The organism is Micromonospora sp. NPDC049051, from assembly GCF_043197575.1.
Lineage (GTDB): Bacteria > Actinomycetota > Actinomycetes > Mycobacteriales > Micromonosporaceae > Micromonospora.
In genome coordinates this window covers 1-57,671 of record NZ_JBICTL010000005.1, presented here as the reverse complement: position 1 = coordinate 57,671, position 57,671 = coordinate 1, and the positions used below count along the sequence as shown (strand labels likewise).

Genomic DNA, 57,671 nt, shown 5'->3' with positions numbered 1-57,671 from the left:
TGGGCGGCCGTGTCGAGAGCCTCCGTCGAGACGATCCATGAGATCGTCACGCGGGCGTGGCAGCGGCAGCCGGAGCGCATGGCGGCTGCCACAACAGCCCTTCGAGACGCGCCAGCGACGCTTTACGGGCGGGATCGACTCCTCAAGATCGTCAGCATCCTTTCCGCGGTCCGGGCGCCCGCCGATCAGGTGTTCGAGTATTTGCTCGACCGGTTTGCCAGATTCCGGCACAGCAGCCCAGACGAGTACCTCGTCCCGTCCGAGCTGGCGCACCTGATGGTGCGGATGGTCGATCCCACGCTCAGTGACCGCGTGCACGACCCGTGCTGCGGCCCGGGGAGCCTGCTGGTGGCTGCGGGAAAACACATGGCCGGCACCGGCTCGCCGGTCACTTTCACCGGCCGGGCGGCGACGGCCAGGACCTGGAGCCTCGCCACGATGAACGCCGCAATCCACGGCGTGCGAGTCGACCTCGGAGATGGGCCGCCGTCGGACCCCGGGGAGATCGACGCCGAACCGGGCCGGTTCGATGTCGTGCTGCTCAACCCGCCGTTCGGCATGAGGAACTGGAGCCTTCCCACGGCCCGATCGGCACGCCCGTGGCCGTACGGCGAGCCTTCCCCGCACAACGTCACCATGGCCTGGCTGCAGGCGGCGGTCGAGGCGCTCGCGCCCGGCGGCCGGGCTGCCGTGATCATGCCCTACAACGCCACGTTCGCGCTCACCGCCAGGGAGCGGGAGATCAGAGGGGCGATGGTCGAGCACGGAACCGTTCGCTGTGTCGTCGCGCTGCCCAGTCACCTGTTCCGCGAGACCACAGTCCCGGTAACGGTGTGGATACTGGTCCGCCCCGGCGACAAGGCGACCGGCGAAGTTCTCTTCGTCGATGCCTGCGGAGCGACTCGCAGGAGCAGTCCCACCAACCGTGTGCTGACGGAGCATGGCCGCCAAGCAATCCTCAACGCGTATCAGGGATGGACGAACGGGACAGCCGTCCTCCCGATCGCAACGGAAGACTTCGCCGCCACCACAGCGACCGTGCTGGAGATCCGGGAGCACGGCCACGACCTTCAGCCCAGCACCTATCTGAAACAGCATCGGCAAGTCATGCCCGACCCGCGGACCTCGCCCACGCTTCCCGAACTGCGGAACGACCTGACCCGACTAGACGCCGAGGCCAAGAAAGCCGACCTGGCCCTCGACCGCTGCCTCGAAGGGTTAGTGTCGTGGACACGCTGATCGGCCCCGTCCCGGATGACTGGCAGATGCGGCGTCTCGACGAGTGCTGCGACGTGCAACCAGGCCCGTCCGGCACCACGTTGAGATCCTCCGCGTACATGATCGGAGGCGTCCCCGTCGTGAAGGCCGGCGACATCAGCCTCGAGGGAATCCACCCCAGCGTCAGCGTCGACGAGGAAACCGCCAGACGCCTACGGCCACGGTACGAGCTCCGCCCCGGCGACATCGTGCTCGTGCGCATCGGCATAACAACCCGGCATGCGATGGTGACCGACCGACAGAATTCCTGGCTGCTCGGCGGCTCCTGCATCCGCATCCGCGCAAAGCAAAACATCTCCGCGGAGTACATCGGGTGCTACCTCACCCACCCGGCGGTGCAGGAGTGGCTGGCCGAACATACCCAGCGTGGAGTGCTGCCGACGCTTAACGGCCGCAAGATCCGGACAATGCCCCTCGTGCTGCCGCCCGCAGCCGTGCAGCTGAGCATTACCGAGGTCGCCAGGGCCATCGACACAAAGATCCGCGCGCATAAGGACGTCATCCAGGCCACCCAAGCGCTACGTGGACTACTTATTCCGCAGATGCTCGCCGGCAATCCCGTGCTGACGGAGGCAAGCGTCAGTCGTGACGCGTAGGGCTTCGGTCTGAGAAAGTCGCGGCGGAGCCGGGCCGGCGCGGGCATCAGCGCACGTGATCAACACGCCGACGACTACGTGAGGTTGGCGTGCGTCTCCCCACCCGGCGGCACCTTGAAGTAGGCGTCCACCTCAGCTACACCGGTGCACCCCGTTTCGGCCCTGGACGGGCACGGACGCAGTTCCTTCATTCTGTCGGCGCTCAGAACGGCGTTGGCGGCCGGACTGGCCTCGTACCGACCGCACACCGGGCAGGAAACGTACTCGGTCCGTCTGATCCACGCCCCTATCGGGCCGTCCTGCTCATCGAGGGCCATGATGCCGAACGTATCTCATCCCGACTGGTAGGGACAGACCACCGCTTGTCCACGCTCGACCGCCCGGCGTCTCACATTATGAGAGACCGGGAGATTTCGTCAAGATTTTTTGGCCTGGGTGGGGCGGGACTGGAGCGGACTGTTGCACACCGCAGGCGAACAGAGGCGAACGTTCATCGCTCCGCCCAGCGCTTCGGACCGGCCGATCGCACTTGACCGGCGTGTTCCGCTGATGCGCAATAGAGGCACGTCCTCGTGCGGCGACCTGGCCACCGGGCCGATCAGCGAACGGGCGGGCGCTCCCGGATGGAGCGCCCGCTGTCGTCGCGGTCCTCGACTGGTCGTAGGCGTGCGAGCTACCTGACGGGAGGTCCCTCATGAAGGATCTGGTTCCGGCGAGCTGAGCCGGCCCATCGTGCTGGACGCGTTGACGCGCGCCGCCCGGTAGCCCCGGTCCCGCCCTTCGCCTGGACTGAGGCCCGGGTGGTCCGCTGGATCGTTCTCTCGCCGTTTGTCAAGCAACTGTCACCCATGGTCGTGGTTCCACGGCCGTGGCGATGGGTGCTGTCCGCTTCTGCCTTGGCCGCCCGGCTCCGCTCGGGGATGGCTGCGTTCCTTGACAACTACACAGCCACCAACCCCCGCTGCCGCTCGTGCCGTCTCGCTCGCCGGGCGAGACAGGACCGTGCCCAGATCCTGCCCGGCCCGAGGAGCGACGGCGACACACCAAAATGATCTCCACTCTGCGGGCCGTCGACCCGGCGGTCCACTCTCACTACCCCTTCCATAAGGAGTCTCGTTGCTTCTCGCCCACCTCCCCGATCGCCTGCACCGCCGGCCGGCTCGACGTCGCGGGCCGGTGCTGACAGAACCCGTCTTGACCTCCGTCCGGGGGTCAGGGTTGGCGTCCGTGTTGACGTCAGTGTTGAACCTGACCCCCGAACGGACCCCCGTCCCGTCCTCACAGTGCAGGTCGCTCCGGCTGTCACCGGCTGCGGCCTGTCCTCCGACAGACCCTCCACGTCTCGGGTCTCTCCCCCGGGGGTCCGTCATCCGCATCCGCTTGAAAGGGGGTGACCGCCGCTGATGGTTGATCCTGTGCTGCGAGTCCAGTCCCAGCTCACCGGACGGGACCGGGTCCTGCTGGGCTGGCTGTACGACCACGGTGTACTGACCTCGTTCCAGGTCGCCCACGCCCTGTTCCCGTCGCTGGACTTCTGCCAACGGCGGCTACGCAAGCTGCACCAGTTGCGGCTGGTGGACCGGTTCCGGCCGCAGCGGCCCGACGGCGGCTCCTACCCCTACCACTACCTGCTCGACCAGCTCGGCGCCGACGTCGTCGCCGCGGACCGCGACGAGCGCCCACCCCGCCGCGACCACGCCCGCATTCAGCGGCGGCGGTGGACCTCCACCCGGGCACTGACCCACCGGCTCGGGGTGAACCAGTTCTTCACCGACCTGGCCGGCTACGCCCGCACCCACCCCGACACGGACCTGGTTCGCTGGCTACCCGAGGCCGTGTGCGCCCGCTCGGGCGTGTTCACCCGGCCCGACGACCCCGCCCTGGTCCGCGCCTATCAGCCCCGGGTCAGACCCGACGGCTACGCCCTGTGGGCCGAACACGGCCGCCTGGTGCCGGTCTTCGTCGAGTACGACACCGGCGGCGAGCAGCTCGACGTGCTGACCGGCAAACTCGCCGGCTACCGGGACCTGTTCGGCACCCTCGGTCAGGTCTGGCCCGTGCTGTTCTGGCTGCACTCCACCACCCGGGAACGCAACCTGCGGCTGCGGCTGGCCGACGAACCCACCGGGCTGCCCGTCGCGACCGCCGCCCGCGACTACGCCACCACCGCCGGCCTGAGTCCCGCCGACGCCGTCTGGGCCACCGGCGGGCCGCATCGGCTGCGCCTGGCCGACCTGGCCGACCACACCCTCCACACCAACCACCACCGCGACGCTGCCGACTGACAGCCCCGCCGGTCTGTCACGGATCTGTCGACAGCCCGCCGACAGCGGCTGACAGATCACCGAGAGATTGGAGTCCCATCCGCTGACAGATCACCGGGCTACCCTCCCACCCGACTCGACGGGCTGCAATTCGAACGAAAGGAGCAACGGATGAACGAAATCCTCCGACCCCAGCCGGCTTTCCCGCTTTTCGGAGGAACGTGGCCCACAAGCCGCACCACGAAAACGACGTCCGGAGCTATCCTGACGCACCACATCCCGGTACCGCCACCAACAACGGCGGTGCGAAGACACCCCGCACCCGCAACCAAGAAACCAACATTCCGATGCGGATCGCGCGGATCGAAACCGTACCCATGTCCCCTACCGAACTCGACAACGCCGCCGAAGCACTCGCCGTCTTGCTCAACCATTTCATCGACGACCACCCCGACCTCTTCCAGTAACCCGCCCTGCCGGTGGCGGCCCGCCCGGCCGCCACCGGCACCACCCCTCCACCGCGAAGGACACCACCGCATGACAGCCCCACCTCTCGCCCCACCCAAGCGGCGCGGCCGACGCGCCCACCAACCCACCACAGCCGAGCGGCCTACCGGCCCGTGCCGGGTCTGCGTCTACATCCGCCGCTCCACCGACGACGAACACCAACCGTTCTCACTCGACGCCCAACGCGCCGCCCTGGAGAAATACGTCGCCTCCCAACCCGGGTGGACCATCGTCGCCGAATACGAAGACGACGCCTCCGGCGCCACCACCCACCGCCCCGGCCTCCGCAAAGCACTCCACGCCGCGAAAGCCGGCCTCTACGACGTCCTTCTCGTCTACCGACTCGACCGATTCAGCCGCAGCGTCGCCGACCTACTCGACCTCATCAACATCCTCGAAGCATCCGGCGTCCGATTCTCCTCCGCCACCGAACCCGTCGACACCGGCGGACCCTTCGGCCGCATGATGCTCCAACTCCTCGCCGTGTTCGCCGAATTCGAACGCAACATCATCATCGACCGAGTGAAAAGTGGCATGACCGCGAAAGCCAGCAAAGGCAAATGGGCCGGCGGCACCCGCCCCTACGGCTACCTCGTCAACCCCGACCACCGCCTCGTCCCCCACCCCGACGAGGCACCCATCCTCCGCGACATCTTCCGCCTTTACACCCGCGACCGCGTCGGCACCCGCGCCATCGCCACCATCCTCAACGAACGCGGCGTCCCGAACCGGACCGGGAAGAAGTGGTCCGGACACACCATCAACCGGATCCTGGACAACCCCGCCTACGTCGGGGACATCGCCTACCGCGACGTCTACGTCCCCGACGCCCACGACGCGCTCATCGACCGGGACACCTTCCAACGCGCCCAGGACATCGCCAACGCGCGCGGTGACGTCCAAACCCAGCGGGCCATGTCCGACTCGGACTACTACCTCACCGGCCTACTGACATGTCCACGCTGCGGACAGCGCTACATCGGCACGTCCGCCAACGGACGGACCCGCCGCTACCGCTACTACACCTGCTTCACCCGCACCCGATACGGCAAACACGCCACCTGCGACGCACCCCGCCTACCCGCCGACGACCTCGACAACGCCATCCTCACCGCGCTGCACGACTTCTACACCACCGCCGAACCTGTCCTGACCGCCATGATCGAACGCGCCCACGCCCAACGCAACAGCACCACCGACGACCGAGGCGCTGAACTCACCGCCCTCGCCCACCAGATCACCACCACCGAGGCGGCCATCGACCGGTATCACACCGCGTTCGAGAACGGCACCATGGACGACGCCACTGCCGGCCCCCGTATCCGGGAACTCCGCCAACGGCTGGCCCAACTCCATGCCCGGCACGCCGAACTCGCAGCCGGTCTCGCCGCCCAGCCCGCCCCACCGGCACCCGGCACCATCGCCCTGATCCGCGACTACCTCACCACGATCATGGCCAGCGGCAGCGACACCGAACGCAAGGCCGCCATCGAGACCCTCATCGCCGAAGTCCAACTCACTGACCAGGGAGTCGTCCCCGTGTTCAAGATCCCCACCGACACGACAATGTCCCCGCCCGAGAAGGACGGGGACACTTCAGGAGTACCACCGGTTCGCACAATGGTGCGGTCGGTGGGGCGGGCGGGACTCGAACCCGCGACCGAGGGATTATGAGTCCCCTGCTCTAACCGGCTGAGCTACCGCCCCAACACCGCGCCGGAGTTTATCCCGCCCGGTGGATCACCGGCCAGCACGAAACGGCGCCGTCGCTCATCGGCGTCTTCGGCGCAGCAGCACGATGGGCAACGCGAGGATAACAGTGAGCAGCCAGCCCACCGCGATGGTGCCCCACAGCCAGCCCTTGTCGCTCTCGGCGGTCTCGGTGACGAACATGCCGAGGGTGAGCAGGAAGGTTCCGCCGCCGATCGCCAGCGCGGCGAGGCCGCTGACGACCATCAGCGGGATCTCCCACCAGGAACGCCGCGCCGGCTCCCGTCGACCGAGGGCGGTCGTCGCGGCCCGTGGCTGCGGGATGCGGTCCGGGTCGCGGGCCGGCATGACCACCTGCCGGTCGGCCGGCACCTGGGAGTCGATGACCCGGATCGCGCCGGGGTGCAGGTCGAACATGGTCGGTTCGATGCGCATCGAGATGGCGTCGTCGCCGATGAGCTGCCGGGCGCCGTCGGGCCAGGCGAGCATCAGGGCGCAGTCGGCGTACCGCACGGTGAGTGGGCCGCCGTGGCCGTGCCAGCTCACCCCGTCGACGCCGACGTGCAGCTCGCCGTCGCCCTCCTTCTCCCGGTAGGCGGTGCCGCTCACCGTGTCGGCCGAGCGCGTCGGTGCCTCGGCGAAGCCGGCCCAGTCGGCCCGGTGGCCCTCGGGCACCATGAGCAGCGCGGTGGTCAGCGCCTCGCGGGCCACCTCGTGCACGTCGTCGATGTCGACGGCCTTCAGCTCGGCCCGGTGCTCGTCGACCGTGAGGTTGCGCTCCCCGGTGAGCACGTTGAAGGCGTACGACGGCAGCCGCGCCGCGTCCACCTCGGCGGTGCCGAGGAAATCCTCCCGCTTCGCCACGACGGCGTCGAGGTCGGCCTGGTCGATCCGGCCGACCCGCAGCTTGGCGAGCGTGTCGACGAAGCCGCCCAGCACGGCGTCCTGCTTCTCCGGCAGCGCGTCGGCGAGCGCCCGCAGCGTCGCGTGGCCGTCGCCGCGCGGCTCGTAGCCCGCCGTGGTCTGGTAGGAGAGCCCGCCGTCCTGGCGCAGCGCCCGGTACAGCTCGCGCTCCAGCACCCCGGCGAAGACGCTCGCGGCGGTCCGGCGCCGCACGAGGGCGTCCAGCACCACCGCCCGCGAGCCGCTGACGAAGTACGCGGGGGTCCGCGGCAGCGCCGACGACGCCGCCGGCACCGGCCGCCGTACGCCCGATGGCAGCGCCAGCCGCAGCCCGGCGGGCACGGCCTTCCCGGCGATCCACAGCACCGCGTTCTCCCGGGTGAACCAGCGGGCCGCCCACTGCCGCAGGTCGTCGGCGGTGAGCGCGCCCAGCCCCCACTCCGGGTAGCTGATGAGGCCGAAGTCGCGGGCGCCGTGCCGCCACAGCGGGATGTCGTCGGCGGCGGCCGTGCCCCGGCTGCTGTGCTCGGTACGCAGGATCTCCTTCTCCACGTCCAGGCGGCCGGTCGGCAGCTCGGTCAGGTTGGCGCAGACCGAGGTGAGGAAGGTGGCGATGTCCTGCGCGGAGCCCTGCATGTGGAACGTGGTGAACACCGGCCCGGTGGCGCCGTTGACGTGGTAGTCGGCCAGCCCGAGGGGGGCCAGCGCGAGGTGTTCCAGCAGGTGGGTGATGCCGCTGCGGGCGAGCGTCTCGTCGGCGGTGCCGACCCGGAAGGTCAGCCCGGCGCGCATCGGCCCGCCGGTGGGGGCGAGCAGCGTGGGCACCCCGTCCACGTCCAGCTCCTGGATCATCGCGGGCGACCCTTCTCGTACGCCTCGGCGCGGTACCTGACGTATCCCTTGGCCCCGCCGAGGTAGGACCAGGGGTACTCGCTGCCGAGGTTGCCGAGCGCCTCGAACTGGGCGCGGGCGGCGTCCCACATCTCCAACCGGCTGAGCATCAGCGCGAAGACGGAGCGGACGGACACCCAGCCGGGCCGGTGTTGGAAGGCCGGGTGCAGCACCGAGCGTTCGGCGGCCTCCCGGACGTCCCTGGCGACCTGCGGGTCGCGCAGGTACTGGGCGCGCTGCGCCGAGGTGTCGCAGTCGACCCAGCGTTCCAGGTGCGCCTCGGCGACCAGCACCCCGTTGGGGGCGCCCTCGGGCGCGGCCAGCATGCACTCGCGGGCGAAGGCGAACGCCTTCTCCCAGTTGCCGCTCCACTTCGGGCAGTACTGCTGGAGCAGCGAGGTCTGCGCGGAGAGGTGGTGCGGCGCGTACGCGACCAGTCGGTCGTAGCGGCGGCGGGCCTCGGCCTGGCCGAGTTGCAGGCCCATCGCGGTGGGCAGCCGCAGTTGCCAGGCCGCCACGTTGCCCGGGTCGCGTGCGCAGACGTCGATGAGCAACTGCTCCGCCTGCCGCAGGTGGGTGTGGAACCGGTCGAACTGCTCCCGGCTGACGTGCGCGGCCCGGGCGTCGGAGCGGATCTTCCAGCCGACCTCGATCAGGTGCGAGGCGAGCAGGGTCGCGGCCAGGGTGTCGTCGGGTTGCCGCGCGAGCACCGAGCGGAGGAACGGCTCGATGCCGTCGACCTCGCCGCCGACGCGTACGAGCATGGTGCGCCCGTCCCAGTCGAGCGGCTCCAGGAGCCGGCGGACGCCGGGCCAGTCGCCCCCGGCGAGCGCCGCGCGCAGGTGCGTGACCTCGGCAAACGCGGCGGCCGGGTCGAAGTTGGGCACCGGGAGGGGGGCGGGCATGGCGAGGATCATAGGTGATCTTCATCGGCGGCCCAGCCCTCCGTTCAGGCGGTACGCAGCTCCGTCAGGACGGCTCCGGCGGCACGCCAGCCGCTGGCCAGGGCGCCCTGGACCGACGGGCTGTCCCGATGGTCCCCGGCCACGAACAGCCCCTCCCCGAGCGCCACCGGCTTGCGCAGCCGCCCCTGCGGCGGGGGCGCGGCGGGCAGCGCGTCGGGGATGACGACCGTGGTCAGGTGGGTCCAGTCCGCCGTGGAGCGGCCGTAGAGGCGGGCGAGTTCCGCCCGTACGGTCGGCTCGGGCGGGGCCGACGGGCCGACGACCGAGGTGGCGACCAGGTGCCGCCCGTCCGGCGCGTACGTGGGCGCGGCCCGGCTGACCACCGCCGTGTTGGCGACGATCTCCCGCCGGTCGCCGTCGACGAGCAGGATCGGCTCGTCCAGCGGCGGCTCCCCGGTGCTGTGGTAGTACGTGGTGTAGCTGTGCATGCGTACCGCCGGCAGACCTGGCAGCAGCGTGGCCGCCGCCGGCGGGTCCACGGCGACCACGACGGCGCGGCAGGCGATGTCGCCGGCCTGGGTGCGGACCCTCCCGGGCGCCACCTCGGCGACCGGGGTGTCCAGGTCGATCAGCTCCGCCGGCAGCGGGTCGGCGACGGCGCGGGGCAGCGCGGCCATCCCCTCGGCGGGCAGGCCGATCCGGCCCCGGGCGAAGGAGCGCAGCACCATCGCCAGCACGTGGCTGGAGGTCTCCAGCTCGCGGTCGATGAGGACGCCGGAGAGGAACGGCCGCAGCAGCTCCTCGATGATCGCGTCGGAGAGGCCGGCGCGGCGCAGCGCGGTCTGGCTGGTGGTCTCCGGGGCGGCGAGCAGCCGGTCCTTCGGCAGGGTGGCGCAGCCGGTGGCGAGCGCGGCGAGGCGCAGCCGGTCGAGCAGCGAGCCCACGCCGGCCAGCGCGGTGCCGGGCACGCCGGTGGGTTCGCGCAGCGGGTGCACCAGGCGGGTCAGCCGATCGCCCCTGCGCACCAGCACGCCGGAGGTGAAGTGGCCGAGGCGCAGCCGGTCGACGTCGAGCAGGGCACCGAGCCGGGGGTACGCGGTGTTGAGCACCTGGAAGCCCCGGTCCAGCAGGTAGCCGTCGACGGCGTCGGTGGCGACCCGACCGCCGAGCCGGCCGCCGGCCTCGAGCAGCCGCCACGGCACTCCCGCGCGGTGCAGCCGCCGGGCTGCGGCAAGCCCGGCCAGGCCGCCGCCGACCACGACCACGTCGGTGTCAGCGCGCACCTTGCCCCCTTCCGCTCTCCGTCCCGCCCCTGGCGCGCGGCGCCCCGGGCCTCGCCGTCCTGCGGGTGCCCGGCGGTCGGCTGGCGTCGGCGACCGCCGCTGGCGACGGAGGACCTGCTGACCGCGCACGGGGTCGCCCTGCCCGCGGCGGGTTTCCGCCACGGCGACCGTTTCCGGGCATCGCACACCTACCCGCACGGACCGGCGCACCGATGACGCGGCGGGAGTCCGGGTCGGCATCGACCATCCTGCCGGGCGAACGGGCCCGGGGTGGGGGAAACGGATCGCGCCCGCCCGACCAAAGCGGGGCGGGGCGGCAACGGCGAACGCCCGCCGGCAGGGCCGACGGGCGTCTGGTGTGGAAGCTCCCCCGTTTGGACTCGAACCAAAAACCTGCCGGTTAACAGCCGGCTGCTCTGCCAATTGAGCTACGGGGGACCGCTACGTCATCCGGCACCGATCTCGCTGTGCCGTGCGACGGGGACAAGAGTACAGGATTCCGGGGGGTGTTGGTCCAGGGGGTTACCTGCCGCCCCGTCCCCGGGCGACACGACAATAAACCCAGACAAATCGTCATCACGGCACAAGGAGGTATGAGCGGAGAGCAGGATGGGTAGTTAGCTGCGGACAGAGAAGGCAGGCGCGATTTGGTCGCCACCGACGGGGTAACCGTCGGACGACGGCGCGTCAGGTACGGAAGGAGCCGCCATGCGCGGAAAGATGATGTTCCTTGGCGGGCTGGCTGCGGGATTCGTCCTGGGCGCCCGTGCCGGTCGGGAGAAGTACGAGGAGCTGGTGATCCGGGGCCGCAAGGTGCTCGACCACCCGACCGTCCAGGAGGCGGCCGGTGTCGCGCAGGCCCAGGCGACCCGCCTCTACAGCGAGGGCAAGGACAAGCTCGGCCAGTCGAAGCTGGGCGAGAAGCTGGGCAGCAACGGCCACAAGCAGGATCTGACTGCCGCCGACGACGCGTTCGCCGGCACGCCGGCCACGGTCGGCGCGAAGAGCGCCACCGGGTCGGGCACGGCCTCGACCCCCGGGTCGGCCAGCACCACGCCCCGTAGCAAGCCGTCCAGCTCGGGTACCAACGGCAGCGCCCTCTGATCACACCTTCGAACGGGCCGGTCGCCTCAGGGCGACCGGCCCGTTCGTGTGCGGACCCACGAGCGAGGGCGCCCGGCGGTGCCGCCGGTGTGGGGGCCGCCGCCCATGACGGGGACCCACGCTCGGGCAGCCCTCGCCCGGGTGCTCGGGTCGGTCAGTCCCTGCTGGTGAACGCGGCGTCGAAGGCCGCGGCCGGGGCGTCGAAGGCGAGCCGGCGGACGAACCGCAACGCCTCCGGGGCGCCGACGAGGCGGTCCATCCCGGCGTCCTCCCACTCGACCGAGATCGGGCCGGCGTAGCCGATCGCGTTCAACGCCCGGAAGCAGTCCTCCCAGGGCACGTCGCCGTGGCCGGTGGAGACGAAGTCCCAGCCGCGCCGCATGTCCGCCCACGGCAGGTGCGAGGCGAGCCGGCCCCTACGCCCGTCGCCGGTGCGTACCTTCGCGTCCTTGCAGTCGACGTGGTAGATCCGGTCGGCGAAGTCGAAGATGAAGTTCACCGGGTCCAGCTCCTGCCAGACGAAGTGCGAGGGATCCCAGTTCAGCCCGAACGCGGGCCGGTGCCCGATCGCCTCCAGCGTCCGCTTCGTCGTCCAGTAGTCGTACGCGATCTCGCTCGGGTGCACCTCGTGGGCGAACCGCACCCCGACCTCGTCGAAGACGTCCAGGATCGGGTTCCACCGGTCGGCGAAGTCCTGGTAGCCGCGCTCGATCATCGACGGCGGCACCGGCGGGAACATCGCCAGCGTGTGCCAGATCGACGATCCGGTGAAGCCGACGACGGTGTCCACCCCGAGCTTCGCCGCCGCCCGCGCCGTGTTCTTGATCTCCTCGGCGGCGCGGCGGCGTACCCCCTCCGGCTCGCCGTCGCCCCAGATCCGCGCCGGCAGGATGCCCTGGTGCCGCTCGTCGATCGGGTGGTCGCAGACGGCCTGGCCGACGAGGTGGTTGGAGATCGCGAAGACCTCCAGGTTGTGCTTCGCCAGGGTCTCCCGCTTCCGCTCGACGTACGAGTCGTCCGCGAGTGCCCTGTCGACCTCGAAGTGGTCGCCCCAGCAGGCGATCTCCAGCCCGTCGTAGCCCCACTCGGCGGCGAGCCGGCAGACCTCGTCGAACGGAAGGTCGGCCCACTGGCCGGTGAAGAGCGTGATGGGTCGCGCCATGGTGCTTCTCCCCTGTGATCATGGGGATTCCGTGGGTGCGTGACCGGGGCGAGGGTGACCGGGCGGGGCCGGGTACGCGGCGGGCCAAGGCGGAACACCGGCGGGTGCGCGTCGGCACCTGGAACCGGCCGGGTTGCGCCTCCCGCCGGTCACCGGCAACCGCCACGGTCGCCGCCCCCACTCTAGAACCGCCGGGCCCTCCCACGAAAGCCCTGCCCCTCCCCGCGATCCTGCGGCTGTCCGTCCCCGGTGCGCACACCGTGCCGGCGCGGACCGCGGGACCGCGGGGAGGAACGGGAGGGCCAGCGGATCAGGGCAGGGTCCACTTCTGGTTGGCGCCGGTGTGGCAGGTCCACAGGTGCACGGCCTGACCGTCGGCCGGGTTGTTGCCCGAGACGTCCAGGCACTTGCCGGTCTGCGGGTTCTTCAGGGTGCCGTCCGCCTGGGCCGACCAGTTCTGCGCCCCCGTGCCGTTGCACGTCCACAACTGGATCTTCGTGCCGTCGGCGGAGGCGCCGCCGGAGACGTCCAGGCACTTGCCCAGCGCCTTCACCGTCGAGTTCGGCGTCACCGTCCACGTCTGCGCCGTGGACCCGTTGCAGCCGTAGATCTGGATCTGGGTGCCGTCGGCCGTGGCGCCGTTGCGTACGTCCAGGCACTTGCCGCCCAGGCCCCGGATCGGCCCGACGCCGCCGCTGCCGCCGGACCTGACGAGCGTGAAGTCGTCCACGTCGAAGAGCCCCGTGCCCGAGCCCGTGAAGGTCAGGTAGAGCGTGCCGGTGCCGGACGGCACACCGGAGAGGGCGGCCGTGACGTCGGCGAAGGTGTCCCAACCGCCGGTGTTGGGCACCGCCACCGAGCCGAGGACGGTGCCGGTCGCGGAGCCCGTACGCACCTGGATGGTGCCGCCCGGCCCGCCGGAGACCACCCGCGCCCGCAGCGACGTCGTGCCGGTCAGGTCGAGCCCGGCGTACGCGGCCCAGTCCCCCGGGTCGATGTGGCCGAGGGTCTGCCCGCCGTTCGCGCCGGCCTTGGTGAACGGCGAGACCCCGGAGGCCGAGCTGAACGCCTCGGCCTGGACGGTGTTCCCGACCGGCGGGTTGACGCCGAGTTCCTTGATCCGGATGTTGCGGAACGAGGCGTCGTCGTCGGTGCCGTGGTTCTGGAGCCCGATGTGGCCGGCGAGCGAGCGGACCGGGTCGGTGTTGGTGAAGTCGTTGATCTTCACGCCGTTCAGGAAGACCTGGAGGCGCTCGCCCTCGACGAGCAGTTCGTAGGTGTTCCACTCCCCCGGCGGGTTCAGCGCCGCGTCCCGGGCGGCGATGTCGGCGGACTTGAAGGTGTAGACGGCGCCGGTCGTGCGGTCGGCGGCGTCCGTGGCGTCGATCTGCACCTCGTAGCCGTTGTTGACCGCCGACCAGGGGTCGCTCGACGGTGGGAAGCCGATGAAGACGCCGGAGTTGTCGTCGCCGGCCAGCCGCCAGTCCAGCTTCAGCGAGTAGTTGGTGAACTGCTTCGCGCTGTACCAGTACAGGCCCATCCCGCCGACCGAGGTGAGGGTGGCGTCGGCGTTGCTGAAGCTGCCCGGCCCGGCCTGGGACCAGCCGGTGGTGGAGCCGTTGTAGAGCGGCGTGTAGCCGGTCTCGGGCCGGCAGTCGGCCTTGGCCCGGCCGGCCGCGTACCTGATGCCGCCGAGCAGGTGGGCGCGGAAGGTCGGCTCGGCGTACGACGCCTGGGTGTGCCCGCCGCCCGTGTAGAAGGACCGGCCGCCGCTGTAGGTCTTGCACCAGGAGTGCGGGTGGTCGGCGCCCATCGAGCCGCCCGTGTAGGAGGACTCGTCGAGGGTGGCCAGCACCCGGGCCGTGGAGCGGGCGTTGGTCTGGTAGTTGTACCACTCGTCGGTGCGGTTCCAGGTCTGCGGCAGGTGCGCGGTGGCCGGGTGCGCCCGGTTCTCCGCCTTCACGTTGGCCGGCTGGATGGCCGGATGCGAGGCGAAGTACGCCCCGACCAGGTTGCCGTAGAAGGACCAGCCGTACTCGGTGTCGGCGGCGGCGTGCACGCCGACGTACCCGCCTCCGGCGCCGATGTACGACTCGAAGGCGCTCTGCTGCGTGCCGTCGAGCACGTCGCCGGTGGTGTTGAGGAAGACCACCGCCTCGAAGCGGGACAGGTTGGCGGTGGTGAACTGGGCGGCGTCCTCGGTGGCGGTGACGGTGAAGTTGTTGGCCGCGCCGAGGTCGCGGATCGCCTGGGTGCCGACCGCGATGGAGTCGTGCCGGAAGCCGGCGGTCTTGGAGAAGACCAGCACGTCGTACGGGGCGTCGGCGGCGCTGGCCGGCGTGGCCGGGGTGGTGCAGGCGAGGACGGCGAGGACGGCGGTGGCCGCGCCGAGGGCGGGTCGGAGGAGTCTGTGCATGTCGCTCTCCCAACAGGTGTCAGGAAGGGCCCCTTCCAGCGCACCAGGCGTCAGGGGCCCTTCCTCTCAGGTCAGGGCAGGGTCCACTTCTGGTTGGCGCCGGTGTGGCAGGTCCACAGGTGCACGGCCTGACCGTCGGCCGGGGTGTTGCCCGAGACGTCCAGGCACTTGCCGGTCTGCGGGTTCTTCAGGGTGCCGTCCGCCTGGGCCGACCAGTTCTGCGCGCCGGTGCCGTTGCAGCCGTACAGCTGGATCTTCGTGCCGTCGGCGGACCCGCCGCCGGAGACGTCCAGGCACTTGCCCAGCGCCTTGACCGTCGAGTTCGGCGTCACCGTCCACGTCTGCGCGGCGGTGCCGTTGCAGCCGTAGATCTGGATCTGGGTGCCGTCGGCGGTGGCCGCGTTGCGTACGTCCAGGCACTTGCCGCCGAGCCCGACGACCGGGCCGGTGCGGACCCCCGCCGAGCCGGTGGTGAAGGCGAACGTGTCCACGTCGTAGAGCGCGCCGGTGCCCGTGCCGGCGAACGTGAGGTAGAGCGTGCCGGTGCTGGCCGGCGCCCCGGAGATGCTGCCGGTGACCGTGGTGAACGCGTCCCAGGCGCCGGTGACCGGCACGGTCGCGGAGCCGAGCACGGTGCCCGTGGGCGAGCCGACCCGCACCTGGAGGGTGCCGCCGGCGCCGGCCGAGGAGACCCGGGCGCTGAACGAGGTCGCGTCGTCGATCCGGTACGGCTCGAACGCGATCCAGTCGCCGTTGTTGATGTCGCCGACGGTCCGGCCGCCCTCGGCGGTGCCCTTGTCGAAGGTGCCGACGCCGGAGGAGGTCTTGAAGTGCTCCGCCTGGCGCTTGCGCGGCTGGAGGGTGTGCTGCTTGTGCGTGGTCAGCCCGCCCGCGTCGGTGTACTCGGCGTCGAAGACGGCGAAGATGTTCGCCGCGTCGTCGTGTTCACCGTCGACGGGGATGGTGATCGAGCCGGAGCAGCCGTTCTTCGAGGTGATCTGGTGGCCGTGGTTGTCGTGGCCCAGCACGTACGTCATCTTGACCTTGGTGCAGTCGATGGCGGGGTCCTCCGGGTCGGTCACCGTGATGCTGAACGGCACCGTGTCGCCGTAGCTGAACAGCTTGCCGTTGGCCGGGCTGTTGATGGTGACCGTGGGCGCGGTGTTGCCGACGCCGATCTGCACGTTCGCCGTGCCGGTGGCGCCCTGGGGGTCGCGGACGGTCAGGGTGACCTGGTAGGTGCCGTTGGCGGTGTACGTCTTGCTGGGGTTGGCCGCCGTCGAGCTGGTGCCGTCGCCGAACGCCCAGGAGTACGTGAGCGCCCCGCCCTCGGGGTCGCTGGACCCCGCCGAGGAGAAGTTCACGGTCAGCGGGGCGGCGCCGGAGGTCTTGTCGGCCGCGGCGACGGCGGTCGGCGCCCGGTTGCCGCCGGCGATGTAGTCGTAGCGGTAGAGCGCCGAGTTGGCGTCGCCGTTGAAGTAGCCGGTGCCGTAGTCGAGGATGTAGAGCGCGCCCTCGGGCCCGAACGCCATGTCCATGATCTGCTTGCCGTTCCACGGGAACGTGTCGATGCCGCCCGGGCTGCCGTCGGCGTTGAGGTGGATCGGCTTGACCCAGCCCCGGCCGAGTTCGCCGGCGAAGAACTGCCCGTCGAAGGACTGCGGGAACTTGGTGGTGGAGTTCAGCGCGGCGTCGTAGCGGTAGACGGGGCCGCCCATCGGCGACTCGGAGCCGCTGCCGAACTCGGGCGGGGTGCCGGCGTCGCCGGCGTACCGGATCCAGGCCGGCTTCGCGCCGGGCAGGGTGGGCAGGCCGGTGTTGCGGAAGGAGTTGTTGGTCGGCCCGCCGGAGCAGTTGTACTTCGCCCCGGCGGTCCCGGCGGCGAAGTCCCACTCGGCGTACGTCTCGGTGGCGGTGTTGGTGCCGGTGCAGTACGGCCAGCCGTAGTTGCCGGGCCCGGTGACCCGGTTGAACTCCACCTGGCCGCTCGGCCCCCGGGCGCTGGTGGTGCCGGCGTCCGGGCCGTAGTCGCCCACGTAGACGATGCCGGTGGCCCGGTCCACGCTCATCCGGAACGGGTTGCGGAAGCCCATCGCGTAGATCTCGGGGCGGGTCCGCGCGTCCGAGTCGACGAACATGTTGCCCGCCGGGATCGAGTACGTGCCGTTGGCGTTCACCTTGATCCGCAGGATCTTGCCGCGCAGGTCGTTGGTGTTGGCCGCGCTGCGCTGCGCGTCGTACGCGGGGTTGCGGTTGGTGCGCTCGTCGATGGGCGCGTACCCGGCGGAGTCGAACGGGTTGGTGTCGTCGCCGGTGGAGAGGTAGAGGTTGCCGGCGGCGTCGAAGTCGATGTCGCCGCCGACGTGGCAGCACATGCCCCGGTCGGCGGGCACGTCGAGGATGTCGACCTTGCTGCCGGTGTTGATGGTGAAGTCGGCGTTGAGGGTGAACCGGGAGAGCCGGTTGACGCCCTGCCAGGCCGAGAAGTCGGTGCCGGTCGCCGGCGCGTCGCCGGCCGGGGTGGACAGCGGCGGCGCGTAGTAGAGGTAGATGTGCCGGTTGCTGGCGAAGTTCGGGTCGGCCCCGACACCCTGCAACCCCTCCTCGTCGTGGGTGTAGACCGGCAGCGTGCCGATCACGGAGGTGGTGCCGGCGGCGTCCGTACGCCGGACGGTGCCGTTGCGGGCGGTGTGCAGGACCGACCGGTCCGGCAGCACCGCGATCGTCATGGGCTCGCCCACCTCGGCGACGCCCTTGGCGAGGGTGACCTGCTGGAAGTCGGTGCCGACGATGGGGTGGGCCTGGGCCGGGCCGGGGCCGCCCAGCGTGGCCGGGCCGGCGCCGAGGGCGACCGTGCCGGCGGTGGCGACCAGCAGCAGCGCCGAGGCGGCGGAGAACCGTCGTCGGAGCCGTGGGTTGGGGGCGTCCTGGGTGGACATGGGTGTGCCGTCCCTTCCTGACGAGTGACTGCCAGGGCGGGCGCGCGCCGTCGCGCCGGATGCCGTAGCGGGGGATGCGGTCGGCCCGCCGGGGTGCCGTGCCCGGCTGGCCGCGACCTGCGAGGGATGGAGTGGACCCCATCGATCGGAGGTCACCAGTCGATGGGTGCCCGCGCCGCCGGTTCACCTCGACGAAACAGATTCGTGATGGCCCGACATTAAATGGCGAGTATCGATGTGTCCAGACCTTCCGCCGATTCGGCACCAACTTTCGTCGATCCCGTCAAAAGTCGCCGCCTGCCGGAGCGCGCCTCAGAGGGGACGGTCGACGGCCTGGGCGGCGAGGGCGGTCAGGGCGGCACGGGCCTCGACGGTCACCGGAGTGGACCCCAGGGCCGCCAGGGCGGCCTGCGCGCGCACCCGGATCATCTCCTCGATCCGCTCGCGGGCCCCGGTGCCCTCGATGATCTTCCGCAGCTCGGCGGCGCCGTCGCCGTCGAGCGCCGGGTTGCCGAACAGCTCCCGCAGCCGCGCGGCCTGCGCCCGGTCGGCGGCGCCGCGAGCCAGCGCCATCATCACCGTCGGCTTGCCCTCCCGCAGGTCGTCCAGGACCGACTTGCCGGTGACCGTCGGGTCGCCGAAGACCCCCAGCACGTCGTCGCGCAGTTGGAACGCATCGCCCAGCGGGTCGCCGAACTCGGCCAGCGCGGCGAGCAGCTCCGGCCCGGCCCCGGCCAGCGTCGCCCCGATCTGCAACGGCCGGGTGACCGTGTAGCGGGCCGCCTTCATCCGGACCACGGTCAGCGCGCTCGCCACCGAGCCGTCGCCCACCCCCGAGACCAGGTCCAGGTACTCCCCCGCGATCACCTCGGTGCGCATCAGCGCGTAGACCGCGTACCCCCGGTGCACCCGCCCCGCGTCCAGGCCGCACTCGTGGAACATCTGGTCGGACCAGGCGGCGCAGAGGTCGCCGCAGAGCAGCGCGGTGTTGCGCCCGTACGCCTCGGGGTCGCCGCGCCAGGACGAGCGGGCGTGCAGGTCGGCGAAGAGCCGGTGCACCGACGGCCCGCCCCGGCGGCGGTCGCTGCCGTCCAGGATGTCGTCGTGGATCAGCGCGAACGCGTGGAACAGCTCCAACGCGGCGGCGGCCGTCACGATCGGGGCACCGTCGGGGCCGCCCGCGCCCCGCCACCCCCAGTAGCAGAAGAGCGGGCGCAGCCGCTTGCCGCCGGCCAGCACGAACCGGTGCAGCGCGGTGAAGACGCCCCGGGGCGCGCCGTCCGGCCAGTCCCGGCCCTGCCGGTCGAGAAAGGCGGCGAGTGCGGCGTCGAACCGGGCCCGCAGCCCGCTCGTGTCGGTCGGGGCGACGACGGCGGTCACGCCTCCTCCCCGGACGACCCGGCCGACGGCGGGGTGGACGGCGCGGCCGACGGCGGCGGGACCGTGCCGGGGGTTGCCGGCAGCGTCAGCCCCGCCAGCTCCAGCAGGAGTGCCTTGACCTCGGTCGCGGCGACCCGGTCCCGGGCTGCGGACGGATCGGAGCAGAGCAGCACCGGTCCGTCGGCGGAGTCGGCCGGGAGCCGGCCGTGCGACCCGCGCACCGCCCGGGCGCCGGCGTCCAGCCCCACCACGCTCATCAGGTAGCGCATCCCGAGCTTCTTGCGGGCCAGCGCCACGGCGGCCCGCCGCTTCGCCGCACCCGGCGCGGCCGGGTCCAAGAACAGCTCGGCGGGGTCGTAACCCGGCTTCCGGTGGATCTCCACCAGCCGGGCGAAGTCGGGCGCGCGGGCGTCGTCGAGCCAGTAGTAGTAGGTGAACCAGGCGTCCGGCTCGGCGACGAGGACCAGCTCGCCGGCGCGCGGGTGGTCCAGCCCGTGCGCGGCCCGGCCGTCGGCGTCGAGCACCTCGGCCACCCCGGGCAGCCCCGCGCAGAGCGCCGCCACCGCCGGCACGTCGGCCGGGTCGCGGACGTAGACGTGCGCCACCTGGTGGTCGGCCACCGCGAAGGCCCGCGAGGTCCACGGGTCGAGGTACTCCATGCCGGCCTGGGTGTGCACCCGCAGCAGCCCCTCGGCGCGCAGCAGCCGGTTGACGTCGACCGGCCGGGAGACGTCGGTGATGCCGTACTCGGAGAGCACCACCACGGTCGCGTCGCGGGCGCGGGCGGCGTCCAGCAGCGGCCCGAGCACCCCGTCCAGCTCGGCCGCCGCCGCGGCGGCCCGGGGCGACGAGGGGCCGTGACGTTGCAGGTCGTAGTCGAGGTGCGGGACGTAGACCAGGGTCAGGTCCGGCGCGTGGTCGGCGAGGATCCGCTCGGCGGCCCGGCAGATCCACGCCGACGACGCCAGCCCGGCGCCCGGCCCCCAGTAGCTGAACAGCGGGAAGGTGCCGAGCCGGTCGGTGAGGGCGTCGTGCAGCTCCGGCGGGTCGGTGTAGCAGTCCGGCTCCTTGCGCCCGTCCGCGCGGTAGACGGGGCGCGGGGTGACCGTCCAGTCCACGTCGGCGCCCATGGCGTACCACCAGCAGACGTTGGCCACAGTGAAGCCCGGCTCGACGCGGCGGGCCGCCTGCCACAGCTTCTCGCCACCGACCAGGGCGTGGTGCTGCCGCCAGAGCAGCACCTCGCCGAGGTCCCGGAAGTACCAGCCGTTGCCGACGATCCCGTGCCCGGTCGGGAGCTCCCCGGTGAGGAACGTCGACTGCACCGGGCAGGTCAGCGCGGGCAGCACGGTGCCCAGCTCCGCGCGGAAGCCGGCGTCGGCGACCGCGCGCAGCCGGGGCATGTGCGCGAGCAGGCGCGGGGTCAGCCCCACCACGTCCAGCACCACCAGCCGCCGGCTCATGTCGTCACCTCGCTCCGCTCGGCGCCGCCATGAGCCACATCAGCCCTGTTTCGATGATTCACTCGCTGACGCTCGCTCATCGCCGTACCTCCGCCGTCGCCGGGGTCGCCCGGCCCGCCGGCGCCAGGCCCAGGGCGAGCAGCTCGGCGCGGGCGAAGGCCAGCTCCGCGGCGATGCCGGCGGCCAGCTCCGCGTCGGTGCGCGGGCGCCGCGCGGCCGGCAGCACCCCCCAGGTGTACGTCTCGACGTCGAGGTGGTCGCAGCCCGCCTCCGGCCCGGCGTAGAGCGCGGCCAGCGCGGCGCGCAGCACCGGCAGGGTCGAGCCCAGCGGCGGCTCGGGCGGGGCGTGCAGCGGCACGTGGTAGTGCACCCGCCACGGGCCGGGCAGCCGCGCGGCCAGGGCGGCGTCCAGGTCGTCGGCGGCGTGGGCGGGATCGGCGGGGTCGGCCGCCCCCGCGCAGCCGGCCGCCCGGGTCTGGTGCAGGAAACGCGGCTCCACCCAGCGGCGCAGCGCCGGCGTCGCCCCGGCGGGCGCCTCGATGGCGGCCGAGACCTGCACCTTCACCACCGGCAGCCCGGCCGTACGCAGCCGGCTCACCGCTTCGGCCGGCGCCTCCCAGGCGCAGGCGAGGTGGGCGAGGTCCAGGCAGACGCCGAGCCGGTCGGTGTCCACGCCGGACAGTGCCGCGACGGCCTGCCCGGTGCTCTCCACCACGCAGCCCGGCTCCGGCTCGAACCCGACCCGGACGCTGCGACCGGTCGCCCGTTCGACGGCCGCGAGACCGGCCGCGAGCTGGTCGAGCCGGTGGCGGGCGGCGTCCGCGCGGGCGGCGTCCCAGGGCCGCCGCCAGGCCAGCGGCAGGGTGGAGACCGAGCCCCGGGCCGCGTCGTCGGGCAGCAGGTCGGCGAGCACCCGGGCCAGGTCCAGGGTGTACGCGAGCCGCCCGCCCGTCGTCCAGTCCGGGTGGTAGACGTCGCCCTTGACCACGGGAGCCTGGAAGGCCGCGTACGGGAAGCCGTTGAGCGTGACCACCTCCAGCCCCCGGGCGGTCAGCGCGGCCCGCAGCCGGCGGCGGGCGGCGGGGTCGGCGGCCAGCTCGGCGGCGACCGGGGCGGCCAGCCACAGCCCGAGGCCGAGCAGGTCGGCGCCGAGCGCCTCGCGTACGGGCACGGCGTGGGTGCCCAGTTGGCGCAGGATGCCGGCGAGGTCCTCGGCGGGGTGCACGTTCGTGCAGTAGCCGAGGTGGACGGTGTCGCCGCCGGCGTGCCGCAGCCGCATCAGCTGCCGCCGCGCAGGATCGAGTTGCCCGCCCAGGTGCCGATCGGCGGGTCGGCGGCGGCGTGCCCCAGGTCCGTCAGGTCGAGCCGCCCGGACTGGCCGTAGAACTCGACCGGGTTGCGCCACAGCACCCGGTCCACGTCGTCGTCGGTGAAGCCGGCCAGCAGCATCGCCTCCCCGGTGGCCCGGGTGAGCAGCGGGTCCGAGCGTCCCCAGTCGGCCGCCGAGTTGACCAGCACCCGCTCCGTCCCGTACACCCGCAGCAGCTCCACCATGCGCGGCGGCGACATCTTGGTGTCGGGATAGATGGAGAAGCCCAGCCAGCAGCCGGTGTCGCGGACCAGCCCCACCGTCACCTCGTTGAGGTGGTCGAGCACCACCCGGCCCGGCGCGACGCCGGACTCGGCGACGACGGCGAGGCTGCGTTCGACGCCCCGGGCCTTGTCCCGGTGCGGGGTGTGCACCAGGGCCGGCAGGTCGTGGGCCACGGCCAGGGTGAGCTGGGCGGCGAACGCCTCGTCCTCCTCCGGCGTCATCGAGTCGTAGCCGATCTCGCCGACCGCCACCACGGCGTCCTTGTCGAGGTAGCGCGGCAGCAGGTCGAGCACCGGGCGGCAGCGCGGGTCGTTGGCCTCCTTCGGGTTCAGCGCGACCGTGGCGTGGTGGCGGATCCCGAACTGCCCGGCCCGGAACGGCTCCCAGCCGACCAGCGAGTCGAAGTAGTCGGCGAAGGAGGCGGGGCTGGTGCGGGGCTGGCCGAGCCAGAACGCCGGCTCCACCACCGCCCGGACGCCGGCGGCGGCCATCCGCTCGTAGTCGTCCGTGGTCCGCGAGGTCATGTGGATGTGCGGGTCGAAGATGCGCATCAGGCCTCCTGGATTTCGCGCAGCCGGGTGAGCAGGTCGATCGCGTCCGCCGGCATGGTGCGCCCGGCGGCCTGCCGCTCGGCCGCCAGCGACGCGAGCATCGTGGCGAGTTCGCCGTCGGCGCGGGCGTCGAGGTCGTGCACCACGGCCAGCGGCACGCCGGTGAAGACGCACTTGAGCACCGCCTGCCGCCAGGCGGCCGGGTCGAGGTGCCGGGCGTACGGGCCGAGGGCGGCGGCCAGCAGCCGGGTGTCGTTGGTGCGGATCGCGTCGTGCAGCAGCGGCGTCCCGGCCGCGCCGACCGGCAGCAGCGGCAGCGCCTTGAGCACGGCCCGCTTCTCGGCGGCGTCGCCCTGCCGGTAGCGGGTCTCGGCGTGGGTCGCGTGGTCGGTCGGCAGCGCGGCCAGCAGCAGGGCCCGGGCCGCCTCGTCGGTGCTCCAGCCGGGCGCCCCGGGCAGCGGTGCCCGGCCGCAGCGCCGCCCGGCCGCCGGGAAGAACCGGTCGATCGTCGCCGGTTCGGCCGCCACCCGCCGCAGCGCCTCGTCGAGCCAGTCGGGTTCGGGTACGCCCCGCAGCGCGGCCCGCAGTTGATCCGGTGTCATCCCGTCTCCTCCCTCGTGCTGCCGACCTGGCCCCGTCACCGGTGCTGGCGTGCCGCCTCCTTCGCGGTGGCACCCGGTCCCGGGCGTGCCGCCTCCGTCGCGGCGGCGCGCAGGAAGTCGAGCGAGCGGGCCGCGACGGCGGGGGCGGCGTGCGAGTGCCGGGGCAGCTCCACGGCGACCAGGCCCCGGTAGCCGGCGTCGCCCAGGGCCCGCAGCACGGGCGGGAAGTCGATCTCCCCCGCGCCGAACTCCAGGTGCTCGTGCACGCCCCGGCGCATGTCGTCGATCTGCACGTTGACCAGGTACGGGCCGACCTCGCGTACGCACTCGGGGACACCTCGCGGCTCCAGGCAGCGGCAGTGCCCGATGTCGAGGGTGATGCCGAAGCGGGCCGGATCGCCGAGCGCGCCGCGCAGCCGGCGCCAGCCGGCGATGTCCTCGACCAGCATGCCCGGTTCCGGCTCGAAGCCGAGCGTCGTGTCGGCAGCCTCGGCGGCGTCGACCACCGTCGCGCAGCCGGCGACCAGCCGGTCCCAGGCGGTCTCCGGTGGCACCGTCCGGGGGCGTACGCCGGACCAGAGGGAGACGGCCTCCGCGCCCAGGTCGGCGCCGATCCGCACGGCCCGGCGCAGGAACTCGACGCGCCGCGCCGGGTCGTCGTGCAGCAGCGTCGGGGCGTGCTTGTGCCACGGGTCGAGCAGGTAGCGGGCGCCGGTCTCGACGACCACGGCCAGGTCGAGCGCCGTGAGCCGGCGGGCGACGGCCGCCACCCGGCGGGCCAGCGCGGGCGCGAACGGGTCGAGGTGGTCGTGGTCCAGGGTGAGCGCGACGCCCTGGTAGCCCAGGTCGGCGATGACGGCGAGCGCGTCGGTCAGGCGGTGGTTGGCGAACCCGTTGGTGCCGTAGCCGAACCGGAGACCGCCGTCGCCGTCGGCCGCGCCGGCCACCGCCGTGGCCCGGGGGCCCGGCGCGGGACGGGTCGGGGCGGTCATGTCGGGGAGATCCTTCGGGCGAGCCGGCCGCCGAGCGGCGCGGCCGCCGCCACCGCCAGCCCCAGCAGCCCGGCCCCGGCGCGTGCGGTGAGGGCGCCCTGCAACGCGGGCAGCCCGGTGATCCCGGCTCCCACCGCCGCCCGCACCCGGTCGGCGCGGGGGTCGGCCGCCGCCCGGGCCTGGGCCGCGCCGTAGCGGGCCGCGTACCAGCCGGCCAGCAGCGCCGGCAGCGCGGCCCGATCGGGCCGGGGCCGGACGGCAGCGCCCGCGGCGACCAGGGCGGTGCCGGCGAGGGTACGCAGCGGCAGCGCGGCGTCGGCGCCGGTGACCTCGCGGCGGGAGAGCGCGGTGACCGTCCACGTGTGCGCGGCCACGGTGACCGCCGCCGGCACCGCCCGCAGCGCCCGTCCGCCGGTGGCGCCGAGGAGGACGTCCAGCCCCCGGCAGGCGGCCATCACGGCCGGGCCGGCGGCCGTCGACTTCGCCGCCAGGTCGTACCCCCAGACGGCGGCGGCGAGCGGGACCGCGACCGTCGCGGCGCGCCGGCCACCGGCGGCGGTGGCCAACGCGACCCCGGCGGCGGTGAGCCCGGCGGCGAGGCCGAGCGCGGCCCCGGGGGTCACCCGGCCGCTGGGGATGGGCCGCTCGGGGCGTTCGACGGCGTCCAGCCGGCGGTCGGCCCAGTCGTTGGCGGCCATTCCCGCCCAGTAGAGCAGGACGGACGCGGCGGCCAGCGCGGGCGTACGCCGCCCGAGCGCGCCGGCGGCCGCCGCCCCGGCGACGACGTCCCCGGGCACCGAGAGCGCGGCCGGCGCCCGGACCAGTTCGGCGAGGTCAGCGAGGCGCGGCATCGGTGCCTCCCGTGTGCAGCCGGTGGGCGAAGCCGCACAGTCGGGTCCACTGGTCGGCCAGCGAGTGGGTGGGCGTGCCGAGCGGGTCCTTGAAGAAGAAGGCGAGGTCGGTCAGGGGGCCGGCGTGGCCGGCGGCGTGCGCGGCGGCGGTGAGTCGGGCCAGGTCGAGCACGAGGGGCGCGGCCAGGGCCGAGTCGCAGCCGTGCCAGGTGAACTCCATCCGCATCCCGGTGCCGAGGAACCCGGCGAACGTGATCAGGTCCCAGGCGGTCTTGAAGTCGCCCAGCGCCTCGACGTACTCGATCCGGGTGCCGCCCTGCGGCAGGTGGCCGAGGGTCTCGCCGAGCACCCGCTGCTTGCTCTCCACCTTGGCCGCGTTGGCCGCCGGATCGGCGAGGGTGGCGCCGTCGCCGCCGCCCAGCAGGTTGACCCCGGACCAGGAGCGCACCGCCAGGTGCCGCATCGCGAACATCGGCGCGAGCACGGACTTGACCAGCGTCTCCCCCGTCTTGCCGTCGTGCCCGGCATACGGGATCCCGCGCTCGGCGGCCAGCGCCACCAGGGCCGGGAGCCGCAGCCCGGTGGACGGGGTGAAGTCGACGTACGGGCAGCCCGCCCGCACCGCCGCGTACGCGTAGAGGGAGCTGGGCGGCAGCACCTCGTCGGGACCGGCGAGCGCGGCGGCCAGCGCGCCCGGGTCGGCGTGGCCCGGGTGCGGGCGGGCGGCGGGTTCGGTGGCCGACACGTTGACCACCACCACCCGGTCCAGCCCGTGCCGGCGGCGGAAGTCGGTGAGGTCGCGTACGGTCGCGGCGGCCCGGTCCGCCTGGGTGCCGCCGGCGGGGGCCGGACGCAGCTCGCGTTCGACGGCGGCCAGCTCGTCGGGAAGGGCGGCGACCAGCCGGCCGGGCAGCACGCCGGCGGCGGCCAGGGTCTCGGCCCGCTTCGCCAGCGGGGTGGTGACGACGTCGTGCCCGCCGAGGACCAGGTCGGTGAAGGCCGGCAGGGCGGGCCCGCGCAGGTCGGGCAGCTCGGTGACGCAGCCGGTCGGGCCGGTGAGCCCGGACCGCAGGGCGAGCGCCCCCACGATGCTGGTGGTCGCGACCGAGCCGCGTGCTCCCACCAGCCAGACACCCGTACGCATGGTGCTCCTTCCCGATCAGGAGGAACCAGCCGTGCATTGAGTTATATAGATATCAGAAGTTTGTCTGGAAAGATATGCATCTATGTGAATGGGCCCCGTCCGCCGGCCGCCCCGGGAGGAGCCCACCGGTCCGGTGTCGACGTCGGCGGCGACGACCCCGGCCCGGATCCCGGCGCGGGCACGGACGGACGGGGCTGGCAGGCAGGGCCGGTCGGCGTCCGTCCCTGCCTCCCCCGCATCCGCCGGTCGGGACGTCGGCGCGCGCCGACCGGACGTCGTGGGGTGACACGGCCCGGCAACGGTTGCCGGGTGGTGACGGTCCTCCGGTGCGACCGGGGAATCCCGGTCCGGCCGCACCGGACGACCGTTCTGCTCGTGCGTCACCGGGCCACGCCGGCCCGGCCGCACGTCCTCCGGCTCCGACCTCGTCCCGGCCGCGGGGCGCAACCGCGGCCGGTCCCTCGCCGGTCGGCGCCGGAGTCGGCTCAGGCGGCGACCGTGGCCAGGGCCGGCTCCACCTCGGTCCACGAGGAGCCGAGCTCCGCCGACCGGGTCACCGCGTCCAGCACCAGCTGGACCTGCAACCCGTCGACGAAGGAGGGCGCCGGGTCGACGCCGGTGGCGATCGCATCGACGAAGTCCCGCATCTGGTGGGTGAAGGAGTGCTCGTAGCCGATGAGGTGGCCGGGCGGCCACCACGCGGACATGTACGGGTGCTCCCCCTCGGTCACCAGGATGCGGCTGAAACCCTGCTCGGCGGCGGGTCGCGTCGCGTCGTAGAACTCCAGCTCGTTGAGGCGCTCCAAGTCGAAGGCCACCGTGCCCAGCGAGCCGTTGATCTCCACCCGGAGGGCGTTCTTGCGTCCCGTGGCGAAGCGGCTTGCCTCGTACGTCGCCAGCACGCCGCCGTCGAGGCGGGCCACGAAGACCGCCGCGTCGTCGACGGTGACCGCCCCGGTGGCCGGGCGGTGGCCGTCGGCACCGTTGCCGTCGGCCGTCGTCCCGTCCACCGTCGCCGCCAGTCCGCTCGACCCGGCCGGCAGCGGGCGTTCCTTGACGAACGTCTCCGTGACCGCGCTGACCCCGGTGATGCGCCGACCGGTGACGTACTGGGTCAGGTCGATGATGTGCGCGCCGATGTCGCCGAGCGCGCCGGAGCCGGCCCGGTCCCGCTGCAACCGCCAGACCAAGGGAAACTGCGGGTCCACGATCCAGTCCTGCAGGTACGTCGCCCGGACGTGCCGGATCACCCCGAGCCGCCCGTCGGCGACGAGCTGGCGCATCATCGCGACCGCCGGCACCCGCCGGTAGTTGAACCCGCACATCGACCGCACCCCGGCGGCCTGCGCGGTGACCGCCGCGGCGGCCATCGCCCGGGCCTCGGAGACCGTGTTGGCCAACGGCTTCTCGCACAGCACGTGCTTGCCGGCGGCCAGCGCGGCGAGGGCGATCTCGGCGTGGCTGTCCCCGGGCGTGCAGACGTCGACCACGTCGATGTCGTCCCGGGCGATCAGGTCGCGCCAGTCGGTCGTGTACGCGTCCCAGCCGAGCCGGTCGGCGGCGTCGGCCACCTTCCCGGCGTCCCGGCCGCAGATCAGCGACATCCGGGCCCGCGTCGGCAGGTCGAACACCCGGTTCACGGTGCGCCACGCCTGCGAGTGCGCGGCGCCCATGAACGCGTAGCCGACCATGCCGACCCGCAGTTCTCTGTCTGTCGTGGACAAGGTGGGTCTCCCCCCGTGTGTCAGAACCCGAGCTTGAGGTAGTCGCCCGCGTTCTCCTTGGTGATCGTCTCGGAGGCGAGGATGATCTCCTTGGGCACCTGGAGTTCCACCAGGTCGGACATGCCCCTGCCCTGGCCGATCAGCCGGGCCAGGGAGATGGCCGACGAGGCCATCGAGGGGCTGTAGGTCACGGTCGCCTTGAGCACCGTGTTGTCCGCCTGGATGTCCTCCATCGCCTTCTTCGAGCCGGCGCCGCCGACCATGAAGAACTCCTTGCGGCCGGCCTGGTTGACCGCCGCCAGCACGCCGATGCCCTGGTCGTCGTCGTGGTTCCAGAGCGCGTCCATCTTCGGCAGGGCCTGGAGCAGCTGCGCCGCCTCCTGCTGCCCCGAGTCGGCCGTGAACCGGGCCGCCCGGCGGTTGGCCACCTTGAAGCCGCTCGCCGTCAGGGTGTCGACGAAGCCCTTCGACCGCTCCTGGGTCAGCTCCAGCTCGTCCATGCCGGCGATCTCGCCGATCACCGGGTTGCTGACGCCCTTGGCCTTGAACTGCTCGATCATGAACGTGGCGGCGGCCACGCCCATGCCGTAGTTGTCGCCCTTGATCTGGAGCCGGTAGGCCCGCGCGTCGGGAAACGCCCGGTCCAGGTTGACCACCGGCACGCCGGCCTTCATCGCCTCCAGGCCGAAGGCGTTGAGCTCCTTGCCGTCGTGCGGCAGCAGCACGATCACGTCCGGCTTCTGCGAGATCAGCGTCGACAGCGCCGCCCGCTGGGCCGCCGCGTCCGCGCCGGCCTCGACCGACTTGAACTCCACGTCGGAGTACGCCCCGGCCTGCGCCTTGGCGTTGTTGGTGATGGCCGCGATCCAGCCGTGGTCCGCGGCCGGCGCGGAGAAGCCGATGACGACCCGTTTGCCGGGCTCGTTGTTGCCGCCCGGCGCGGCCGCCGCCTTGGTCTGCGCCTCGGTCGGCTGCGTCTCGTTGCTGGTGCAGCCGGCGAGCAGCACGCCGGCGCCGACGGCGGCCCCGCCGAAGATCAGTCGGCGGCGCGACATGTCGCGACTGTGCTGGGTCATGACGACCTCCTGGGTTGACGGTGGTGGAGGAATCTCGCGGTGCGGGCCGCGTGAGCGCGTGCGGGACCCGGCCACCGTCGTTCGGGTGGCCCGGATGCCGCGCTCGGTGCGGATGGGTCGGTGGGAGTCGTGCCGGTCTGCGGTGCGGTGCGGTGCGGATCGAGGCGGTCAGGTTGTGGTGAGGCGGTTTCGACCCAGGAACTGGGTGAGGCTGCGGAACTGGACCTGCTGGACCAGGACGGCGGCGACGATGATGCCGCCCTTGACCATGTTCTGGGCCTCCGTGGAGAGGCCGTTGATGGCGAAGAGGTTGGTGATGGTGGCGAAGATGACCACCCCGAGCAGGGAACCGATGATGGTCCCCCGCCCGCCGCTGAGCAGCGTGCCGCCGATGATCGCGGCGGCGATCGCGTCCAGCTCGTAGAGGTTCGCCATGGCCGCCTGCGCCGAGTTGGCCTGGGCCGTGAGCATGATGGCGGCGATGCCGCAGCAGAGCCCGGAGAGGGCGTAGAGCAGCACGGTGTGCCGCCGGACGTTGATACCGGCGAGCCGGGCGGCCTCCGGGTTGCCGCCGACCGCGACCGTACGCCGGCCGAAGGTGGTGCGGTTGAGCAGCACCCAGCCGGCGGCGACCACGGCGGCGAGGATGTAGACCAGCAGCGGGATGCCGAGCAGGCTGTCACTCGCGAGGCCGTTGACGAAGCCGTTGCCCGACACCTGGGTCTGCTTGTCGGAGATCTCCGCGGCGAGCCCCCGGGCGGCCACCAGCATGGCGAGGGTGGCGATGAACGGCACCAGCCGGCCGTACGAGATGAGCACGCCGTTGACCAGGCCGACCGCCAGCCCGACGGTGAGCGCGCTGAAGATCATGCCGCCGGCGCCGTAGCTCTGGGTCGCCACCGTCGTGCACCAGACCCCGGCCAGCGCGACGATCGCGCCGACGGAGAGGTCGATGCCGCCCCCGATGATCACGAAGGTCATGCCGACGGTGACCACCCCGACGACGGCCGCCAGCTTGAGGATGCTCAGGACGTTGGCCCACACCCAGTCCGGGTCGGAGTACAGGTCGGAGCGGGTGAGGGCACCGATCACGACGAGCACGGCCAGTACGCCGACCAGTGCGAGGTTGCGGCGGGCACCCTCGCCGCCGTCCCCCCGCCACCAGGAGATCCGGCCCGGTGCCGCCACCTTGTCGACGGCCACCCCGCTCGGGTGCACCGGCGGTGACTGCGCCGACCGCTCCGGCGCGGCGGTGGGAGTGGGACCCTCGGTCATGCCGCTGTGCCTTCCATCAGGGACCCCGCCATCACGAGGTCGAGCACGGTGTTCTCGTCGAGTTCGCCGGCCGGGGCCTCGCGGACGACCCGCCCCTCCCGCATCACCAGCACGCGGTCGGCCAGACCGAGCACCTCGGGGACCTCGCTGGAGACCAGCAGCACCCCGACGCCGCGCGCGGCCAGTCCCCGGATCACCTGGTAGAGCTCCGCCCGGGCGCCGACGTCGACGCCCCGGGTCGGCTCGTCGAGCAGCAGCAGCCGGGTGTCGCCGAGCAGCCAACGCCCGACCACCACCTTCTGCTGGTTGCCGCCGGAGAGCGTGCGCACCGGCCGGCGTACGTCGCGGGGGCGCAGCTCCAGGCTCTCGGCGATCCGGTCCGCCTCGGCCCGCTCCCGGGCAGCGTCGGTGAACCCGGCGCGGGCGTAGCGGCCGAAGGTCGCCAGGGTCACGTTGCGGTAGATCGGCTCGCCCAGCAGCAGCGCCTGGCTCTTGCGCTCCTCGGGAGCCATCCCCATGCCGGCCCGTACCGCCGCGCCGACGCTGCCGGGGCGCAGCGCCCGGCCGGCCATCCGTACCACGCCGGCGTCGGCACGCCGCGCGCCGTAGATGGTCTCCAGCAGCTCGGAGCGGCCCGAGCCGACCAGCCCGGCGATGCCGACGATCTCGCCGGCCCGGACCCGGAGCGAGACGTCGGCGAACTCGCCGGCCCGGGTCAGCCCCTCGACCGTGAGCAGCTCCGCGCCGCCGGGGGCGTCGGCCGGGCGGTCCGGGAAGACGTACTCGATGGTGCGGCCCGTCATCCGGCTGACCAGGTCGCGGGTCGGGGTGTCGCGGGCCGGCAGGTTCGCCGCCGTGGTCCGGCCATCCTTGAGTACGGTGACCCGGTCGCCGATCTCGCGGATCTCCTCCAGGCGGTGGGAGATGTAGATGACGGCGATGCCCTGCGCGGTCAGCTCCCGGATGATCCGGAACAGGTTGCCCACCTCGTCGTGGGCCAGTACGGCGCTCGGTTCGTCCATGACGATCAGTCGCGCCTCGTGGGAGAGCGCGCGGGCCATGCTGACGACCTGCTTGCCGGCGGCGGGCAGCGCGCGCACCATCCGTCCGGGCGGGATCTCGGCGTGGCCGAGCCGACCGAGGATCCGCCGGGTGTGCCGGGCCATGACGCCGCGCCGGACGAAGCCGAGCCGGCGCGGCTCGTGGCCGAGGAAGGCGTTCTCCGCGACCGAGAGATCCTCGACGAGGTCGAGTTCCTGGTAGATGGTGGCGATGCCGGCGCGCATGGCGGCCTGCGGGTTGGCGAAGGCCACCCGTTCGCCCCGCCACTCGAGGTGCCCCGAGTCGGGCCGGTGCACCCCGGCCAACACCTTGATCAGGGTGGACTTGCCGGCGCCGTTCTGCCCGAGCAGGCAGTGCACCTCGCCGGCCCGCACCTCCAACCGCACGCCGTCCAGTGCCCGTACGCCGGGGAAGGTCTTGACCACGTCGGTGAGACGCAGCACCACCTCGCCCGCGACGGTGTCGGCGGGCGCCCCCACCAGCGGCGCGCCGTGCGCCGGCTCACTCCTCGCGCTCACAGCGCCACCTCCGTTCGCGACTGCGGGGCTCGCAGGAGCGACTCACTCCTCGCGCTCACAGCACCACCTCCGTTCGCGACTGCGGGGCTCGCAGGAGCGACTCACTCCTCGCGCTCACAGCACCACCTCCGTTCGCGACTGCGGGGCTCGCAAACCCGGCTCACTCCTCGCGCTCACGAGGCCTCCGCGAAGGCGACGTCACTGGCGAGTACGGCCGCGCCGGCCACCCCGGCGCGCGGGCCGAGTTCGGAGAGGACGACGGGAAGGTTGCCGGTGGCCAGCGGCAGCGACCGGCGGTAGACCACGCTGCGGATCTCGGCGAGGAGGATGTGTCCGAGCTGGGCGAGCCCGCCGCCGATCACGATCATCGACGGGTTGGTGAAGCTGACCAGCCCGGCCAGGACTCCACCAACCCGCCGACCCCCGTCGCGGATCAGCTGGATGCAGGTCACGTCCCCCTCGACCGCGCCGCCGGCGACGTCCAGGGCGGTCACGGCGCCCTGCGCGGCCAGCCGTTCGGCCAGCGCGGGCGACGCCCCGCTGCGCGCGACGGCGGTCGCGTTCCTGGCCAGCGCGGCTCCGCTGAACAGCGCCTCCAGGCAGCCGACGTTGCCGCAGGAGCACATCGGACCGTGCGCCTCGACCTGGATGTGGCCGATGTCCCCGGCGCACCCGTCGGTACCCCGGTAGACCTCGCCGCTGAGGTAGATCCCGCACCCTATTCCGGTGCCGATCTTGACGAAGAGGAAGTCGTCCACGGAGTGGGCCACCCCGCCGTGCCGCTCCCCGATCGCCATGATGTTGACGTCGTTGTCCACCACCGCCGGGCAGCCGTGCTCGCGGGTGAGCAGCTCGCGCACCGGGAACCGGTCCCATCCGGGCATGATCGGCGGCGAGACCGGCACGCCGTCGCGGAAGCTGACCGGGCCCGGCACCCCGATGCCGACGGCGTCGAGCCGCTCGTAGGCGCCGTCCACCCGGGCCTTGTGCAGCAGCTCGTTGACCCGCTGGAGGATCACCTTCGGTCCGGTACGGATGTCGGCCGCCTCGGCGTACGCGGCCACCGGCTCCAGTCGGCCGTTGACCACCTCGACGTCGATGGAGCTGGCGCCGAGGTCGACGGCGGCGAAGCGCAGGCGCGGGCTCAGCTCGACCAGGGTGGAGCGGCGTCCGCCCCGGGAGGCGGCCAGCCCCGCCTCGGCGACATAGCCGAGGCCGACGAGCCGTTCCAGCTCCGCCAGCAACCGCGGACGGGGCATCTGAAGCCGGTCGGCCAGCTCCGCCCGGGACACCGGCCCCTCGTCACGAAGCAGCCGCAGCAGCCGTACGTGCAGGGAGTCGACCGTCCGCACCGAACTCACCTCTTCGCGGGCTCGTGCACATCGACGTGACGCCGAGGTGTCGTGCCCGACACAGTAGGAGCGTTCCGTGTCACATGTCCAGAGCTTCGGCCGATCTGAAGCAAACTTTCGTTGGGATGAACAAAAGCCTCCGACGGATCGGGAAAAACAGGGCAGCCGCGCGAGGCCCACGGACGCGATGGCTCCCACGACGGCGAGGCGTCTGACCCGGCTAGGGCGATGCCGTTCGCCCCAGCTGGTGATGCCGCAGGCCAACGCTGGCGATCAGGACGCCATGGACCTCAAAACCGCCGGGTAGCGTCCACCACGTCCTGATCACCAAGGCGCTCACGGGCACCGAAGCGGAACATGCCGCGCTGCCCCGCTACCGGGCGCGCCCGTGCGGAAGGGCGCCGGCACGCCGATGCCCGGGCGGAACGTGCCGCGCCGCCCCGCGCACCGGGGAGGTGGCGGGGCGGCGCCGGTACGGGCGGAGGGTCAGCTGCGGTTGGCGGCGTTGCGCTTCTTCTTCAGCTTGCGGTCGTCGCGCAGTTCGACGTACGGCTCCTTCTCCGGGGAGTGGCCCGCCTCGATGGCCCGGCTGCGCTCCAACTCGGCGTCGAACTCCGCGCCGAGCAGGATCGCGATGTTGCTCAGCCACAGCCAGATCAGGAAGATGATCACACCGGCGAGCGCCCCGTACGTCTTGTTGTACGAGCCGAAGTTGCTGACGTAGAGCGCGAACAGGCCCGAGATCACCAGCCAGATCACCACGGCCAGTACGCCCCCGGGGCTGACCCAGCGGAAGCCACCGTGCCGCGCGTTCGGCGACGCCCAGTAGAGGATGGCGAACATCAGGCTGACCAGGAGCAGCAGCACCGGCCACTTGGCGATGTTCCACACGGTCACCGCCGTCGAGCCCAGCCCGATCGCCTCCCCCACCTGCTCAGCGAGGCCGCCCGTGAAGACCACGATCACGGCGCTGGCCAGCAGCATCACGCCGATCACCGCGGTCACCCCGACGCGGATCGGCAGCGTCTTCCAGATCGGGCGTCCCTCCGGCACGTCGTAGATGGTGTTCGAGGCGCGCATGAACGCGGCGATGTAACCCGACGCCGACCAGAACGCGGCCAGCAGACCGAGGATGGCGGCGAAGCCGGCGAAACCGCCGCTCTGCTGCGCCTGGTCGATCGCCCCCTCGACGATCTGCCGGATCTCGCCCTGCGGCACCGCCTGGTTGACGGTGTCCTTGACGCCCTGCGTCGCGCCCGGACCGAGCAGGCCGAGGATCGAGACCAGCACCAGCAGGCCGGGGAAGATGGAGAGCACCCCGTAGTAGGTCAGGGCCGCGGCCCAGTCGGTCAGGCTGTCGTCCTGGAACTCCCGCACCGTACGGCGCAGGGCGGCCTTCCAACCGGCGCCCGGCAGGTCGGTCGGGCTGTCGGGACCCTCGTCCGGGCCGACCGGGCCGCGACCCGGGCGGCGGCGCTGCTCGGCACGCGCGTCGGCTGCCCGGTTCGGCTGGCCTGTCCGGCGGTCGCCCACCCGGCCGGGGACCTGCGCATCGGCCGCCGGGAGGCGCTCGCCCCCGGCCACCGCCCCGGAGTCGTCGCGGTCGCGCCCACTGCGGGTGGGAGACTCGTCGGAGGCCATCGCCCCTCCTCGTGGTCGGCTGTCGGTCTCCTGGACATGCCCAGGCGGCAGCCGTCGTTAACCCTCAGCCGTAGAGCAACCTGCCCATCCGGCGCGAGGAGATCAACAGCCCCAGGACCACCGCCGCGAGCAGGTAGAGCACGTCGAGCACCCAGTCCCAGCCGGCCGCGCCCACCGAGACGCCGCGGATCAGGTGCACCGCGCGGTAGAGCGGCGTCACCTCCACCGCCCAGCGCAGCGCCGCCGGGTAGGACTCGGCGGGGACGAACGTGCCGGAGAAGAGGAAGAGGGTGAACTGTGCCGCCGACATGAGGTCGAAGTCGTGCCAGCTGCGCATGAAGGTGGTGATCGCCATGCCCAGCGCGCCGAAGGCGAAGCCGACCAGCACGGCGGCCGGGAACGCGACCAGCGCCCGCGCCGCGGTGGTCAGGTCCATCACCACCATCACCACGAGGAAGGCGGCCGAATAGGCGCTGCCGCGCAGCATGGCCCAGAGCAGCTCCCCCAGCGCGATCTCGAACGGCTGCACGGGGGTGGCGATGACCCCGTCGTACAGCTTCATCTGCTTCATCTTCCCGAAGAAGTTGAAGGTCGTCTCCGACAGCGCGCCGGACATGGCCGACGACGCGAGCATGGCCGGGGCGACGAACGCCGCGTAGGTGACGACCTCGCCGCCGGGCAGCGTCAGGTCGCCGACCAGCGTACCGACCCCGACACCGATGGAGAGCAGGTAGAACAGCGGCTCCACGAAACCGGAGACGAGCAGCAACCAGTAGACGGCCTTCAGGGCCGCGACGTTGCGCTCGGCCACGGAGATCGACCGGCGGGACGCGGCGGCCAGCCGGGGCAGGACGAGAGCGACCACTGCGACTCCTCCTAGACGACCAGCCTGCGGCGGAACGCGTGCCGGGCCAGCAGCCAGCCGCCGACCGCCCAGGCCGCGAGGTAGAGCAGGTGGCCGGCGACCGACCACTGCGGAGCGACGCCGAGCGAGGCCGCGCGGCACAGGTCGACGCCGTGCCAGAGCGGGGTCGCGTAGGCCAGCCAGCGCAGCGCCAGGGGCAGCGACTCGACGGGGAAGAACACGCCGGCGAAGAGCGTCATCGGGATCACCGCGAAACGGAGCAGCATCGCCAGCCAACTGTCGACGGTGACCACCGACGCGTACGCGAAGGTCGGGGCGGCGACGGCCAGCCCCAGCAGCGCCGTCACCGGCAGCGCGACGAGCGCCCACGGCGAGCGCAGCGCCCCGAACAGGGCCGTCACCAGCAGGAACGCCGCGACGGTGGTGGACACCCGGAACACCACGAAGGCCAGGTGCCCGCTGAGGATGTCGCCCACCCGCAGCGGCGCCGCGCTCTGCGCGACGTAGGTCCTGACCCACTGGAAGTTGCCGAACACCGGCCACGTCGACTCGCTGACGGCCGTCTGCAACGCCGTCGACGCCATCAGGCCGGGCACGATCCAGTCGAGGTAACGCACGCCGTCGACACCCTGGTCGATGTAGGCGCCGACGCCGACACCGAAGCCGAGGACGGTCAGCACCGGCAGCAGGAACGACGAGAACAGGCCCGCCCGCCAGGTGCGCCGGTAGCTGACGAGATGGTGCGCGAGCACCGCCAGCGCCGGCACCCGTGGCAGCGCCGGGCGTGCCCGTTCCCGCGCCGACTGCGTCGTGCTCACGCGACCGCCCCCGTCTCGCTCCGCGTCCACCACGGCCTTCCTACCTCGCGGGTACGACAGCCTGCCGCCCCCGTCGGCGGCCCGGCCGCTCCACCGCTCGTCGCTCGTCGCCCCGTCGCCCGTTCACCGCCGGCTGTCAGCGTGCCCGAGCCGTACGGAGCAGCGCCAGCACCGCGTAGCCGAGCAGCAGCAGCCCGGCGCCGGTGCCGACCACGAGCCCGGCCGCCACCGCCGTGACGAGCGCGGTGATCAGCCCGGCCAGGGCGACGACGCACAGCGCCGCCCCGAGCAGCCACAGCAGCGGGTCGCGCAGCACCGGGACGAGGGGGAAGAAGTGCAGCCCCACCACGGCGCAGACCAGCACGGGGATGAACTCCGACCATCCGACCACGGCGAGCAGGACGGCGCCGAGCCCGGCGGCGGCGAACTCGGCGAGCACGATCAGGAGGTAACGACGGTCGGCCGCGCGGTCCCGGACGATGTCTCCGCGACTGCGCGCCACCACGACGGCGCCTACCACCGCCGTGACCAGCGCCGCCCCGCTCGCGACCACCAGCAGGGCGCGCAGCGGTTGCTCGGCGGCCGGCACGCTGAACCAGATCGTCGCGAAGACACCCAGATAGAGCGCGGCCAGCCCGGCCTCGCGGCGGGACTGGAACTCCAACCTCGACATGGCACCCCCGTGTGCGTCGCCGGCCGCGCAAGGTGTCGCCGGCCCGCCGATGCTACGTAACGGACCGCGCGGCCGTGCGCTCGGTCAGTCGACCAGGGTGCGGCCGGTGAGGTGGAGGAAGACGTCCTCCAGGCTGCTGCGCCGCACCAGCACGTTGGCCGGGTGCAGGCCCCGCTCGCCGACCTCGGCGACGGCCGCGTCGCCGTCGGGCACGTAGAGCAGGATCCGGTCGGGCAGCACCTCGACCCGCTCCCCCAGCCCGTCGAGTTTGCCGGCGAACGCCTCCTGCGACTCGGCGGCGAACCGCAGTTCCACCACCTCCCGGGTGGAGTGCTGGTCGATCAGCGCGCGGGGCGAGCCCTCGGCGACGATGCGCCCGGCGTCCATCACGACCAGGCGGTCGCAGAGTTGCTCCGCCTCGTCCATGTAGTGCGTGGTGAGGACCAGCGTGACACCCTGCTGCTTGAGGCGGAACAGCCGCTCCCAGACGAGGTGCCGGGCCTGCGGGTCGAGGCCGGTCGTCGGCTCGTCGAGCAGGACGATCTCGGGCTCGTTGACCAGTGCGCGGGCGATGGTCAACCGCCGCTTCATGCCGCCGGAGAGCGGCTCGACCTTGCTGTCGGCCCGCTCGGTGAGCTGGACGAAGTCGAGCAGCTCGGCGGCCCGCGCCCGGGCCACCCGGCGGGAGATGCCGAAGTAGCGCGCGTAGGTGGTGAGGTTCTCCTGCACGGTCAGGTCGGGATCGAGGTTGTCGAGCTGGGGGCAGACGCCGAGGCGGGCCCGGATCGCCGGCCCGTCGCGGACCGGGTCCATGCCGAGGATGCGCAGCTCGCCGCCGCTGGGCGGGGAGGTGCACCCGACCATCCGCATGGTGGAGGACTTGCCGGCGCCGTTGGGCCCGAGGAAGCCGAAGGCCTCGCCGGCGCGCACCTCGACGTCGATGCCGTCGACCGCGGTGAAGTCGCCGAACCGCTTCACCAGCGCCCGCGCCTGGATGAGTGGTGGAGCCGTGGTCACCGCCCGACCATAACCCCCGGCTCCGACACCTCCCGCCCGACCGGTTCGGGTCCGCCCCCGGGCGATAGGGGTGGGGCCGGCCGCGGAAGTGGGGCCGGGCGGTAGGGGGTGGAGGTGCCCTGGTCAGACCCCGTCCGGCGACACAGAGCGACCGAAACTACGCTGCGTCACCGATTCGTACGGCGGACGCGGCGCGGCGCGGAGGACACAGGGAACGGCCGAGGCGCGCCCGGCTACCGGACCAGAGTGGACGGATCGGTTGCAATCCATTGTCAGCTTGCAACATTCTTACCAATTATGGCGTAGGGCCCGGCTCGAATACGGGCCGGAAAATGATCTCTCTGCGTGATCGAAGGTCCAATTCAATTACTGGCTGCAATCATGATCAGCAATATTCCGCCCGGTATGTAATTGGCGTATCGTGCCCCCTCGTGCCAGCAGTGCGTTCCTCCGGCGACTCCACCTCGCAGCCGTCCACCATGGGTGCCGGCTCCACGTCCGACGACGGTCCGGTCCCTTTGCCGCCCGAGGTGGACGGCCGGACCGGTCCCGACGGCGCCGAGCCCGATCCGCGGGAACTCGCCGCGCAGTTCGAGGACGAGAAACCCGGACGGGAACTCTCCGGGCCGATCGGCGTGCTGGTTACCGGGACCACGCTGGCGATCGCACTGCTCGCCCTCTGGCAGGTGTTCCAACCGCTGCCGCAGGGCAGCAAGTTCTATTTGATCATCTTTCTGGCCGGCATCATGCCGATGGTCTTCCTGGCGTACCCGGCGGATCTGCGGCTGCCCCGGCGACTGCGCCGCGCCGACGCGGACCGGCCGGCCGGCGCCACCCCGGCTGACCGCCGCGGGCATCGCGGCCCCACCCTGCCCGACTGGATCCTGGCCGGCGCCGCGCTGGTCAGCTGCCTCTACCCGGTGCTGCCCGTCGGCCTCGGCGACGGCGGCGGCGGGTACGACGCCTTCCTCGACCGGCAGGGCCTGCTGGTCGGCATGGACGTGGCGATGGGCACCGTCCTGCTGATCCTGCTGCTGGAGGCGTGCCGGCGCACCACCGGGTGGATCCTGCCGGCGGTCTGCGTGGTCTTCCTCGGCTACGGCTACTACGGCGGACTGCTGCCCCAGTCCTGGCCGGTGGCCCACGCGGGCCTCGACTTCGGACAGATCGTCGACGGCCTCTACAACTCCGACAGCGGCTTCTACGGCACCCCGCTCGACGTCGCGGCGACGTACATCGTGCTGTTCACCATCTACGGCGCGGTGCTGGACCTCTCCGGGGCCGGCCGGTTCTTCGTGGAGCTCTCCGCCGCCGCCTTCCGGCGCTCGCGCACGGCCGCCGGGCGTACGGCCGTCGCCTCCGGGTTCCTGCTCGGCACCGTCTCCGGTTCCGGCGCGGCGACGACCGTCAGCATCGGCGCGGTCACCTGGCCCGTGCTACGGCGGGCCGGCTACCCGCCGGAGCGGGCGGGCGGCATGCTCGCCGCGGCCGGCGTCGGGGCGATCCTCTCCCCGCCCACCCTCGGCGCGGCGGCCTTCATCATCGCCGAGTACCTCGGCGTGTCGTACCTCCAGGTGCTCGGCTGGGCCACCGTCCCGACGGTGCTCTACTACCTCGGCATCCTCCTCGCGGTCGAGATCGACGCCCGGCGCTCCGGCGTGCGGCCGGTGGTGATCGACACGACGGGCGCCGGCCGGTTGCTGGCCCGGTTCGGCTACCACTTCCTCTCGCTCTTCGCGATCGTCGGGCTGCTCGCGGTCGGCTTCTCGGCGACGAAGGCCGTGGTGCTGGCCACCGTCCTGGCCGCCGTGCTGTCCTTCCTCGACCGTCGGCACCGGCTCACCCCCGCCCGCCTGCTCACCGCGCTGAGCGCCGGGGTGCGCGGCGTGCTCGCGGTGAGCGCGGTCTGCGCCGCCGCGGGCATCATCACCGCCACCACCACCAAGACGGGTCTCGGCCCCCAGGCGGCGGCGCTGCTGGTCAGCGGCGCCCAGGCCGTCAGCTCCGACCCGGCAGTGGTGCTGGCGCTCACCGCCCTGCTCGCCGCCGTCGCCCTCACACTGCTCGGGCTGGCCGTGCCGGTCACCGCGTCCTTCGTGATCGGTTGGGTGATCATCGGACCGGCCCTGCTGGACCTCGGGGTCACCGCGCCCGCCGCGGCCATGTTCGTCTTCTACTTCGCGGTGCTGTCCGAGGCGTCCCCGCCGACCGCGCTCGCCGCGGTCGCCGCCGCCGCGGTGACCGGCGGCCGGCTGGTGCCGACCATGTGGCAGACCCTGCGGTACGCCCTGCCGGCCTACCTCATCCCGCTCGCCTTCGTGGTCACCCCGACCGGCCTCGGGCTGCTCGGCATCGGAGGCCCCCAGCGGATCGCCGTCGCCACGGCGGTCGCCGCCCTCAGCGTCGCCGTGCTGGCGGTGGCGGCGGGCGGCTGGCTGCCCGGCGTCGGCCCGGCCGGTACGCCGGAGCGGATCCTCGGCGCGCTCGCCGGGCTGACGCTGCTCTGGCTCGAACCCGTACCCGTCGCGATCGGCGCCGTCCTGGCTGCCGTCATGGTGGCGGGTGTGCTCGTCAGACGCGGATCCGCCGGCCGGACCGGCGGGCCGTCAGCAGTACCAACGGTGAACCATGGGGAGGAAAAACAGTGAGACGGATCGACATGCGGATCGCCGCGGGAGTCGGCGCGCTGGCCCTCGTCGCGGCGGGCACCGCCGGCTGCGGAGGCCGCCAGGACGGCGCGACCAAGGACGACGCCGCCAGTGAGATCACCTGCAAGGTCACCGACAGCACCCGCGTCGGCATCGCCACCGGCAACGCCACCGGCGTCTACTACGTGGTCGGCAACGCCCTGGCGGGCCAGCTCTCCGGGGCGACCGAGGGCAAGCTGACCGGCACCGCCGCCGAGACCGGCGCCTCCGTGCAGAACATCGAGCAGCTCGTCGGCGGCCAGTACGACGTCGCGTTCTCCCTGTTCGACACGGCGGTCAACGCGGTGCAGGGCAAGGGGAGCTTCACGGCCCCGCAGCCCGTCGAGGCGCTCGCCCGGATCTACGACAACTACACCCAGGTCGTCGTCCGGGCCGACTCGGGGATCAACTCGGTCGCCGACATGAAGGGCAAGAAGATCTCCACCGGCTCCCCCAAGTCCGGTACGGAGGTCATCGCCAACCGGCTGCTGGAGACCGCCGGCCTCGACCCGGCCAAGGACGTCCAGGCGCAGCGGCTCGACCTGACCAAGACCGTCGAGGGCGTCAAGGACGGCAGCATCGACGGCATGTTCTGGTCGGGCGGGGTGCCCACGGGAGGCCTGACCGACCTGTTCACCACCGCCGGCGACAAGGTGAAGTTCATCGACATCACCCCGCTGCTGCCCAAGATGGCCGAGATCAACCCGGCGTACCAGGCGGGAACCATCGCCGCGGACGTCTACAAGACCGCGGCGGACACCCCGACCATCGTGGTGCCGAACGTGCTGCTGGTCCGCAAGGACCTCAACGCGAACGTGGCCTGCGCGATCACCCGGACGGTGTTCGACAAGAAGGACGCCCTGGCCCAGGCCAACCCGGCCGCCAAGGGCATCAGCCTGGACAACGCCCGCAAGACCGACCCCGTACCGCTGCACCGGGGCGCGGACAAGGCGTTGCAGGACCTCGGCACGAGCTGACCCCAGGTGCCGGGTCCGGGCCTCCCGCCCGGACCCGGCACCCTCCGACCAGACCCCCGGAGGGCCCGAGTGTCGCTCCCCACCCCCGGCCGCGTGCGTCGGCATCACCGGCCCACCGACCACACCGACCGCCTGTGGTCGGTACGCACCCAACTGCTCGCGCCCATCCTGGTGGCCACGGTGGGCCTGGTGGTGCTGGGGGCCACCCAGACGGCCACCGCCCTGGACGCCTCCGACGACGCGGACCGCGCCCGGGTGCTGGCCGGCACCGCGACGGCCACCGTGCGCCTCGTGCACGAACTGGAACGGGAGCTCGGCGAGACGGCGGCCCTGCGCCAGCGCGGCGGCAGCAGCGGCCGGCCCCTCGTCGACGCCCAGCGCCGGCGGGTCGACGGCGCCGTCGAGCGCTACCGCGGATCGAGCGCGGACGCCCGCCGCGCCGCCCCCGACCTGCGCCAGGTGCTCGACGGCGCCGACGCGCAGCTCGGCCAGCTCGACCCGGCGCGTGACTCCGCGCTGGACGGCACCACCGCCGACCCCACCTACCTCACGCTGGTCGAGTCGCTGCTGGCCGTGGCCGACGCGCTGCCGGCCCAGCTGCGCGACCGGGAGCTGGCCAACGGGGCCCGCGAGGTGGCCGCCGTCGCCGCCCAGGAGCACCTCGCCGCCGTGGAGCGCGACCTGCTGCGTACCGTCTTCGTGCGGGGCACCCTCGTGGGCGGGGAACTGGTCCGCCTCGGCCAGCTGCGGGGTGCGCAGGAACAGCGTCAGGCCGAGTTCTCCCGGATCGCCGGCCGGCCGGCGGCGGACGCGTACACCCGGCTCGTCGCCGGCACCGATGTCTCCACGGCCCGCCGGATGCGCGACAGCGCGCTCAACGTGGAGACCGAGCCGGCGGGGCTGAAGACCGACGGCGACGCCTGGTACGTGGCCCAGAGCGGGGCCATCCGGCGGTACAACCTGCTCGGCCGGGAACTCTCCGAGGAACTCGACCGCAAGGCCGCCGGGCTGGCCCGCGACGCCCAGCGGCGGGCCCTGGCCACCGGCGGCGCGACCACCGCCGTCGCGCTGGCGTCGCTGACCGCCGCCGTGCTGCTGGCGGTCCGCACCAGCCGCCGGCTGCGCCGCCTGCGCGTCGCGGCGCTCACCATGGCGCACCGCGAACTGCCGGAACGGATCACCGCCATCGCGGCCGGCGACGGCGCGCCGACCGACGGCGCCGCCAGCCGGCTGACCGCCGGCATCGGGCAGGGCCGCGACGAGATCGCCCAGGTCGCCCAGGCCTTCGACACGGTCAACCGGGCCGCCCTGCGCCTGGCCGGTGAGCAGGCCGAGGTACGGATGGACGTGACCCGGATGGCCGAGGCGCTGGCCCGGCGCATCCGTACCCTGATCACCCGGCAGCTGCGGCTGCTCGACGAGTTCGAACGCGAGGAGACCGACCCCGACGCGCTGGCCCGGCTCTTCGCGCTGGACCACCTCGCCGCGCGCATGCGGCGCAACGGCGAGAACCTCCTGGTCCTCGCCGGTGGGGAGCCCGGCCGTACGCACGACGGCGCGCACCTGCTCGCCGACGTGGTCCGGGCGGCGGCCTCGGAGATCGAGGACTACCCGCGCGTGGACGTCGACGTGCCGACCGCCGCAGTGCACGGCGCCGTGGTGGGCAACCTGGTCCACCTCCTCGCCGAGCTGCTGGAGAACGCCACCGTCTACTCCCCGCCGCACGCCCGGGTGCACGTCGACGGCCGCCGTACGATCGACGGCCTCACGCTGCGCGTACACGACCAGGGCATCGGCATCAGCGCCAGCCGCCTCGCCGCGATCAACGAGCGGCTGCTGTCGCCCGCGATGCTCTCCAGCGCCTCGGCCGGCAGCATGGGCCTGCACGTGGTGGCCCACCTGGCGGCCCGGCACGGCGTACGGGTGCAGCTGCACAGCAGCGGGGCGGGCACCGTCGCGCAGGTGGAGATCCCGGAGTCGGCGCTGACCCGCGTCGAGGCGGTCGCCCCCCGCTCCGCCCCGGAGGCGCGTACGCCGGTCGCCCTGGAGGTACGCGCGCAGGCCGCGCCCGTGCGGGAGGTGCGCCCGCCGATGCCTGTCCTGCGTACGCACACGCCGATGGTCCCCGCCCAGAGCAGCTGGTTCCGGCCCCGGTCCGCCACCGGTGGTCCCGCCGCCGTGCCCGACCTGGCCAGCGTCCACCACGCGCCGACGGTCACGCTCCCGGTGCTCGGTACGCGCCCCGGCAGCCCCGGCGGCGGTGCCGCTCCGCACCCGCTGCCCGCGTCGGGGGCGCCCGTGCTCACCGGGGCCGGGCTGCCGCGCCGCACCCGGGGCGGGCAGTTGCCGGCCGCGCTGCACGAGGCACCGCCGGCGCGTCCGGCGGGTGACCTGCTCGACCCCGAGGTCGTACGGACCCGGCTGTCCTCCCTCGCGGAGGGAGTGGCTGCCGCCATGCGACGTTCCCAGACGACACCCCCCAGGAGAATCCCATGACACCACCCGTGAGCGCCGGCCTGGACTGGCTTCTGGCCAACTTCGCCGAACAGGTGCCGGACGTGTCGCACGCCCTCGCGGTCTCCGGCGACGGGCTGCGGCTGGCGACCTCGCCCCATCTCGCACCCGACCAGGCGGACCAGCTCTCCGCCGTGATCAGCGGTCTGGCCAGCCTGACCGTCGGTGCCGCCCGGCTGATGTCGGCCGGTCGGGTCCGCCAGCAGATCGTCGACATGGACGGCGGGGTGATGCTGGTGATGGCGGTCGGCGAGCGCGCGCTCGTCGGGGTGCTCGCCGCGCCCGGCTGCGACCTCGGCCAGATCGGCTACGAGACGGCGATGCTGGTCCAGCGGGTGGCGGAGGCCCTGGAGCCGGCGGTCCGGGCGTGACCGGTCGGCCTGCCCGGTTGCTGGCCGCCCTGCTGGCGACCGTGCTCGCGACCGGCTGCGGTGCGGCCGAGCCCGGGCCGCAACCCTGGCACGGCGGCCGGATCTTCCTCGCCACCGGCAACACCACCGGCGTCTACTACCAGCTCGGCGGCGGCTACGCGGACGTGATCACCCGCCACCTGCCGGGCTACGAGGCGCGGGCCGAGCCGACCGGCGCGTCGGTGGAGAACATCAACCGGCTGGCCAGCGGCGACATGGAGATCGCCTTCAGCCTCGCCGACACGGCGGCGGACGCCGTCGTCGGGCGCGGGGCCTTCGCGGGCCAGCCGCAGCCGGTCCGGGCGCTGGCCCGGGTGTACAGCAACTACACCCACGTGATCGTGCGCGCCGACGCGAAGATCACCAAGCTGTCGGAGCTGCGTGGGAAGCGGGTCTCGACCGGCTCGCCGAAGTCCGGCACGGACATCATCGCCGGGCGGCTGCTGACCGCCGCCGGGCTCGACCCGGACCGCGACGTCCGCCGGGCCACGCTGTCGCTGCCGGAGACGGTGAAGCGGATGCGGGCCGGCACGCTCGACGCGATGTTCTTCTCCGGCGGCCTGCCCACGCCGGGCATCGCCGACCTGATCTCCAGCGCCCCGGGCACGTACGCGCTGCTGCCGATCGCCGACCTGATGGAGCCGCTCGCCACCCGCTACGGGTCGGTCTACACCACGGCCGAGCTGCCGAAGGACGTCTACAAGACGAAGCTCGACACGCCGACGGTCACGGTGGCCAACGTCATCCTGGTCAACACCGACATGCCCGACCAGTTGGCGTACGACCTGACCCGGCTGCTCTTCGAATACCAGGCCGACCTGGTCACGGTGCACCCGGAGGCCGGCAACTACACCCAGCAGAGCGCCTCGGGCACCGACCCAATCCCGCTGCACCCCGGTGCCGCCCGGTTCTACCAGCGCCGCTGACCGGCAGCGCTCAGATGTCCGCCGGGGCGGTGGCGGCGCGGGCCTCGGCCACGAGTCGGTCCGTCTCGGCGAACACCGCGGGGTCGTCCGTCGGGGTGCCGGGGTCGAGGCGGACCGTCCACGTGAGGCCGTCCACTCCCGGCACCCGGCGCGCCGCGACCCGGCCGGCGCCGCCGGGCACCGGGTGGTGCTGGGTGTACGCCACCGACCGGGTGACCCGCTGCCGTACCTGGTGCGGCAGTTCCCCCGGATCGAGCAGCAGGTAGCGCTCGGCGGGGCGGTCGGCCACCACCAGGTAACCGTCGCGCTCGGCGGTCGACTCGGCCGGCGTCACCGCGAGTTCCCGGCCGGACCAGACCGCCTTGAGGATGTCGTGCCAGCCGAGCCGCTCGGTCCGGCCGGGCAGCCAGAGGCCGAGGTTGCTGGCCACCACCACCCCGGCGCCCTGGCCGTCGCCGACGGCGGCCCAGGCGAGCACCCGCTCGTCGGGGGCCAGCGGCGGCCGGTCGGCCGGGGGCAGCTTCGGCTTGCGGCGGAACAGTCCCATCTACAGTCCTCCCGCGGCCTGCTCGCGCAACGCCCGGGCGTGCTGCTCCAGCGAGAGCAGCTCGCCGAAGGCGGCAAAGTATTCGTCCTTGTTGTTCACCGGGTTGATCCGCTGGATGCGGGACTTCAGGTCCTTGATCCGGCCGGTCACCGAGCCCCACTGCACCCGCGCCATGGTGATCGAGACGTAACGCGGGTCGGGTTCGCCGTCGATGCGCAGCGGCTCCACGGCCAGTTCGCCGACGAGTGCCCGGGCGGCCAGGTCCTCGCAGGCGTCGCGGACCGACTCGATCCAGACCGCGCCGCCGGTCGCCGTGGCGGCCCCGCCGACGGCCGCGACGGCAGCCCGTACCGCGACGTGCACGGGGTGCCGGTACTCCGACGCCTCGACCGCGTCGAACATCGGCCCGGCCAGCACCGGCTCCTGGAGGGCGAGCTTCAGCGCCTCCCGCTCGACCATCGACTGCGGGTTGTCGACGACCGGTTCCGCCGGGGCGGGGCGGGGCGCCGGTGGGGCCTCCCTGCCGGGCGCGGTCGAGGCGGCGGCCAGCACGGCCCGCTGCACCGGCTCGATCTCCATGCCGAGGTCGCCGGCGAGCTTGCGCACGTACTCCGGACGCTTCTCCCGGTCCTTGAGCTTGGCGACCAGCGGCGCGGCCCGGCGCATCGCCTCCACCCGGCCGTCGACGGTGTCGAGGTCGAAGCGGTTGATGACGTGCCGGAGCGCGAAGTCGACAAGCGGCTCGCGGCGGGCGACCAGGTCGCGGACCGCCAGGTCGCCCTTCGCCAGGCGCAGGTCGCACGGGTCCATGTTGTCGGGGCTGACGGCGATGAACGTACGCCCGACGAAGCGCTGGTCGTCCTCGAAGGCCCGCAGGGCGGCCTTCTGGCCGGCGGCGTCCCCGTCGAAGGTGAAGATGATCTCGCCGGCCACGTCGTCGGTGTCCATCAACAGCCGGCGCAGCACCCCGATGTGGTCCGCGCCGAACGCCGTGCCGCAGGTCGCCACGGCGGTCGGGACGCCGGCCAGGTGGCAGGCCATCACGTCGGTGTAGCCCTCGACCACGACCACCTTGCCCTGCTTGGCGATCTCCCGCTTGGCCTGGTCGATGCCGTAGAGGACGTGCGACTTCTTGTAGATGGGGGTCTCGGGGGTGTTCAGGTACTTCGGGCCGTCGTCGTCGTCGAAGAGCTTGCGCGCGCCGAAGCCGATGACGTCGCCGGCCAGGTCGCGGATGGGCCACATCAGGCGGCGGCGGAACCGGTCGATCAGCGTGCCGGACCGCGACGGCCGGGACAGCCCGCCGGTGACCAGCTCGTCGTGGGTGAAGCCCTGCTGCCGCAGGTGCTTGGTGAGCAGGTCCCAGGCGTCCGGGGCGAAGCCGCAGCCGTAGCGCTCGGCGGCGGCCCGGTCGAAGCCGCGCCGGGCCAGGAACTCCCGGGCCGGGCGCGCACCGGCGGTGGTGAGCTGGGCGCGGTAGAACTCGACGGCGGCGGCGTGCGCGGCGACGAGACGCTGCCGCTGCCCCTGCTGGGGACGCGGGCGCGGCGCGGCGGAGTCGTTCTCGACGTAGCGCAGCTGGATGCCGGCGCGGTCGGCGAGCCGCTCGACCGACTCGACGAAGCTCAGGTGCTCGGCGTCCATCAGGAACTTGATCGCGTCGCCGCCGGCGCCGCAGCCGAAGCAGTACCAGACGTTGCGGGCCGGCGAGACGTTGAACGAGGGGCTCTTCTCGTCGTGGAACGGGCACAGGCCCTTGAGGTTGCCGCTGCCGGCCGACTTCAGCGTCACCGTCTCGGAGATGACGTCGGCGATCGAGCTGCGTTCCCGGACCAGCGCGATGTCCTCGTCCCGGATCCGCCCAGCCATGTCCGCCACCCCCTCGGCGTACATCCTGCCCTGCCGCACCGACGCCGCGCCGCCGGGGGACACCGCGCGTGACGACCACCGCCACCACCTCGGCGGTGCTGCCCCCTGGACGGCGGACCGGTCAGGCCGGGACGGCGGCGGACTCCTCGGCCTCCACCTGCCGGTTCCAGTCGGACTTGCTGGCGCGCCAGCCCTCGTCGTCCAGGCCCCGGCGCCAGTAGCCGGAGATGGAGAGCCGCGCGGGGGAGACGCCGCGCTCGACGCGGAGCAGGCGGCGCAGCTCCTTGACGAAGGTGGCCTCGCCGTGCACGAAGGCGTGCACGTCACCGGGCGGGAACTCCAGGGCGCGCACGGCCGCCACCAGGGCCTCCCCGACCGGGCGGGCGCCCCGGTGCAGCCAGGTCAGGCGTACCGCGCCCGGGCTGGCCAGCGGCTGCTCGTCGGCCCGGTCGGCGACCTCGACGAAGACGGCGGCCGGGGCACCGGCGGGCAGCCGCTCCAGGGCGGCGGCGATCGCCGGCAGCGCGCTCTCGTCGCCCACCAGCAGGTGCCAGTCGGCGTCCGGGCTGGGGGCGTACGCCCCGCCGGGCCCGACGAAGTGCACCGGGTCACCGGGGCGCAGCGCCGCGGCCCACGGCCCGCCCAGGCCCACGTCGCCGTGGTGCACGATGTCGACGGTCAGCTCGCCGGCCGACGCGTCCCAGGCCCGCACCGTGTACGCGCGCAGCCGGGGCCACTGCTCCCGGGGCAGGTCACGACGGATGGCCGCGAGGTCCATCGGGCCCGGGTAGTCGACCCCCGGCACCGGGAAGACGATCTTGATGTAGTGGTCGGTGAACTCGCCCACGGGCAGGCCGGCCAGCTCCTCACCCCCGAGCACCAGCCGGATCAGGTGGGGGGTGGGCCGCTCGGTACGCAGTACCCGGGCGGACGTGACCATCTTGGGGCGCTCCGTCATGCGGGTTAGGCTAACCTAAGTGACCCGGGTTGCCCATCCCCGTCTCCCCCGCCCCGCGCACCAGCCGGCCGTGCCAGGCGACGGCCGCCGGGTCGGTCAGCGAGGCGACCTGGTCGATCACCACCCGGAGCCGGGTCGCGTCGTCCGGCGCGGCCGACCAGAGCGGGGCGAAGATCGGATCCAGCCCGTCCGGCGCCCGGTCGGTCAGGGCGTGCACCAGCTCCGCCAGGATCTCCCGCTGCCGCCGGTAGCGGTCCCCGGCCCCGGGGCGGCGCATCACGTACCGCAGGGCGATGCCCTTGAGCAGCGCGCAGCGCGCCCGGGTACGCCGGGGCACCACCAGGTCGGCGGCGTAGCGGCGGTGCGGGCCCGGACCGTGGCGCTCCTGCGTGGCGGCCACCACGGTCGAGACGAAGCGGCCGGTCAGCACGCTGGTGGTCGCCTTCAGCGCCGCCTGCGCGCGGTGGCTGCCGTCGTACCCGGCCAGCGGGGCGAGCACCGGGTCGTCGAGCAGCTCCACCAGCACGTCGCCGAGGTCGGCCGGGGACTCGCCGGAGTAGGTGGCGGCGACGTCGGCGCAGAGCGCGGCCCGCTCGTCGGGGTCGTCCAGCAGCGGGCGCAGCGTCACGTACCCGCCGTGGATGCCGTCCTCGACGTCGTGCACCGAGTACGCGACGTCGTCGGCCCAGTCCATGACCTGCGCCTCCAGGCAGCGCCGGTCGTCACCCGGGCCGCCGGCGCGCAGCCACGCGAAGACCGGCAGGTCGTCGGCGTACGCCCCGAACTTCCGCACACCCGGCCGGCGGGGCCACGGGTACTTGCTGACCGCGTCGAGTGCGGCACGGGTCAGGTTGAGGCCGACGGACGTCCCGTCCGGGGCGACCACCTTGGCTTCCAGCCGGGTCAGCACCCGCAGCGTCTGCGCGTTGCCCTCGAAGCCGCCGCAGTCGGCCGCGAGGTCGTCGAGCGCGGCCTCGCCGTTGTGCCCGAACGGCGGGTGGCCGAGGTCGTGGGCGAGCCCGGCGGTGTCCACCAGGTCCGGGTCGCAGCCCAGCCGGGCGCCCATCTCCCGGGCGATCTGCGCGACCTCCAGCGAGTGGGTCAGCCGGGTACGCAGGAAGTCGTCGGTGCCGGCCGTGTGCACCTGGGTCTTCGCGGCGAGCCGCCGGAACGCCGCCGAGTGCAGCACCCGGGCGCGGTCCCGCTCGTACGCCGACCGCCCGTGGCCGGTGTCCTTCGGCGGCTCCCCGACCCGGCGCGCGACGTCCGGATCACGCGGTCCGGGGCGGACGCTCAATCCTCACGCTGCCGCAGTACGCAGAACTCGTTGCCCTCCGGGTCGGCCAGCACGGTCCACCCGGGGTCACCCTGCCCGACGTCGACGTGCCGGGCCCCCATGTCGACCAGCCGCTCGACCTCGGCCTCCTGGTCGTCGGGGCGCAGGTCGATGTGCAGCCGGTTCTTGACCGTCTTGTCGTCGGCGACCGGCACGAAGACGATGCCCGGCAGGCGGTCGGCGGATAGGCGGATCTCCACCTCGTCCGATTGCTCGTCGACCACCTGGTAGCCCAGCGCCTCGGCCCACCAGCGGGCGAGCCGGGCGGGGTCCCGGGCGTCGACGGTCAGGCTCTCCCAGGCGCTGCTCATGCCGATCAGGTTACGCCCGCGCGCCGCGGACGGCTCGCCGCCGGCTCGCGGAACGGCGGCCTCGCAACCCCCGAACAGTCGAGAGTTGTCGACCGATCGCCGACGGTTACGGGATCGCGATTCGGCATGGCCGCCGGTAGCGTTCCCAGCGCGGTACGTGACCAGACTGAGGGCCCGACGGTGGGGAGTGACCCGTGAACGCGGACACGATGATGGGAACGGAACTGTCGGAGCTGCGCCTGCGGCGTCCCGAGGTGGCGGGCACGGTGCTGGCCGGCACGGACGGGCTGCTGATCTCCAGCGACCTGCCGACGACGGACGCCACCCACCTGGCGGCCCTCGCGGCGGCCAGCTTCGGGCTCGGTCACCGGGTGGCCGACACGGTACGGCACGGCGAGTTCCGGGAATCGGTGGTCCGCACCTCGACCGGCGCCGTCGTCACCTACCCCGCCGGGCGCAACGCCCTGCTGACGCTGGTCGCCGACGCCAGCGCCGACCTGGAGGAGCTGCACGCCGACGCGCGGGCGGTGGCCCGGCGTACCGGCTCGGTGCTCGACACCAGCCGCCGGGTCGGTGCGTCGCCGGTGCCGGAGGCACACGCCGCGCTCGTGGCGCGCACCTCGGGTGGCAGGCTCCCCCGGCGTATCACCTCCCACACCTGGCGACGCCCGCCGATCTGAGCGGTCCGTCGAGTCGGTCGCGCCGGCCGGTGCCACCGACCACGACCCTCGCCTCGGCGTACGACAGCGGCGGCGGACCCGCTCCCCCGGGTCCGCCGCCTGCTTGTCGCCGCCGCGTCAGCGGCTGTCGGAGCCGTCGGTCTCGACCGCCGCGCGGCCGGCCTCCAACCGGGCGACGGGCACCCGGAAGGGCGAGCAGGACACGTAGTCCAGGCCGACCTCGTGGAAGAAGTGCACCGAGTCCGGGTCGCCCCCGTGCTCGCCGCAGACGCCGAGCTTCAGCTCCGGCCGGGCCGCCCGGCCCTCCTCCGCGGCGATGCGCACCAGCCGGCCCACGCCGTCGCGGTCGATCGACTCGAACGGCGAGATGCCGAAGATGCCCAGTTCCAGGTACCGCCAGAAGAACGCGCCCTCGACGTCGTCGCGGGAGAAGCCCCAGCCCATCTGGGTCAGGTCGTTGGTGCCGAAGGAGAAGAACTGTGCCGCCTCGGCGATCTGGCCGGCGGTCAGCGCCGCCCGGGGCACCTCGATCATCGTGCCGATCAGCACCTCGACGCCGCTGTCCCCGACCACCTCGGAAATGATCTTCTCGGCCTCGGCGCGTACCGTCTCCAGCTCCTGCACCGCGCCGACCAGGGGGACCATGATCTCCGGCCGGGCCACCGCGCCGGCACGGGTGACGGTGACAGCGGCCTCCGCGATGGCCCGGACCTGCATGGCGAACAGGCCGGGGATGACGAGGCCGAGGCGGACGCCGCGCAGGCCCAGCATCGGGTTCTCCTCGTGCATCCGCCGGACGGCGGCGAGCAGCGCCTCCTCCTTGGCGACGTCCTCACCGCGTTCCTGAGCGACCGCCACGTTGACCGCGAGCTGCTCCAGCGGGGGCAGGAACTCGTGCAGCGGCGGGTCGATCAGCCGGACGGTGACGGGCATCCCGTCCATCTCCCGGAAGATCTCCTCGAAGTCGGCGCGCTGCAACGGAAGCAGGGCGGCCAGCGCGGCCTCCCGCTCGGCGTTGTCGCGGGCCAGGATCAGCCGCTCGACCAGTTCACGCCGGTCGCCGAGAAACATGTGTTCGGTGCGGCAGAGCCCGATGCCCTCCGCGCCGAAGCGCCGGGCCCGGGCGGCGTCCGCGCCGGTGTCGGCGTTCGTACGTACGGCCAGCCGCCGCCGCTCGTCGGCGTGCGACATGATCCGGTGTACGGCCCGGACCAGCGCGTCGTCGGTCTGCTCCGGGTCGAGGCTGCCCTCGAAGTACTGCACCACCTCCGACGGCATGACCGGCACCTCGCCGAGGTAGACCTTGCCGGTGGTGCCGTCGATCGAGACGACGTCACCCTCGTTGACGGTCTGCCCGTCGACGACGAACCTGCGCTGCGGGACGTTGACGTCGATCTCGTCGGCGCCGGAGACGCAGGTCTTGCCCATGCCCCGCGCCACCACGGCGGCGTGGCTGGTCTTGCCGCCGCGCGAGGTCAGGATGCCCTGGGCGGCGATCATGCCGTTGAGGTCGTCGGGGTTGGTCTCGCGCCGGACCAGGATCACCGGCTCACCCTCGGCCGCCAGTTCGACCGCGCGGGCGGAGGTGAAGACGACCTTGCCCGACGCGGCGCCCGGCGAGGCCCCGATGCCCTTCGCCACCGGCTGGAACTCGTGGTCGAGCCGGAACCGGGGGAACATCAGCTGGGCGAGCTGCGCGCCGTTGACCCGGTGCAGCGCCTCGTCGAGGTCGATCAGGCCCTCGTCCACGAGCTGCCCGGCGATGACGAACGCCGCCGCGGCGGTGCGCTTGCCGACGCGCGTCTGGAGCATCCAGAGCTTGCCGCGTTCGATGGTGAACTCGATGTCGCAGAGGTCCCGGTAGTGGCCCTCCAGCCGGGCCATGATGCCGAGCAGCTCGTCGTAGGACTTCTTGTCCAGCCGCTCCAGCTCCTGCAACGGCACGGTGTTGCGGATGCCCGCGACGACGTCCTCGCCCTGCGCGTTGGCCAGGTAGTCGCCGTAGATGCCCTGGGCGCCGCTGGCGGGGTCGCGGGTGAACGCGACGCCGGTGCCGGAGTCCGGGCCGAGGTTGCCGAAGACCATCGCCACCACGTTGACCGCGGTGCCCAGGTCGGCCGGGATCCGCTCCTGGCGGCGGTAGAGCACCGCGCGCTCGGCGTTCCACGACTCGAAGACCGCGCGGATGGCCAGGTCGAGCTGCTCGCGGGGCTCCTGCGGGAACTCCCGGCCGGTGTGCTTGAAGAAGATCTTCTTGTACGCGTCGACCAGCCCGCGCAGGTCGTCGGCGTCGAGGTCTAGGTCGTTCTTCGTGCCCTTGGCCCGCTTGGCGTCGTCGAGCGCGTGCTCGAACTCCTCGCCCGGCACCTCGCACACCGTCTTGCCGAACATCTGGATCAGGCGGCGGTAGGAGTCCCAGGCGAACCGGTCCGCGCCACCGGGGGTGACCTGCTCGCCCGAGCCGCCGGCCTGCCGGGCCAACCCCTGCACGCTGCGGTCGTTGAGCCCGACGTTGAGGACGGTCTCCATCATGCCGGGCATGGAGAACTTGGCGCCGGAGCGGACGGAGACCAGCAGCGGGTCCTCCGGGTCACCGAGGCGCTTGCCCATCGCCTGCTCCAGCGCGGCGAGGTGCGCGGCGATCTGGTCGGCCAGGCCCGCCGGCTCCTGCCCGGTGGCGAGGTACGCCTTGCAGGCCTCGGTGGTGATCGTGAAACCCGGTGGGACCGGCAGGCCGAGATTGGTCATCTCGGCCAGGTTGGCCCCCTTGCCGCCGAGCAGGTCCTTGAGGTCCTTGTTGCCCTCGGCGAAGGCGTAGACGTACTTGTCTTCCACCGTCTCTTGCTTTGCCACCAGAGCCCTCCCACGCGCGCCGGTCCGACACTTAACGAAGGTTCAGTTGCTCCCATTACCCCGGGATGGACCACCGGCAATCCCGGCGCAAGCCGGCCGGTGGGCGAAGGCTAAGCGAAGTTCGCGTAAGCCGGGACCGTTCGGTGACAATCGGCACAGCCACCACGACTTTCCGCGTTCGTACCCGTTTTTGGGAACGCTTCCACGCGCACGATCACGCATTTCCCGTTCCGCCTCGTACTCTTGGCCGCAGCCCTTCGCCGAACCTGACCTTTGCCACAACCGCCGCGAATACACCCCTGGGAGGCGACACCGTGCCACCCGTTCCCACCGCCGCCCCCGAGCCTCTCGACCCCTCGTACGCCGAGGCGAGAGCCGGGCACCTCGACCTGCCGGTCCGCGAACCGGCCGCCGCCGAGCTGGCCCGGACGGCGACCCGCACCGCCGACGACCTGCTCGTCCCGCCGGCCGGGAATCCCGGCGACCGGCCCGCCCCACCGACCAGGTCCTCCGACGACCGGCCAGACGAGGCGGCCCGGACCGACGGCGGCCCGGCGGGCCCGGCCGCCCAGGTCCGCCCGGCCGCCCGGATCGGCCTGGGCGACGTCGTGCCCGCCCCGGAGCGGGTCGCGCCCGTCGCGGGGGCCGACTTCGTGCTCACCGCCGACACGGTGATCCGGGTGCGTGCCGGCGACGGTGCCGCCCGCGCCGTCGCCGGGCAGCTCGCCGCCCTGCTCCGGCCGGCCACCGGCTACCCGCTGCCGGTGGCCGACGCCACCGCACCGCGGCCGGCCGGCGACATCACGCTCGCGCTGCGCGGCTCCGCCGATCTCGACACCGACGACCTCGGCGCGGAGGGCCACCAGATCGACGTGACGCCCGACGGGGTACGGATCGAGGCCGCCACCGCGGCCGGGCTCTTCTACGGCGTGCAGACGGTGCGGCAGCTCCTGCCCGCCGCCATCGAGAGCCCGACACCGGTCGCCGAGCGCTGGGCGCTGCCCGGGGGCTCGATCACCGACCGGCCCCGGTTCCCCTACCGGGGGGCGATGCTCGACGTGGCCCGGCACTTCTTCGGCGTACCGGACGTGCTGCGGGTGATCGACCACCTGGCCCGCTACAAGCTCAACCACCTGCACCTGCACCTCACCGACGACCAGGGCTGGCGGATCGCCGTCGACTCCTGGCCCCGGCTCGCCGAGGTCGGCGGGGCGAGTGAGGTGGGCGGCGGTCCGGGCGGGCACTACAGCCGCGACGACTACCGGCGGATCGTGGCCTACGCCGCCGAGCGGCACGTCACCGTGGTGCCGGAGATCGACCTGCCGGGGCACACCCACGCGGCGCTGACCGCCTACGGCGAGCTGGCCCCGGACGGCGTCGCGCCGCCGCCGTACACCGGCACCGAGGTCGGTTTCAGCTACGTCGACCCCACGAGCGAGCGGACGTACGACTTCGTCGCCGACGTGCTGGGCGAACTGGCGGCGCTCACGCCCGGACCCATGCTGCACATCGGGGGCGACGAGGCGTTCAAGGTACGCCCCGACGCGTACGCCGCCTTCGTCGAGCGGGCCCAGCGCATCGTCGCCGAGACCGGCAGGACGGTGCTGGGCTGGCACCAGATCGCGCCCGCCGCGCACGCCGAGGGGCGGGTGCTCCAATGGTGGGGCACCCAGGGCGAGGACCCGGTCACGGCGGACGCCGTCCGGCGTGGGGCCCGGCTCCTCCTCTCCCCCGCCAACCACGCCTACCTCGACATGAAGTACGCCCCGGACACCCCCATCGGGCACGACTGGGCGGGCCTGATCGACGTACGGCGCGCGTACGACTGGGATCCCGGCACCCACGTGACGGGCGTACCGGCCGACGCGGTGCTGGGCGTGGAGGCGCCGCTGTGGACCGAGTCGGTCACCTCCCGGGACGAGATCGAGTTCATGCTCTTCCCGCGCCTGCCGGCGATCGCCGAGCTGGGCTGGTCACCCCGCGCCGCGCACGACTGGGCCGGGTTCCGCGACCGGCTGGCCGGGCACGGGCCACGCTGGGCCACGGCCGGCATCGCCTTCCACCGCTCGCCCGAGATCCCCTGGCCCACCGAGCCGACCGCCGGGCCTACCGGGCGGATCGGCCGCCCCACCGAACGGACGGCACCCACGGCCCCCGAAACGGCGATCCCCACCCAGCCGGGACCGCCGGCACCCACCGTGCCCCAGGTCGCGGTATCGACCGAGCCGGGCTCGAACGAGGCCGCCGCGCCCGCTTGACGGGTGAGGGTACGGAGTGGGCTCCCGCCCCGTGAATCGTCTTCGGCGCCGGGGCGGGAGCCGCGTAGGGACGTCGACGCCCGAGGTGGCTGTGCTCCGGGGCCTCCGAGGAAGCAGACCGCTCCGCGCGCCCTGTCGAGCTGATGTCGCAGACGATTCAGCGGCCACCCGATCGGCCAGCCTTCGTCGTATCTGCGAGCGAGGCTGCGGTTGGTTGATTGGTCGAGTCGTTTACGACATCAGCTCGACAGTGCGATGTCGGCGCATCCTCACCCGCGACCGACCGCGATCAAGATGCGACGTGTCGAGCGGTATGTCCGGTTGGCGATGTCCGGTGCTGCGTCGAGTTGTCGGCAGCGTCCCGGGGCGTCCCGTGGTCGGGGCCACCCCGACGGCGGAATCGCGGGCGGGCCCGGGTCGTTGAACATGGCATACCCCCGGGCGCTCCCCGCACACGAGCGGCCTGGTTTACCTCGCTGGCCCGATCGGCCCGCCGGAATGGATGACCGGGCCGGGTCGTTGAGACCCCCCGGACACCCGAGCAGGCGTCACCACCGGACGCCCCAGCAGGCCTTTGAGATACCCCCCGGACGCTCGAGCAGGCCCCGCCGCCGCAGCGATCCGTTCTGACTTCCCCCTCCGCGACCACACCCACCCCCCTTGGTGTGTGTCGCGTACCCCCGATCGAAAGGTGCCCCATCATGCGTACCGACATCTTCCGCACCAGCGCCCTGACCGTTGCCGGGCTCGCCTTCGCCGGCGGCGCCATCGCCGGCCCGATCACCGCCG

At 73.0% G+C, this 57,671-nt stretch carries 42 protein-coding genes, 2 tRNA genes and 2 pseudogenes (1 of these 46 running past the window's edge); 13 read left to right on the top strand and 33 right to left on the bottom strand.

Features of this window, described 5'->3' with window-relative positions; translation table 11 throughout:
* The 5 genes and pseudogenes from ACGFIR_RS21470 to ACGFIR_RS21450 form a co-directional block, all read left to right on the top strand.
* A protein-coding gene (locus ACGFIR_RS21470; protein WP_393146697.1) for a class I SAM-dependent DNA methyltransferase crosses the window boundary here: on the top strand, positions 1-1,239 show its 3' portion. Its footprint begins 423 nt before the window's first position; the window shows 1,239 of its 1,662 coding nt (coding positions 424-1,662); its start codon lies beyond the left edge, outside the window; its stop codon occupies positions 1,237-1,239.
* A complete protein-coding gene (locus ACGFIR_RS21465) occupies positions 1,227-1,874 on the top strand; it encodes a restriction endonuclease subunit S (RefSeq protein ID WP_393146695.1) in 648 nt (215 codons plus the stop codon). The genes ACGFIR_RS21470 and ACGFIR_RS21465 overlap by 13 nt, the downstream gene beginning before the upstream one ends.
* A gap of 1,403 nt (positions 1,875-3,277) precedes the next feature.
* Positions 3,278-4,159 (top strand): replication-relaxation family protein, encoded by an 882-nt coding sequence (locus ACGFIR_RS21460; RefSeq protein ID WP_393146693.1) that lies wholly within the window; start codon positions 3,278-3,280, stop codon positions 4,157-4,159.
* 200 nt (positions 4,160-4,359) lie between these two features.
* Positions 4,360-4,605, top strand: a complete 246-nt coding sequence (locus tag ACGFIR_RS21455; protein WP_393146691.1) for a hypothetical protein — start codon at positions 4,360-4,362, stop codon at positions 4,603-4,605.
* Between the two features lie 70 nt (positions 4,606-4,675).
* Positions 4,676-5,704, top strand: a pseudogene (locus ACGFIR_RS21450) (recombinase family protein); the annotation flags it as partial.
* Positions 5,705-5,722: 18 nt separating this feature from the next.
* Here the strand turns inward: ACGFIR_RS21450 and ACGFIR_RS21445 are convergent.
* From ACGFIR_RS21445 to ACGFIR_RS21420, 6 genes are all read right to left on the bottom strand, one after another.
* Complete coding sequence (locus ACGFIR_RS21445; protein WP_393146689.1) at positions 5,723-6,160, bottom strand: hypothetical protein; 438 nt, start codon at positions 6,158-6,160, stop codon at positions 5,723-5,725.
* A gap of 118 nt (positions 6,161-6,278) precedes the next feature.
* A tRNA-Ile gene (locus ACGFIR_RS21440) sits at positions 6,279-6,352 on the bottom strand.
* 63 nt (positions 6,353-6,415) lie between these two features.
* A complete protein-coding gene (locus ACGFIR_RS21435) occupies positions 6,416-8,110 on the bottom strand; it encodes a M16 family metallopeptidase (RefSeq protein ID WP_393146687.1) in 1,695 nt (564 codons plus the stop codon).
* Positions 8,107-9,054 carry a hypothetical protein gene (locus ACGFIR_RS21430; protein ID WP_393146685.1) on the bottom strand — a complete coding sequence of 316 codons (948 nt, stop codon included), beginning with the start codon at positions 9,052-9,054 and terminating at the stop codon, positions 8,107-8,109. The genes ACGFIR_RS21435 and ACGFIR_RS21430 overlap by 4 nt, the downstream gene beginning before the upstream one ends.
* A 44-nt stretch (positions 9,055-9,098) precedes the next feature.
* Positions 9,099-10,337: an NAD(P)/FAD-dependent oxidoreductase gene (locus ACGFIR_RS21425; protein ID WP_393146683.1), complete on the bottom strand. Its 1,239-nt coding sequence runs from the start codon at positions 10,335-10,337 to the stop codon at positions 9,099-9,101.
* A 365-nt stretch (positions 10,338-10,702) separates the two neighbouring features.
* Positions 10,703-10,775, bottom strand: a tRNA-Asn gene (locus tag ACGFIR_RS21420).
* A gap of 270 nt (positions 10,776-11,045) precedes the next feature.
* Between ACGFIR_RS21420 and ACGFIR_RS21415 the strand changes: the two genes are divergently transcribed.
* Positions 11,046-11,441 (top strand): hypothetical protein, encoded by a 396-nt coding sequence (locus ACGFIR_RS21415; protein ID WP_393146681.1) that lies wholly within the window; start codon positions 11,046-11,048, stop codon positions 11,439-11,441.
* Between the two features lie 154 nt (positions 11,442-11,595).
* On the opposite strand, the gene ACGFIR_RS21410 is transcribed toward ACGFIR_RS21415, so the two are convergent.
* The 21 genes from ACGFIR_RS21410 to ACGFIR_RS21310 all read right to left on the bottom strand — a co-directional run bounded on the left by ACGFIR_RS21410 (position 11,596) and on the right by ACGFIR_RS21310 (position 38,556).
* Positions 11,596-12,603, bottom strand: coding sequence for a sugar phosphate isomerase/epimerase family protein (locus ACGFIR_RS21410; RefSeq protein ID WP_393001655.1), 1,008 nt, complete (start codon positions 12,601-12,603; stop codon positions 11,596-11,598).
* Positions 12,604-12,913: 310 nt separating this feature from the next.
* On the bottom strand, positions 12,914-15,019 hold the full coding sequence (locus ACGFIR_RS21405; protein WP_393146679.1) for a ThuA domain-containing protein: 2,106 nt from the start codon (positions 15,017-15,019) through the stop codon (positions 12,914-12,916).
* 71 nt (positions 15,020-15,090) lie between these two features.
* The gene (locus ACGFIR_RS21400; RefSeq protein ID WP_393146677.1) at positions 15,091-17,958 is read right to left on the bottom strand and encodes a PQQ-dependent sugar dehydrogenase; all 2,868 of its coding nucleotides are present in this window, start codon (positions 17,956-17,958) and stop codon (positions 15,091-15,093) included.
* Positions 17,959-18,270: 312 nt separating this feature from the next.
* Positions 18,271-19,338: a polyprenyl synthetase family protein gene (locus tag ACGFIR_RS21395; RefSeq protein WP_393001649.1), complete on the bottom strand. Its 1,068-nt coding sequence runs from the start codon at positions 19,336-19,338 to the stop codon at positions 18,271-18,273.
* On the bottom strand, positions 19,335-20,801 hold the full coding sequence (locus ACGFIR_RS21390) for an alkaline phosphatase family protein (protein ID WP_393146675.1): 1,467 nt from the start codon (positions 20,799-20,801) through the stop codon (positions 19,335-19,337). The genes ACGFIR_RS21395 and ACGFIR_RS21390 overlap by 4 nt, the downstream gene beginning before the upstream one ends.
* Positions 20,802-20,877: 76 nt before the next feature.
* Positions 20,878-22,080, bottom strand: a complete 1,203-nt coding sequence (eboE, locus tag ACGFIR_RS21385) for a metabolite traffic protein EboE (RefSeq protein ID WP_393146673.1) — start codon at positions 22,078-22,080, stop codon at positions 20,878-20,880.
* Positions 22,080-22,946 carry a TatD family hydrolase gene (locus ACGFIR_RS21380; RefSeq protein ID WP_393146671.1) on the bottom strand — a complete coding sequence of 289 codons (867 nt, stop codon included), beginning with the start codon at positions 22,944-22,946 and terminating at the stop codon, positions 22,080-22,082. The genes eboE and ACGFIR_RS21380 overlap by 1 nt, the downstream gene beginning before the upstream one ends.
* On the bottom strand, positions 22,946-23,548 hold the full coding sequence (locus ACGFIR_RS21375; protein WP_393146669.1) for an EboA domain-containing protein: 603 nt from the start codon (positions 23,546-23,548) through the stop codon (positions 22,946-22,948). The genes ACGFIR_RS21380 and ACGFIR_RS21375 overlap by 1 nt, the downstream gene beginning before the upstream one ends.
* A 35-nt stretch (positions 23,549-23,583) precedes the next feature.
* Entirely contained in the window at positions 23,584-24,540 is a 957-nt protein-coding gene (locus ACGFIR_RS21370) for a sugar phosphate isomerase/epimerase family protein (protein ID WP_393146667.1), read from the bottom strand.
* On the bottom strand, positions 24,537-25,391 hold the full coding sequence (locus ACGFIR_RS21365; RefSeq protein ID WP_393146665.1) for an SCO3242 family prenyltransferase: 855 nt from the start codon (positions 25,389-25,391) through the stop codon (positions 24,537-24,539). The genes ACGFIR_RS21370 and ACGFIR_RS21365 overlap by 4 nt, the downstream gene beginning before the upstream one ends.
* Positions 25,375-26,535, bottom strand: coding sequence for an inositol-3-phosphate synthase (locus ACGFIR_RS21360; RefSeq protein ID WP_393001635.1), 1,161 nt, complete (start codon positions 26,533-26,535; stop codon positions 25,375-25,377). The genes ACGFIR_RS21365 and ACGFIR_RS21360 overlap by 17 nt, the downstream gene beginning before the upstream one ends.
* 485 nt (positions 26,536-27,020) lie before the next feature.
* Positions 27,021-28,226, bottom strand: a complete 1,206-nt coding sequence (locus tag ACGFIR_RS21355; RefSeq protein ID WP_393147270.1) for a Gfo/Idh/MocA family protein — start codon at positions 28,224-28,226, stop codon at positions 27,021-27,023.
* 53 nt (positions 28,227-28,279) lie between these two features.
* A complete protein-coding gene (locus ACGFIR_RS21350) occupies positions 28,280-29,335 on the bottom strand; it encodes a substrate-binding domain-containing protein (protein WP_393001633.1) in 1,056 nt (351 codons plus the stop codon).
* A gap of 168 nt (positions 29,336-29,503) precedes the next feature.
* Complete coding sequence (locus ACGFIR_RS21345; RefSeq protein WP_393001631.1) at positions 29,504-30,610, bottom strand: ABC transporter permease; 1,107 nt, start codon at positions 30,608-30,610, stop codon at positions 29,504-29,506.
* Positions 30,607-32,118 carry a sugar ABC transporter ATP-binding protein gene (locus tag ACGFIR_RS21340; protein ID WP_393002877.1) on the bottom strand — a complete coding sequence of 504 codons (1,512 nt, stop codon included), beginning with the start codon at positions 32,116-32,118 and terminating at the stop codon, positions 30,607-30,609. Before ACGFIR_RS21340 ends, ACGFIR_RS21345 begins: the two co-directional genes overlap by 4 nt.
* Positions 32,119-32,363: 245 nt before the next feature.
* Positions 32,364-33,542 (bottom strand): ROK family protein, encoded by a 1,179-nt coding sequence (locus tag ACGFIR_RS21335; protein WP_393001629.1) that lies wholly within the window; start codon positions 33,540-33,542, stop codon positions 32,364-32,366.
* A gap of 486 nt (positions 33,543-34,028) precedes the next feature.
* A complete protein-coding gene (locus ACGFIR_RS21330; protein WP_393001627.1) occupies positions 34,029-35,183 on the bottom strand; it encodes a YihY/virulence factor BrkB family protein in 1,155 nt (384 codons plus the stop codon).
* Between the two features lie 64 nt (positions 35,184-35,247).
* Positions 35,248-36,048, bottom strand: a complete 801-nt coding sequence (locus ACGFIR_RS21325; protein WP_393001625.1) for an ABC transporter permease — start codon at positions 36,046-36,048, stop codon at positions 35,248-35,250.
* Positions 36,049-36,059: 11 nt separating this feature from the next.
* The gene (locus tag ACGFIR_RS21320; protein WP_393001623.1) at positions 36,060-36,866 is read right to left on the bottom strand and encodes an ABC transporter permease; all 807 of its coding nucleotides are present in this window, start codon (positions 36,864-36,866) and stop codon (positions 36,060-36,062) included.
* A 136-nt stretch (positions 36,867-37,002) separates the two neighbouring features.
* Positions 37,003-37,539: a hypothetical protein gene (locus tag ACGFIR_RS21315; RefSeq protein ID WP_393146663.1), complete on the bottom strand. Its 537-nt coding sequence runs from the start codon at positions 37,537-37,539 to the stop codon at positions 37,003-37,005.
* Between the two features lie 84 nt (positions 37,540-37,623).
* On the bottom strand, positions 37,624-38,556 hold the full coding sequence (locus ACGFIR_RS21310) for an ABC transporter ATP-binding protein (RefSeq protein ID WP_393146661.1): 933 nt from the start codon (positions 38,554-38,556) through the stop codon (positions 37,624-37,626).
* Positions 38,557-38,987: 431 nt separating this feature from the next.
* On the opposite strand from ACGFIR_RS21310, the gene ACGFIR_RS21305 reads away from it, so the two are divergent.
* The 5 genes from ACGFIR_RS21305 (at position 38,988) to ACGFIR_RS21285 (ending at position 46,070) form a co-directional block, all read left to right on the top strand.
* A complete protein-coding gene (locus ACGFIR_RS21305; protein ID WP_393146659.1) occupies positions 38,988-41,204 on the top strand; it encodes a TRAP transporter permease in 2,217 nt (738 codons plus the stop codon).
* Complete coding sequence (locus ACGFIR_RS21300) at positions 41,201-42,220, top strand: TAXI family TRAP transporter solute-binding subunit (RefSeq protein ID WP_393001615.1); 1,020 nt, start codon at positions 41,201-41,203, stop codon at positions 42,218-42,220. Before ACGFIR_RS21305 ends, ACGFIR_RS21300 begins: the two co-directional genes overlap by 4 nt.
* 93 nt (positions 42,221-42,313) lie before the next feature.
* Positions 42,314-44,716 carry a nitrate- and nitrite sensing domain-containing protein gene (locus ACGFIR_RS21295; RefSeq protein ID WP_393146657.1) on the top strand — a complete coding sequence of 801 codons (2,403 nt, stop codon included), beginning with the start codon at positions 42,314-42,316 and terminating at the stop codon, positions 44,714-44,716.
* Positions 44,713-45,105 (top strand): roadblock/LC7 domain-containing protein, encoded by a 393-nt coding sequence (locus tag ACGFIR_RS21290; RefSeq protein ID WP_393001611.1) that lies wholly within the window; start codon positions 44,713-44,715, stop codon positions 45,103-45,105. The genes ACGFIR_RS21295 and ACGFIR_RS21290 overlap by 4 nt, the downstream gene beginning before the upstream one ends.
* Positions 45,102-46,070: a TAXI family TRAP transporter solute-binding subunit gene (locus tag ACGFIR_RS21285; RefSeq protein WP_393146655.1), complete on the top strand. Its 969-nt coding sequence runs from the start codon at positions 45,102-45,104 to the stop codon at positions 46,068-46,070. The genes ACGFIR_RS21290 and ACGFIR_RS21285 overlap by 4 nt, the downstream gene beginning before the upstream one ends.
* Before the next feature lie 10 nt (positions 46,071-46,080).
* Here ACGFIR_RS21285 and ACGFIR_RS21280 read toward each other — a convergent pair whose 3' ends face one another.
* The 5 genes from ACGFIR_RS21280 to ACGFIR_RS21260 form a co-directional block, all read right to left on the bottom strand.
* The gene (locus ACGFIR_RS21280) at positions 46,081-46,617 is read right to left on the bottom strand and encodes a hypothetical protein (RefSeq protein ID WP_393146653.1); all 537 of its coding nucleotides are present in this window, start codon (positions 46,615-46,617) and stop codon (positions 46,081-46,083) included.
* Positions 46,618-48,510: a DNA primase gene (gene dnaG / locus ACGFIR_RS21275; protein WP_393147267.1), complete on the bottom strand. Its 1,893-nt coding sequence runs from the start codon at positions 48,508-48,510 to the stop codon at positions 46,618-46,620.
* A 97-nt stretch (positions 48,511-48,607) separates the two neighbouring features.
* Positions 48,608-49,444: a siderophore-interacting protein gene (locus ACGFIR_RS21270; protein WP_393146651.1), complete on the bottom strand. Its 837-nt coding sequence runs from the start codon at positions 49,442-49,444 to the stop codon at positions 48,608-48,610.
* A 10-nt stretch (positions 49,445-49,454) separates the two neighbouring features.
* A complete protein-coding gene (locus ACGFIR_RS21265) occupies positions 49,455-50,741 on the bottom strand; it encodes a deoxyguanosinetriphosphate triphosphohydrolase (RefSeq protein ID WP_393146649.1) in 1,287 nt (428 codons plus the stop codon).
* Positions 50,738-51,091: a VOC family protein gene (locus ACGFIR_RS21260; protein WP_393146647.1), complete on the bottom strand. Its 354-nt coding sequence runs from the start codon at positions 51,089-51,091 to the stop codon at positions 50,738-50,740. Before ACGFIR_RS21260 ends, ACGFIR_RS21265 begins: the two co-directional genes overlap by 4 nt.
* A 194-nt stretch (positions 51,092-51,285) precedes the next feature.
* On the opposite strand from ACGFIR_RS21260, the gene ACGFIR_RS21255 reads away from it, so the two are divergent.
* Positions 51,286-51,771: a roadblock/LC7 domain-containing protein gene (locus ACGFIR_RS21255; protein ID WP_393001599.1), complete on the top strand. Its 486-nt coding sequence runs from the start codon at positions 51,286-51,288 to the stop codon at positions 51,769-51,771.
* A gap of 117 nt (positions 51,772-51,888) precedes the next feature.
* On the opposite strand, the gene ppdK is transcribed toward ACGFIR_RS21255, so the two are convergent.
* On the bottom strand, positions 51,889-54,624 hold the full coding sequence (ppdK, locus tag ACGFIR_RS21250) for a pyruvate, phosphate dikinase (RefSeq protein ID WP_393146645.1): 2,736 nt from the start codon (positions 54,622-54,624) through the stop codon (positions 51,889-51,891).
* 314 nt (positions 54,625-54,938) lie between these two features.
* Here ppdK and ACGFIR_RS21245 point away from each other — a divergent pair.
* Positions 54,939-56,786, top strand: a pseudogene (locus ACGFIR_RS21245) (family 20 glycosylhydrolase); the annotation flags it as partial.
* Positions 56,787-57,671: the final 885 nt, after the last annotated feature.

What these genes read in the sequence shown, in the direction of transcription:
- ACGFIR_RS21460 (WP_393146693.1), top strand. Translation starts at nt 3,278, where the DNA reads ATGGTTGATCCTGTGCTGCGAGTCCAGTCCCAGCTCACCGGACGGGAC.
- ACGFIR_RS21435 (WP_393146687.1), bottom strand. Translation starts at nt 8,110, where the DNA reads ATGATCCAGGAGCTGGACGTGGACGGGGTGCCCACGCTGCTCGCCCCC.
- ACGFIR_RS21430 (WP_393146685.1), bottom strand. Translation starts at nt 9,054, where the DNA reads ATGCCCGCCCCCCTCCCGGTGCCCAACTTCGACCCGGCCGCCGCGTTT.
- ACGFIR_RS21415 (WP_393146681.1), top strand. Translation starts at nt 11,046, where the DNA reads ATGCGCGGAAAGATGATGTTCCTTGGCGGGCTGGCTGCGGGATTCGTC.
- ACGFIR_RS21410 (WP_393001655.1), bottom strand. Translation starts at nt 12,603, where the DNA reads ATGGCGCGACCCATCACGCTCTTCACCGGCCAGTGGGCCGACCTTCCG.
- ACGFIR_RS21405 (WP_393146679.1), bottom strand. Translation starts at nt 15,019, where the DNA reads ATGCACAGACTCCTCCGACCCGCCCTCGGCGCGGCCACCGCCGTCCTC.
- ACGFIR_RS21400 (WP_393146677.1), bottom strand. Translation starts at nt 17,958, where the DNA reads ATGTCCACCCAGGACGCCCCCAACCCACGGCTCCGACGACGGTTCTCC.
- ACGFIR_RS21390 (WP_393146675.1), bottom strand. Translation starts at nt 20,801, where the DNA reads ATGAGCCGGCGGCTGGTGGTGCTGGACGTGGTGGGGCTGACCCCGCGC.
- eboE (WP_393146673.1), bottom strand. Translation starts at nt 22,080, where the DNA reads ATGCGGCTGCGGCACGCCGGCGGCGACACCGTCCACCTCGGCTACTGC.
- ACGFIR_RS21380 (WP_393146671.1), bottom strand. Translation starts at nt 22,946, where the DNA reads ATGCGCATCTTCGACCCGCACATCCACATGACCTCGCGGACCACGGAC.
- ACGFIR_RS21375 (WP_393146669.1), bottom strand. Translation starts at nt 23,548, where the DNA reads ATGACACCGGATCAACTGCGGGCCGCGCTGCGGGGCGTACCCGAACCC.
- ACGFIR_RS21370 (WP_393146667.1), bottom strand. Translation starts at nt 24,540, where the DNA reads ATGACCGCCCCGACCCGTCCCGCGCCGGGCCCCCGGGCCACGGCGGTG.
- ACGFIR_RS21365 (WP_393146665.1), bottom strand. Translation starts at nt 25,391, where the DNA reads ATGCCGCGCCTCGCTGACCTCGCCGAACTGGTCCGGGCGCCGGCCGCG.
- ACGFIR_RS21360 (WP_393001635.1), bottom strand. Translation starts at nt 26,535, where the DNA reads ATGCGTACGGGTGTCTGGCTGGTGGGAGCACGCGGCTCGGTCGCGACC.
- ACGFIR_RS21355 (WP_393147270.1), bottom strand. Translation starts at nt 28,226, where the DNA reads ATGGTCGGCTACGCGTTCATGGGCGCCGCGCACTCGCAGGCGTGGCGC.
- ACGFIR_RS21350 (WP_393001633.1), bottom strand. Translation starts at nt 29,335, where the DNA reads ATGACCCAGCACAGTCGCGACATGTCGCGCCGCCGACTGATCTTCGGC.
- ACGFIR_RS21345 (WP_393001631.1), bottom strand. Translation starts at nt 30,610, where the DNA reads ATGACCGAGGGTCCCACTCCCACCGCCGCGCCGGAGCGGTCGGCGCAG.
- ACGFIR_RS21330 (WP_393001627.1), bottom strand. Translation starts at nt 35,183, where the DNA reads ATGGCCTCCGACGAGTCTCCCACCCGCAGTGGGCGCGACCGCGACGAC.
- ACGFIR_RS21315 (WP_393146663.1), bottom strand. Translation starts at nt 37,539, where the DNA reads ATGTCGAGGTTGGAGTTCCAGTCCCGCCGCGAGGCCGGGCTGGCCGCG.
- ACGFIR_RS21290 (WP_393001611.1), top strand. Translation starts at nt 44,713, where the DNA reads ATGACACCACCCGTGAGCGCCGGCCTGGACTGGCTTCTGGCCAACTTC.
- ACGFIR_RS21280 (WP_393146653.1), bottom strand. Translation starts at nt 46,617, where the DNA reads ATGGGACTGTTCCGCCGCAAGCCGAAGCTGCCCCCGGCCGACCGGCCG.
- dnaG (WP_393147267.1), bottom strand. Translation starts at nt 48,510, where the DNA reads ATGTACGCCGAGGGGGTGGCGGACATGGCTGGGCGGATCCGGGACGAG.
- ACGFIR_RS21270 (WP_393146651.1), bottom strand. Translation starts at nt 49,444, where the DNA reads ATGACGGAGCGCCCCAAGATGGTCACGTCCGCCCGGGTACTGCGTACC.
- ACGFIR_RS21260 (WP_393146647.1), bottom strand. Translation starts at nt 51,091, where the DNA reads ATGAGCAGCGCCTGGGAGAGCCTGACCGTCGACGCCCGGGACCCCGCC.